At 33.5% G+C, this 57,671-nt stretch carries 40 protein-coding genes and 1 other RNA gene (1 of these 41 running past the window's edge); 31 read left to right on the forward strand and 10 right to left on the reverse strand.

What is annotated here, in order from left to right; translation table 11 throughout:
* Positions 1–113: 113 nt before the first annotated feature.
* From FEM21_RS12240 to FEM21_RS16305, 24 genes are all read left to right on the forward strand, one after another.
* A complete protein-coding gene (locus FEM21_RS12240) occupies positions 114–947 on the forward strand; it encodes a sialate O-acetylesterase (protein ID WP_035660706.1) in 834 nt (277 codons plus the stop codon).
* A 67-nt stretch (positions 948–1,014) separates the two neighbouring features.
* Positions 1,015–2,952, forward strand: a complete 1,938-nt coding sequence (locus FEM21_RS12245) for a glycoside hydrolase family 97 protein (RefSeq protein ID WP_201448295.1) — start codon at positions 1,015–1,017, stop codon at positions 2,950–2,952.
* Positions 2,953–2,975: 23 nt separating this feature from the next.
* Positions 2,976–5,570 (forward strand): glycoside hydrolase family 31 protein, encoded by a 2,595-nt coding sequence (locus FEM21_RS12250; RefSeq protein WP_035660708.1) that lies wholly within the window; start codon positions 2,976–2,978, stop codon positions 5,568–5,570.
* Positions 5,571–5,649: 79 nt separating this feature from the next.
* The gene (locus tag FEM21_RS12255; protein ID WP_081824699.1) at positions 5,650–6,609 is read left to right on the forward strand and encodes a glycoside hydrolase family 43 protein; all 960 of its coding nucleotides are present in this window, start codon (positions 5,650–5,652) and stop codon (positions 6,607–6,609) included.
* Positions 6,610–6,634: 25 nt separating this feature from the next.
* Positions 6,635–8,188: a glycoside hydrolase family 43 protein gene (locus FEM21_RS12260; protein ID WP_035660709.1), complete on the forward strand. Its 1,554-nt coding sequence runs from the start codon at positions 6,635–6,637 to the stop codon at positions 8,186–8,188.
* A gap of 76 nt (positions 8,189–8,264) precedes the next feature.
* Positions 8,265–9,506, forward strand: coding sequence for a glycosyl hydrolase family 8 (locus FEM21_RS12265; RefSeq protein ID WP_051627589.1), 1,242 nt, complete (start codon positions 8,265–8,267; stop codon positions 9,504–9,506).
* 29 nt (positions 9,507–9,535) lie between these two features.
* Complete coding sequence (locus FEM21_RS12270) at positions 9,536–10,651, forward strand: alpha/beta hydrolase-fold protein (RefSeq protein ID WP_035660711.1); 1,116 nt, start codon at positions 9,536–9,538, stop codon at positions 10,649–10,651.
* 11 nt (positions 10,652–10,662) lie between these two features.
* Positions 10,663–11,817 carry an alpha/beta hydrolase-fold protein gene (locus FEM21_RS12275; protein WP_035660712.1) on the forward strand — a complete coding sequence of 385 codons (1,155 nt, stop codon included), beginning with the start codon at positions 10,663–10,665 and terminating at the stop codon, positions 11,815–11,817.
* A gap of 33 nt (positions 11,818–11,850) precedes the next feature.
* Positions 11,851–12,744, forward strand: a complete 894-nt coding sequence (locus tag FEM21_RS12280; protein WP_035660713.1) for an alpha/beta hydrolase — start codon at positions 11,851–11,853, stop codon at positions 12,742–12,744.
* A gap of 61 nt (positions 12,745–12,805) precedes the next feature.
* Positions 12,806–14,152: a glycoside hydrolase family 43 protein gene (locus FEM21_RS12285; protein ID WP_081824700.1), complete on the forward strand. Its 1,347-nt coding sequence runs from the start codon at positions 12,806–12,808 to the stop codon at positions 14,150–14,152.
* Positions 14,153–14,158: 6 nt separating this feature from the next.
* Positions 14,159–16,093: a glycoside hydrolase family 97 protein gene (locus FEM21_RS12290; protein WP_035660714.1), complete on the forward strand. Its 1,935-nt coding sequence runs from the start codon at positions 14,159–14,161 to the stop codon at positions 16,091–16,093.
* A 3-nt stretch (positions 16,094–16,096) separates the two neighbouring features.
* Complete coding sequence (locus FEM21_RS12295; RefSeq protein WP_035660715.1) at positions 16,097–17,458, forward strand: glycoside hydrolase family 43 protein; 1,362 nt, start codon at positions 16,097–16,099, stop codon at positions 17,456–17,458.
* Positions 17,459–17,594: 136 nt separating this feature from the next.
* A complete protein-coding gene (locus FEM21_RS12300; RefSeq protein WP_035660716.1) occupies positions 17,595–19,334 on the forward strand; it encodes a glycoside hydrolase family 43 protein in 1,740 nt (579 codons plus the stop codon).
* 178 nt (positions 19,335–19,512) lie between these two features.
* Complete coding sequence (locus FEM21_RS12305) at positions 19,513–21,105, forward strand: glycoside hydrolase family 43 protein (RefSeq protein ID WP_035660717.1); 1,593 nt, start codon at positions 19,513–19,515, stop codon at positions 21,103–21,105.
* Positions 21,106–21,176: 71 nt separating this feature from the next.
* Complete coding sequence (locus FEM21_RS12310) at positions 21,177–22,529, forward strand: family 43 glycosylhydrolase (RefSeq protein WP_035660719.1); 1,353 nt, start codon at positions 21,177–21,179, stop codon at positions 22,527–22,529.
* Positions 22,530–22,567: 38 nt separating this feature from the next.
* On the forward strand, positions 22,568–25,162 hold the full coding sequence (locus FEM21_RS12315) for a glycosyl hydrolase 115 family protein (RefSeq protein WP_035660720.1): 2,595 nt from the start codon (positions 22,568–22,570) through the stop codon (positions 25,160–25,162).
* Positions 25,163–25,165: 3 nt separating this feature from the next.
* Entirely contained in the window at positions 25,166–26,296 is a 1,131-nt protein-coding gene (locus FEM21_RS12320) for a glycoside hydrolase family 43 protein (protein WP_035660721.1), read from the forward strand.
* 164 nt (positions 26,297–26,460) lie between these two features.
* The gene (locus tag FEM21_RS12325; RefSeq protein ID WP_035660723.1) at positions 26,461–27,879 is read left to right on the forward strand and encodes a Gfo/Idh/MocA family oxidoreductase; all 1,419 of its coding nucleotides are present in this window, start codon (positions 26,461–26,463) and stop codon (positions 27,877–27,879) included.
* A 22-nt stretch (positions 27,880–27,901) separates the two neighbouring features.
* Positions 27,902–28,642 (forward strand): 3-keto-disaccharide hydrolase, encoded by a 741-nt coding sequence (locus tag FEM21_RS12330; protein WP_035660725.1) that lies wholly within the window; start codon positions 27,902–27,904, stop codon positions 28,640–28,642.
* 30 nt (positions 28,643–28,672) lie between these two features.
* Positions 28,673–30,760: a glycoside hydrolase family protein gene (locus FEM21_RS12335; protein ID WP_035660726.1), complete on the forward strand. Its 2,088-nt coding sequence runs from the start codon at positions 28,673–28,675 to the stop codon at positions 30,758–30,760.
* Between the two features lie 420 nt (positions 30,761–31,180).
* A complete protein-coding gene (locus tag FEM21_RS12340) occupies positions 31,181–33,724 on the forward strand; it encodes a glycosyl hydrolase 115 family protein (protein ID WP_035660768.1) in 2,544 nt (847 codons plus the stop codon).
* Between the two features lie 13 nt (positions 33,725–33,737).
* A complete protein-coding gene (locus FEM21_RS12345) occupies positions 33,738–35,663 on the forward strand; it encodes a sialate O-acetylesterase (RefSeq protein WP_035660727.1) in 1,926 nt (641 codons plus the stop codon).
* Between the two features lie 106 nt (positions 35,664–35,769).
* Positions 35,770–38,343: a xylan 1,4-beta-xylosidase gene (gene xyl3A, locus FEM21_RS12350; protein ID WP_035660728.1), complete on the forward strand. Its 2,574-nt coding sequence runs from the start codon at positions 35,770–35,772 to the stop codon at positions 38,341–38,343.
* Positions 38,344–38,664: 321 nt separating this feature from the next.
* Entirely contained in the window at positions 38,665–38,844 is a 180-nt protein-coding gene (locus tag FEM21_RS16305) for a DUF6922 domain-containing protein (protein ID WP_051627588.1), read from the forward strand.
* Positions 38,845–39,089: 245 nt separating this feature from the next.
* Here FEM21_RS16305 and ssrA read toward each other — a convergent pair.
* Positions 39,090–39,487: a transfer-messenger RNA gene (ssrA, locus tag FEM21_RS16450) on the reverse strand.
* 89 nt (positions 39,488–39,576) lie between these two features.
* Positions 39,577–40,743, reverse strand: coding sequence for a serine hydrolase domain-containing protein (locus FEM21_RS12360; RefSeq protein ID WP_394332872.1), 1,167 nt, complete (start codon positions 40,741–40,743; stop codon positions 39,577–39,579).
* 276 nt (positions 40,744–41,019) lie between these two features.
* Here FEM21_RS12360 and FEM21_RS12365 point away from each other — a divergent pair, with 276 nt between their 5' ends.
* Entirely contained in the window at positions 41,020–42,222 is a 1,203-nt protein-coding gene (locus tag FEM21_RS12365; protein WP_035660729.1) for an NAD(P)-dependent oxidoreductase, read from the forward strand.
* Between the two features lie 104 nt (positions 42,223–42,326).
* Here the strand turns inward: FEM21_RS12365 and fumC are convergent, their stop codons facing one another.
* The 3 genes from fumC to arsC form a co-directional block, all read right to left on the reverse strand.
* The gene (fumC, locus tag FEM21_RS12370) at positions 42,327–43,712 is read right to left on the reverse strand and encodes a class II fumarate hydratase (protein WP_035660730.1); all 1,386 of its coding nucleotides are present in this window, start codon (positions 43,710–43,712) and stop codon (positions 42,327–42,329) included.
* A gap of 510 nt (positions 43,713–44,222) precedes the next feature.
* Complete coding sequence (locus tag FEM21_RS12380) at positions 44,223–46,763, reverse strand: outer membrane beta-barrel family protein (RefSeq protein WP_035660773.1); 2,541 nt, start codon at positions 46,761–46,763, stop codon at positions 44,223–44,225.
* Positions 46,764–46,848: 85 nt separating this feature from the next.
* On the reverse strand, positions 46,849–47,199 hold the full coding sequence (gene arsC / locus FEM21_RS12385) for an arsenate reductase (glutaredoxin) (RefSeq protein ID WP_035660733.1): 351 nt from the start codon (positions 47,197–47,199) through the stop codon (positions 46,849–46,851).
* A 97-nt stretch (positions 47,200–47,296) separates the two neighbouring features.
* Here arsC and FEM21_RS12390 point away from each other — a divergent pair, with 97 nt between their 5' ends.
* Positions 47,297–48,220 carry a CPBP family intramembrane glutamic endopeptidase gene (locus FEM21_RS12390; protein ID WP_035660734.1) on the forward strand — a complete coding sequence of 308 codons (924 nt, stop codon included), beginning with the start codon at positions 47,297–47,299 and terminating at the stop codon, positions 48,218–48,220.
* 3 nt (positions 48,221–48,223) lie between these two features.
* Positions 48,224–49,273, forward strand: coding sequence for an AMP-binding protein (locus tag FEM21_RS12395; protein WP_035660735.1), 1,050 nt, complete (start codon positions 48,224–48,226; stop codon positions 49,271–49,273).
* A 142-nt stretch (positions 49,274–49,415) separates the two neighbouring features.
* Here FEM21_RS12395 and FEM21_RS12400 read toward each other — a convergent pair whose 3' ends face one another.
* The 5 genes from FEM21_RS12400 to FEM21_RS12420 all read right to left on the reverse strand — a co-directional run bounded on the left by FEM21_RS12400 (position 49,416) and on the right by FEM21_RS12420 (position 53,301).
* Positions 49,416–50,114 (reverse strand): Crp/Fnr family transcriptional regulator, encoded by a 699-nt coding sequence (locus FEM21_RS12400; RefSeq protein WP_035660737.1) that lies wholly within the window; start codon positions 50,112–50,114, stop codon positions 49,416–49,418.
* Positions 50,115–50,304: 190 nt separating this feature from the next.
* A complete protein-coding gene (locus tag FEM21_RS12405) occupies positions 50,305–50,859 on the reverse strand; it encodes a DUF1697 domain-containing protein (RefSeq protein ID WP_035660738.1) in 555 nt (184 codons plus the stop codon).
* A 16-nt stretch (positions 50,860–50,875) separates the two neighbouring features.
* Positions 50,876–51,511 (reverse strand): HAD family hydrolase, encoded by a 636-nt coding sequence (locus FEM21_RS12410; RefSeq protein WP_035660739.1) that lies wholly within the window; start codon positions 51,509–51,511, stop codon positions 50,876–50,878.
* Between the two features lie 8 nt (positions 51,512–51,519).
* A complete protein-coding gene (locus tag FEM21_RS12415) occupies positions 51,520–52,167 on the reverse strand; it encodes an HAD family hydrolase (RefSeq protein WP_035660741.1) in 648 nt (215 codons plus the stop codon).
* Between the two features lie 114 nt (positions 52,168–52,281).
* On the reverse strand, positions 52,282–53,301 hold the full coding sequence (locus tag FEM21_RS12420; RefSeq protein ID WP_035660742.1) for a M28 family metallopeptidase: 1,020 nt from the start codon (positions 53,299–53,301) through the stop codon (positions 52,282–52,284).
* Between the two features lie 209 nt (positions 53,302–53,510).
* On the opposite strand from FEM21_RS12420, the gene rocD reads away from it, so the two are divergent.
* The 4 genes from rocD to FEM21_RS12440 form a co-directional block, all read left to right on the forward strand.
* Positions 53,511–54,761 (forward strand): ornithine--oxo-acid transaminase, encoded by a 1,251-nt coding sequence (gene rocD / locus FEM21_RS12425; protein WP_035660744.1) that lies wholly within the window; start codon positions 53,511–53,513, stop codon positions 54,759–54,761.
* A gap of 6 nt (positions 54,762–54,767) precedes the next feature.
* On the forward strand, positions 54,768–55,730 hold the full coding sequence (locus FEM21_RS12430; protein ID WP_035660745.1) for an arginase: 963 nt from the start codon (positions 54,768–54,770) through the stop codon (positions 55,728–55,730).
* Between the two features lie 215 nt (positions 55,731–55,945).
* Entirely contained in the window at positions 55,946–57,118 is a 1,173-nt protein-coding gene (locus tag FEM21_RS12435) for a molybdopterin molybdotransferase MoeA (protein ID WP_035660746.1), read from the forward strand.
* Positions 57,119–57,124: 6 nt separating this feature from the next.
* A protein-coding gene (locus tag FEM21_RS12440; protein ID WP_035660747.1) for a molybdenum cofactor guanylyltransferase crosses the window boundary here: on the forward strand, positions 57,125–57,671 show its 5' portion. It continues 26 nt past the right edge of the window; the window shows 547 of its 573 coding nt (coding positions 1–547); it begins with the start codon at positions 57,125–57,127; the stop codon falls past the right edge of the window.

Genomic DNA, 57,671 nt, shown 5'->3' on the forward strand with positions numbered 1-57,671 from the left:
TTTTTTTAATTATTATTTTAAGTGTGTTTTGGACACATTTAAAAATTGATTTATTTTTTGATATAATTATTTGAATGTATAAAATAATTTATAAAATCTAAAATAGAACTGAAATGAAAAAAAAATTAAATCTACTTTTTGCAGTCTCACTATTATTTTTTGGTACAAATACATTTGCACAAAATCCTAAATTCCATATCTATCTTTGTTTAGGACAATCTAATATGGAAGGAAGTGCTAAAATTGAACCTCAGGATACAGTAGTAAACAAACGCTTTCAGGTTTTAGAGGCTGTAGATTGCGATAATTTGAATAGAAAAAAAGGACAATGGTATACTGCAGTTCCGCCTTTGAGTCGTTGTAATACAGGACTTACCCCAGCAGATTATTTTGGAAGAGAAATGATTGCTAATCTTCCGCAAGATGTAAAAGTTGGAGTTATTAATGTAGCTGTGGGAGGATGTAAAATTGAACTTTTTGACAAAGATAATTATGAAGCTTACGTGAGCACAGCACCACAATGGTTGAAATCAACTGTGTCACAATATGATGGAAATCCGTATTCCAGATTGGTAGAAATGGCTAAAATTGCTCAGAAAGACGGAGTAATAAAAGGAATATTATTACATCAGGGAGAATCGAATACAAATGATACGCTTTGGACAAAAAAGGTAAAAGTAGTATATGATAATTTATTGAAGGATTTAAATCTTAAAGCAGAATCTACACCTTTATTGGCTGGAGAAGTGGTTCATGCAGACCAAAATGGAGTATGTGCAAGTATGAACAAAATTATTGCAACTTTGCCACAAACAATCAAAAATTCCTATGTAATTTCTTCTAGCGGATGTCCAGATGCTGCAGATAATCTTCATTTTACTGCCGAAGGATATAGAATGTTAGGGAGACGATATGCTTCAAAGATGCTTGAGGTATTAAAGAAATAAATAATAAATTTCGCTTTCTTGCCAACAAATATTCGATTTCCTATTAAAAAATGAATCATTTAAAATCATGAAGTTAAAAAATATTTTAGTGTGTTTTATTGTACTTAGCTTTTGTCAGGCTTGGTCTCAACAAATAGTATTACAGTCTCCCAATAAAAAAAATGTGGTAGCCTTGTATACTATGGATTCAAATAATAAAGGAGAATGGTATTTGAAAGTATCTTATCAAACCGATAAAAATACAGCTGAAATACTTCCAAAGGTGAATTTAGGAATATCAAGGAATGATCAGGATTTTTCAAAAGAACTCCTTTTTTTAAAAGCAACGAAACCAAAATTAATAAAAGAACATTATGAACTTCCATTTGGTAAAAAGTTAGTGCGTGATAATGAAGCGAATGAAGTAGTTATTTCGTTTGAGAATCCTGGTAAAGCCAAATTAAATCTAATTATAAGAGCTTATAATGATGGAATTACATTTCGATATGAATTTCCTGAAAAAAAAGGTTCTTATGTTGTTAATGATGAATTAACGGCTTACCAAATACCAAAAGAAAGTAAACGATGGTTAGAGAAATGGAATCCGGCCAATGAGGGTTTATATACTGAGTCAAGTGAAGATAAAATAATTCAACAAGAGTGGTGTTATCCGGCATTATTTAACTCTTCGGATAAATCATGCTGGTTTCTTTTACATGAGGCCGATTTAGACCGTAATTATTGTGGAACAAAATTGAGTAATACAAAAGAGATCAATACTTACAAACTTACTTTTCCTGATCCTAAAGATGGTAGAAGTACTGGTGAATCAAAACCAAGTATCTCACTACCATGGCAATCGCCTTGGAGGGTAATAAGTATGGGGAGTGTGTCTGATATTGTTGAGAGTACATTGGTGGAAGACGTGTCAACTCCAACTCGTTTTAAAACTACTGACTGGGTTAAGCCAGGTAAAGTATCCTGGAATTACTGGTCTAGTAATCATGGGACTAAAGATTACAAAACAGTATGTGATTTTGCTGATTTAGCAGTAAAAATGAATTGGCCTTATACACTTTTAGACTGGGAATGGGATGCTATGAGTAATGGTGGAAATCTGGAAGATGCCTTAAAGTATATCCATTCAAAAGGAATAAAACCATTAATGTGGTATAATTCAGGAGGAAATCATACCTGGGTTTCTTCTACTCCAAAAGATAGAATGCTTACTCATGAAAATAGAATAGAAGAATTTACTAGACTTAAAAAATTAGGTGTAGTTGGAGTTAAAATTGACTTTTTCGAAAGTGAAAAACAAAATATGATACAATATTATCTTGATATTTTAGAAGATGCTGCTCAATTTAATATGATGGTATATTTTCATGGCTGTATTGTACCGCGTGGCTGGTCACGCACTTATCCTAATCTAATGACTTATGAGGGAGTTCGTGGTGCAGAATGGTATAATAATGTTCCAGAATTTACTAATACAGCACCAGAGCATAATACAATTTTACCTTTTACCCGAAACGTAGTAGGTGCAATGGATTATACTCCTGTTACTTTTACTAATTCTCAATATCCACATATTACTTCTTACGGACATGAGTTGGCTCTTTCAGTACTATTTGAATCTCCTTTGCAACATTTAGCAGACAGACCAGAAGGTTATTATGAATTACCGGATGAAGCTAAAACTTTTTTGAAAGAAGTACCCACAGTATGGGATGATACAAAGCTTCTTGATGGTTATCCAGGTCAGGAAGTAACTATGGCACGTCAAAAAGGAGATACTTGGTACATTGGAGGGATTAGTGCATCTGAGCGTAAAGAAATAAACAAAAAGATCAAGTTAGAATTTTTAAAAGAAGGAATAAATTATCGTGCAGTTATCATCGCTGATGGTAAACATGATAAGGTTTTTTCTTCACAGGTTATGGCAGTGAATAAAAATTCAACTATTGAAATAAAATTACTTCGTAGAGGAGGTTTTGCAGTTTCTTTAATTCCAATGGAAAAATAGTTCCTAATTTTAAAAGCATTAATATGCAAAGATTCGTTTACATTTTATTTTTAGGTTTGCTGAGTACTTCAATTATTGCACAGAAGTATAAAAAATATGTTTTTACAAAAGACAAATTAGCTATCGATTTATCAGAAGGAGTGCTAAGCATAATTCCTCTTACGGACAAATCAATACGGGTACTATATCAAATTGGAAATGTAAAAGAAGCCCAAGAATTCGTTTTGATTAATAAACCGACTGTACTTAGTTTTTCATTGAAAGAAACTGTAAACAGCTTAAAACTTAGTACAAAAGCAATAACAGTTACGTTTGATAAAAATACAGGAGTGCTTCAGTATAGAGATAAATCAGGAAAATTATTTCTTAGTGAAAAAGCAAATACCCGATTAATGAAACCCAGTACTATTATGGGAGAACCTTGTTTTGTAGCTGAACAGGGTTTTGAATCTCCTCAGGATGAATACTTGTTTGGGTTAGGACAGTTTCAGGATGGTTTTTATAATTTAAAAAATACAACTCGAAAATTAATTCAGGTTAATACACAAATTGCAATTCCGTTTTTAGTGTCTAACAAAGGATACGGATTGTTGTGGCACCAGTATGGTTTGACTTATTTTAATCCAAGCAATCAAAATATTTCTTTGGTTAAGAATTCCGTAAACGAAGGAGAAAAGCGAGAAGTGGAAGTGACAACCACTTCGGGTACGCAAAAAGTATCACAACAACAATCAGTTTATTCGGGTAGTTTTTCAGTAGCTAAAGATGGGGAATATTCATTGATGCTGGACCTTGGAGATATGGACAGTCGCCATTTAGTATTGATTGATGGTATCGATGTGATTAATCAATCTAATTTATGGCTGCCTCCGGCGGTAAGTAAATTAGTTCAGTTAAAAGCAGGAGAACATACGGTAAAAGTAGTTTGTAAATCAAGTAATACACCTTCTCTTAGTTTAAAACTTTCTAATGATGAAACCGTTTTTAATTCTCCAAATGCTAAATCACTGGATTATGTAGTTTTTGCAGGCAATGATACCGATGAAATTATAGCTAATTACCGAAACTTAACGGGTAACATACCTATGTTGCCTAAATGGGCATTTGGGTTTTGGCAATGCCGTGAGCGATATACTTCTGGGGAACATTTAGTTAATACAATTAAAGAATTTAGAAAACGAAATTTGCCTGTGGATGTAATTGTACAAGACTGGCAGTATTGGGGCAAGTACGGTTGGGGAGTACCAAAATTTGATGAAACGCATTATCCAGAACCAGAAAAATTCATCAAAGAAATTCATGACTTGAATGCTCATTTTTCGGTTTCTGTTTGGGAAAATCTAAATAAAGAATCTGAAATTGGTAAGGAATATGTATCGAAAAATCTATTTATTCCTAATAGTCCATGGATTGATATTTACAATCCAGAAACTCAAAAAACGCATTGGAATGCACTGAATAAAAATTTATTTACTCTTGGAGTAGATTCCTGGTGGATGGATGCAACTGAACCTGAAAATGATGCTTTAAAAGGAAAACAAACTTATTTTGGATTAGGTGATTTTTATCGTTTGACTTATCCATTATTTGTTAGTAAAGCCGTTTATGAAGGACAAAGAAATACGAATCCTGAAAAAAGAGTAGCCATTCTTACCCGTTCTGCTTTTTTAGGACAGCAACGTTATGCTACGATTAATTGGTCGGGTGATATAGGTTGGGACTGGGATACATACAAACGCCAGATAGTAGCAGGATTAAATTATAATCTTACAGGAATGCCTTATTGGACTACTGACATTGGTGGGTTTTTCCGTCCGGGATCAGGACAATATAGAGATGAAAAGTATCACGAAATACTAACTCGTTGGTTTCAATGGGCAGTTTTCAATCCCATATTCCGTATGCATGGATATCAAACAGAAACTGAACCTTGGAAATATGGAGAAAAAGTAGAGAATAATATGCGTGCTATGATGAATCTTAGATACCAATTGTTGCCTTATATCTATTCAGAAGCCTGGCAAATTTCTAAGAATAATTCCACTTTAATGCGACCATTAATTATGGATTTCAATAAGGACGCAACTGCTGTAAGTCAAGCCTATCAATATATGTTTGGAAAAGCATTTTTGATTGCTCCGGTAACAGCTGCTAATGTTACGGAATGGAATGTTTATTTGCCAAAACAAAACGCATGGTTTGATTTCTGGACAGGTAAACGATTTGAAGGAGGACAAACTATAGCTACGGCAGCTCCATTAGATAAAATTCCGGTTTTTGTAAAAGAAGGTTCAATTATACCTATGGGAAATGTAATTCAGAGTACTCAAGCTAAGCAAGATGAACTAGAAATTCGTGTCTATACAGGTAAAAATGCCACGTTTACACTTTACAATGATGAAGGAGACAATTACAATTATGAAAAAGGAAAATATAGTGAAATTGCTATTATTTGGAACGAAAAAAATCAAACCCTAACTCTGGCAAATCAAATAGGAAATTATAAAGATCAAACAACTACTTACACAATGAATATTAAATTGATATCAGGGAAAGAAAATGATAGTGTAGTAAAAACAATAAAATATACAGGTAAGAAAGTAGTGGTAAAAAAATAAATAAACTGAATTTGAAATGAAATAAAAGAGATAATACTATTATCCAAGAATTAAAATAACCAACCAAAAAACTATAAATATGAAATTGAATACCAAGATTCTATTAGCATTTTGTTGTTTGTCGATGATTGAAATTACAGCACAAAATCCCATTATAAAACACATTTTTACTGCTGATCCTTCGCCTATTGTACATAAAGACACTCTGTTTTTATATACAGGTCATGATGTTGCTACAGAAGCAGATACTAATTATAAAATGGCCGATTGGCATGTGTTTTCTACAACCGATATGGCAACCTGGAAAGACCACGGTGCACCACTTTCGCCGAGTACTTTTTCATGGGCTACGGGTGATGCCTATGCAGCACAATGTATCGAGAGAAACGGCAAATTTTACTGGTTTGTTTCTACATTTCATAAAAAAGATGATGTTAGTGGAGGCGGAGCAGCTATAGGAGTTGCTGTTTCAGATAATCCTACAGGTCCTTTTAAAGACGCTATTGGTAAAGCTCTTGTGATTAACGAAATGACTAAAGATTTACCTCATGCCTGGGATGATATTGATCCTACCGTATTTGTGGATGATGATGGACAAGCCTACATGTTTTGGGGTAATGGAAGTTGTAAATGGGTGAAGTTGAAAGAAAACATGATAGAAATCGACGGACCTATTACTACTTTTAAACCTAAAAATTATATCGAAGGTCCTTGGGTATATAAAAGGAAAGGTCTCTATTATTTAGTTTATGCCAGTGTAGGAACTAAACCAGAAATGATAGAATATTGTACAGCTACAAATCCAACTGGACCATGGACATACCAAGGCATTATTCAGGAAAATGTACCTGGCAGTTTTACTACACATCCGGGGATTATTGATTATAAAGGGAAATCATACTTCTTTTACCATAACGGAACTTTGCCTACAGGTGGTAGTTACAGACGTTCTGTTTGTGTAGATTATATGTATTATAATGAGGATGGAACTATTCAAAAAATAGTACAAACCACTCAAGGTGTAAGCAAAATCGAATAAATGATCTTTTAAAATCTAAAATAGAATGAAAAATAAAATTAGTATCGTTTGTGTCTGTTTAATTTTAGTTATGCAAACGGCATTTTCTCAGGAGAAGAAAGCTCATAACCCTTTAATTTTCTCAGATGTTCCAGACATTGCTGTTATAAGGGTTGGCAAAAACTATTATATGAGCAGTACTACAATGCATATGAGTCCGGGATTGCCTATTATGAAATCTTCAGATCTTGTAAACTGGAAAACTATTAATTATGCCTATGATACATTGGCAGATATGCCAGAATTGAATCTGACTGAAGGTAAAAGTACTTACGGAAGAGGATCTTGGGCAAGCAGCTTACGTTATCATAAAGGCACTTATTATGTAACGACTTTTGCTCAAACTACCGGAGAAACCTATATTTTTAAAACTAAAGATATTGAAAAAGGAAACTGGGAAAGAGTTTCATTTAAACCTTCTTTTCATGATCACACTTTGTTTTTTGACGAAGATGGAAAAACGTATTTAATATATGGCAACGGAAAATTGAAAATCGTAGAACTTAATGATGATTTAACTGGAGTGAAACCAGGAACTGAGAGAGTTCTTATTGAGAATGCAACTGCTCCTGCAGGAGAAAAAATAGGATTGCCTTCAGAAGGGTCTCAATTATTGAAAGTAAATGGTAAATATTATTTGTTTAATATTTGCTGGCCTAGCGGAGGAATGCGTACAGTAGTTATTCATAGAGCAGATAATATCAATGGTCCGTGGGAAGGAAAAGTAGGTTTTCAGGATTTAGGAGTGGCTCAGGGAGGACTTATTGATACACCTGATGGACGCTGGTTCTCTTATCTTTTCCGTGACTATGGGGCTGTAGGTAGAATTCCTTATTTAGTTCCTGTAAAATGGGAAAATGGCTGGCCAGTATTAGGTGAAAACGGTAAAGTTCCTGAGACTTTAGATTTACCAGCTAATAAAAGTTTAATTCCAAATTTAGTTGATTCTGACGAGTTTAATAGAAAAAAAGGTGAACCAGCACTACCGTTAACATGGCAATGGAATCATAATCCAGATAATTCTCTTTGGTCAATAAATGACAGAAAAGGATACTTACGTCTTAAAACAGGTAGAATTGATACTGATTTTCTTTTAGCAAGAAATACATTAACACAACGTACTATTGGCCCAACAAGTACGGCTTCGACTTTATTAGATGTTTCTAAAATGAAAGAAGGTGATTTTGCAGGATTAAGCGCTTTACAAAAAGATTACGGATTAGTAGGTGTAAAAATTGAAAATGGTCAAAAATCAATACTGATGATTGGCGCAAATAAGGGAAAATCAACTGAAGAGCAACGCATTGATTTAAAGCAAAATCAGGTTTATTTAAAGATTGCTTGTGATTTTACTAACAAAAAAGATGAAGCTAATTTCTACTATAGTTTAGATGGTAAAAAATGGGAAGTTATTGGTAAAACTTTAAAAATGACCTACACAATTCCTCATTTTATGGGTTACCGTTTTGGATTGTTTAATTATGCGACAAAAGAAGTGGGAGGATATGCTGATTTTGATTGGTTCAGAATTAATTATTAAGCTAAAAAACAGACCTGTTGTGAATATAAATAAAATATACAAAAAGTCTTGTTTTAGTTTGATCCAAATTTTTGTAATGGCTGCTATTCTATTAGTTCCGATTTTGACTATGGGTCAAAATAAAAAGAGAATGGATAAATCAGAATTCAAAGCTCCCAAATATCGCAACCTTTTTAAAGAAGTGGGATATAGTCAGGTTGAAATCGATACGAAATTAGCTAAAGCATATTATGATATTTTTGAGGGACCCAATCGTGTGTATTTTGAAGAAGGAGATTCCTTAGGATATGTTTCTGATATCAAAAATAAAGATGCCCGTACCGAAGGAATGTCTTATGGTATGATGGTAGCGGTACAATTAAATAAAAAAGAGGTGTTTGATCGTCTTTGGCGTTGGTCTGTAAAATATATGCAACACCAAACAGGACCAAGAGAAGCATATTTTGCGTGGAGCGTAAATCCTCATACAAAAAAGCAAAATTCAGCAGGATCCGCTTCTGATGGAGAACTTTATTATATAACGAGTTTACTTTTCGCTTCAAATAAATGGGGAAACGATACAGGTATAAATTATTACAAGGAAGCCCGCAGGATATTAGATGCGATGTGGAAAAAAGATGGAACTGGGAATATCTATAATTTAATTAATACTGAGCACAAACAAATCACTTTTGTTCCTGAAGGAGGAAGTTACAATTGGACAGACCCTTCTTATCATGTACCTGCTTTTTATGAAGTATGGGCTTTGTATGCCAAAGATGGTCACGAACAGTTTTATAAAGAATGCGCTGATGTTTCCAGGGAATTTTTACACAGAGCCTGTCATCCTATAACAGGATTAAATGCTGATTATACTGAGTTTAGTGGCGCACCGCATTCTACAAGTTGGATGCCTGCAGCTTTTCGTTATGATTCTTGGCGTGTTCCTATGAATATAGCAATGGATTATACCTGGTATGGAAAAGATAAAAAATGGCAGGAAGATTATACCAAGAGATTTCAAAGTTTTTTAAGATCCAAAGGGATGGAAACTTATGTGGATCAGTACAATTTAGACGGATCTACACCTGATTTCATTCTTCAGGCAGGTCCGGTTAAAAAATTAAGACATTCTATAGGATTAGTATCTACAGCAGCAACAGCTTCATTAGTTAACAACGATAAAGCAAGTGTAGATTTTGTTCATGCTATTTGGAAAGCAAAATTAGAACCTTATGATGATGGTTATTTTGATCCTTATTATGATGGTTTGATGTATTTGTTTAGTTTAATGCACCTTAGTGGTAAATATCAAATTATTATTCCTCAAACTAATTAATTGTTTTTTAATTATAAAATTTTAGTCAAATGAGACACCAATATTTAGTAATTATTTTATCAGCAATAGTATTCTCATCTGGAGTTTGTTCAGGACAAACCATTGTAGAAGATTTTAAGCCTTCCACAGTCAATCAGCCTGGACAGGAATATCCACAAGTTAATTCTCAGGGATACGCACGATTCAAAATTTTAGCTCCAGAAGCACAATCGGTTGTGGTAAGTCTTGGTTTAGGAGGAGCAAAAGGAGGAACTACTCTTACCAAAGGAGAGAAGGGGTTTTGGACAGGAACTACAGCAGGACCTATGGATGAAGGATTTCACTATTATCATGTAACGGTAGATGGAGGCATTTTTAATGATCCAGGAGCTTTGAATTTTTATGGTTCTACCCGTTGGGAAAGCGGAATTGAAATTCCAGCTCATGATCAGGATTTTTATGCTTTAAAAAACGTTCCTCATGGAAATGTTCAGCAAATTCTTTTTCCTTCAAAAAGTACTAATATTTTACGTCGTGCGTATGTCTACACACCACCAAGTTATTCTAAAGAACAGTCAAAACATTTTCCTGTTTTGTATTTGCAGCATGGTTGGGGTGAAGATGAAACAGCCTGGAGTAATCAGGGACGTGTTAATTTAATCATGGATAATTTAATTGCTGAAGGTAAAATAAAACCATTTATAATAGTAATGACTTACGGAATGACTAATGAAGCTAAATTTGGTACTATAGCAAGTTTTAAAATAGAACCATTTCAAACCGTTCTTATAGATGAATTAATTCCTTATGTCGATTCTAATTTTAGAACTATTGCTAATCAGTCTCAACGTGCAATGGCAGGTCTATCTATGGGAGGAATGGAAACCCATACTATAACGCTTAATAAGCCTCATATTTTCTCTCACTTCGCATTGCTTAGCGGAGGCATTTATAAACCAGAAGAGATTAAAGATAAATCTAAAACGAAACTTATTTTTATAAGTTGTGGTAGTAAAGAAAATCCGGATCGTGTAAAAAATGCAGTTACAAGCCTAAAAGAAGCAGGTTTTAATGCAGTTTCTTATGTTTCAGAAGGAACAGGGCATGAATTTCAAACCTGGCGTCGTAGTTTTAAAGAATTAGCACCATTACTTTTTAAGGATTAAAAAAGATTTTTATGAATTTCAAATCTATTCTTTTTTCGGTTAATGTTTTAGCTTCAATCATTTGTACCGCTCAAACAAACCAAATTAAAGTTATAGAAGATTTTAAACCGTCTTCTGTAAATCAACAAGGGAAGCTATATCCACAAGTCAATTCTGAGAGACGGGTGAGAGCAAGTATTCTTGCTCCTCAGGCTAATAAGGTGCAGCTTGATTTGGGTGGTATAAAATATGACATGGTTAAAGATGAAAAAGGGATCTGGACAGGCGTATCTGAACCTCAGGATGAGGGATTCCATTATTATCAACTCAATATTGACGGAGCATCAGTTCCTGATCCTGGAACAGTATATTTCTATGGTGCTGGAAGATTAGGAAGTGCAATAGAAATTCCAGCTGCTGATCAGGAGTTTTTTGCTATTAGAGATGTTCCACATGGACTTGTTAGCGAAAATATTTATTTTTCTAAGTTAACAAATTCGTTTAGACGCTGTTTTGTTTATACGCCTGCCAATTATAATGAAGATTCAAAAACTCGTTTTCCTGTACTTTATTTACAACACGGAAGTTTTGAGGACGAAACAGGATGGGCAGTCCAAGGAAAAGCCAATTTAATATTAGATAATTTAATTGCTTCAAAAAAATCTGTTCCTATGATTATAGTGATGGATAATGGCTACGCGTATAAACCTCAAAGTAATGATTCTCGTCAGGAGTCAGTATTTGAGGAAGTAGTAATACAGGAAATAATACCCATGATTGATACCAAGTTTCGTACCATTGCAAACCGTGAAAACAGAGCAATTGCAGGACTTTCGATGGGAGCTAATCAAACGATGAGAATCATGATGAATAATCTGGATATTTTTTCTCATTATGGAGGATTCAGCGGAACTTCAAACTATCCGAGTGCAGATGCCATTGACGTGAACAGTTTTTTAGATGGAAAATTTAAAGATGGTGAAACAATTAATAAAAAAATAAAACTTTTTTGGCTGGGATTAGGAACCAAAGAGCCTAGTCCATTTCCGGGATCTGTGCGAGCATTTCGAAAAATGTTAGAAAAACAAAGTATAAAATATGTGTATTATGAATCTCCTGAAACAGCTCATGAATGGTTAACCTGGAGAAGATGCTTAAATCAATTTGCATCTAAAATATTTAAATAAAAAACAATAATCAATCAACCTAAAAATAAAATAATGAAAAAAAAAGTTACTACAGCAGTAATGGTTTTTATGTGTAATTTAGTAATTGTTGCACAAAAAATTGAAAAAGAAGGTCCAAAAGGATTTGATCAGGAAAGAGCAGCGATTGCTCATGGAAAAATTGATACTATTTCATATACATCAAAAACAGTAGGAACTACCAGAAAAGCTTTAGTTTACACTACACCGGGATTTTCAAAAGACAAAAAATATCCTGTACTTTATTTACTGCATGGTATTGGTGGTGATGAAAAAGAATGGTTAAAGGGAGGAACTCCACAAATAATTTTGGATAATTTATTTGCTGAAGGAAAAATTAAACCAATGATAGTGGTGTTGCCAAACGGACGCGCTATTAAAGATGACCGTGCTACAGGAAATATTATGGCTCCAGATAAGGTTCAGGGTTTTGCCACTTTTGAAAGAGATCTTTTAGACGATTTAATTCCTTTTATCGAAAAAACATATCCAACTCTGACTGACAGAGAGCATCGTGCTATTGCCGGACTTTCAATGGGAGGTGGTCAATCACTTAATTTTGGTTTAGGGAATTTAGACAAATTTGCCTGGGTTGCTGGTTTTTCATCTGCGCCAAATACCAAATTACCAGAAGTTTTAGTGCCAAATCCAGAAGAAGCAAAGAAAAAAATAAAATTGCTTTGGATTTCCTGTGGAGACAAAGATGGCTTAATAACTTACAGTAAACGTACACACGATTATTTACTTCAAAACAATGTACCGCATGTGTATTATTTGGAACCAGGCGGACATGATTTTAAAGTTTGGAAAAATGGTTTGTATATGTTCTCTCAGTTTTTGTTTAAACCAGTTGATGTTTCGTCATTGGGGCAATACACTATTTTAAATAATACTTCGACTGGGAAATAATTACAAATTAACTATCAGCTTAAAATTCAAAAAATATATTATTAACATATTTAAAAAAGTTATGACTAATTATTCAAAATTTTATAATACAAAAACATTGTTAGCTTTGGGAGTATTTTTTCTTTTAAACCTTTCAACAATAAAAGCTCAAAATCCAATAATTCAAACAAAATATACTGCGGACCCTGCACCAATGGTACACAATGATACTATATTTCTTTATACATCGCATGATGAAGATGATGCTAAGGGCTTTAAAATGTTAGATTGGTTGCTTTATACATCAACCGATATGGTGAATTGGACGGAACATGGAGCAGTTGCATCTTTAAAAGATTTTAAATGGGCTAAGCAGGATAATGGAGCTTGGGCAGTACAGTGTATTGAGCGTAATGGTAAATTTTATTTATATTGTCCTATGCACGGTGGGGGTATAGGAGTTTTAGTTTCAGATAGTCCTTACGGTCCATTTAAAGATCCTCTAGGTAAGAGACTAGTTTATTCCGATCATAACATTTGGGACGATATAGATCCAAGTCCTTTTATTGATGATGATGGTCAGGCCTATTTGTATTGGGGAAATCCACATTTGTATTATGTGAAACTAAATGAGGATATGATTTCTACTTCAGGCGAAGTTGTAAAAGTGGATTCAAAGCCCAAAAACTATCAGGAAGGACCTTGGGTTTGGAAAAGAAAAAATCATTATTATTTGTCTTATGCTTCTACCTGTTGCCCAGAAGGAATTGGTTATGCTATGAGTAATTCAGCTACAGGACCTTGGGAATACAAAGGAATGATTATAGATGCGAGTGAAAAGACAAGAGGAAATCATCCCGGAATTATTGACTACAAGGGTAAATCCTATGTTTTTGGACATACTTATGATTTGCTTAAAAGTGAAACTTCTACATTTTATGAAAGGCGTTCTGTAGATGCTGAAACGATGGTGTATAACGAAGACGGAACAATACAAAACTACAGTTATTTTACAAAAGAAGGACCAGAACAGATAGAAACTTTAAATCCCTTTAGACGTATAGAAGCAGAAACGATGGCTTGGAGTAAAGGTGTTAAAGCTGATAAAAATAAAGAATCGGGAGTGTATATAACTCAAATTCATAATGGTGATTTTATTCAGCTTAGAGGAGTTGATTTTGCAAAAGGCGCTAAAAAAATAGATCTTATAGCAGCCTCTTTAAATGGAGGAACAATTGAAATACGTTTGGATACTGTTGACGGTGCTATTATTGGTACTAGTAAAATAGAAAATACGGGTGGATGGCAAAATTGGAAAACATTTAAAACTAAAGTAAAAAAAGTAAATGGTGTACATGATTTGTTTTTTGTTTTTAAAGGAGAACAAGGAGAGTTATTCAATTTTGATGCGTGGAAATTCAGTAAATAAATAGAAATGAGAAAAATAATTTTTTTATGCTGCTTTATAATTTTCTCAGCAGCTTATTCACAAGATAACATGTCGGTTTCTAGCCCTGATGGAAACTTAAAACTAAATGTATTAGTTAAAAATGGCACAGCTTCTTATTCGGTAATTTATAAAGGTGGAATTGTATTAGAAGATTCTCCGCTTGGGTTAATTGCTAATGCAGCTGATTTTGCTACTAATATAAAATTTGTAAATTCTACATCCGCTAAAATAGAGGAAACTTACCATCAGACTAAAATTAAACAGTCTCAGGTAAACTATAATGCTAATATTTTAAACTGCGTATTTTCTAATGCTAAAGAACAAAAAATAACTGTTTTGTTTCAGGTAAGTAATAATAATATAGCATTTCGATACGAACTTCCGGCATTAGGAGATACAAAAGTTTGTGTCATTTCAGAAGAAAAAACAGGGTTTAAATTTCCAGCATCTACAACAACATTTCTTTCTCCTATGATGCGATCAATGACGGGATTTGCCCGTACGGCACCAAGTTATGAAAGCGGTTATGAAGCTGATGCACCAATGAGTAAAACTACTTCTTCTGAAGGGTATGTTTTTCCTGGGCTTTTTAATTTAGGCAATAAAGCCTGGGTTTTGTTATCCGAAACTGGTGTTGGAGGTTCTTACACAGCATCACATTTAAGTTCTTATAAAAATGGATTATATACTGTTGAATATCCAAATGTTAAACAGAATAATGGTTTCGGAAGTTCGTCAGCACAAATAAGTCTTCCTGGAGTAACACCGTGGCGAACAATTACTGTAGGCGAAACGCTTAAGCCTATTGTTGAAACTACTATTCCTTTTGATGTTGTTAAACCTCTTTACAAAGCTTCACAAGATTATAAAACGGGTCGCAGCAGCTGGAGCTGGATAGTTTGGCAAGACAATAGTATGAATTATGAGGATCAGGTTAAATATATTGATCTGGCTGCTGCTATGAAGTTTGAGTACATTTTGATTGATGCCTGGTGGGATGAAAGAATAGGGTATGATAAAATGAAAGAATTGATTCAATATGCCAAATCTAGAAATGTTGAGGTTTTCTTATGGTACAATTCAAATGGTTCTGCAAATGATGCTTTTCAGACTCCGCTTAATAAAATGAATACGGCTATTGCCAGAAAAAACGAAATGAAATGGCTTAAAGAAGCTGGTGTAAAAGGATTGAAAGTAGATTTCTTTGGAGGAGACAAACAAGAAACCATGAAATTGTATGAAGATATTCTTTCAGATGCTAATGACTATGGTTTAATGATTGTTTTTCATGGTGCTACCTTACCTCGCGGATGGGAAAAAATGTATCCTAATTTTATGGGAAGTGAAGCGGTATTGGCCTCAGAAATGTTGATTTTCTCGCAGGATGCACGTGATAAAGAAGCTTATTATGCATCATTACATCCATTTATTCGAAATGCAGTAGGAAGTATGGAATTTGGAGGAGTATTATTGAATAAATTTCTAAATAAAGGTAATCAAAAGGGACAAGAAAGATTAACAACAGATGGTTTTCAATTAGCAACATCTGTTTTATTTCAAAATCCGGTTCAAATGTTTGGGTTAACACCTAATAATTTGACTGATGTTCCTGCTTTTGAATTGGAATTTTTGAAAAATGTTCCAACTACATGGGATGAAACTGTTTTTATTGACGGATATCCAGGAAAATATAGTGTTGTAGCTCGTAGACATGGGCAAAAATGGTATGTTGCTGGTGTAAATGCAGAAAAGACAGCTAAAACATTGAAAATTAAACTTCCAATGTTGGCTGGTCAAAATGTTATTATTTTGAATGACAATGCTAATAGAGAAACAAACACGGCAAGTTCAAAGGTTTCTAAAAATGGAGAATTATCAATAGTAATCCAGCCTAACGGAGGATTTGTTTTAAATAATTAATAAATGAAGCAAAATCATAAAATTCTAGTAGTACTACTAATTTGTCTAAATTGTATAATAGGAATAGCTCAAAATCCTATTATACAAACCAATTATACAGCCGATCCGGCTCCTATGGTTTATAATGGTAAAGTATATTTATATACTAGTCATGATGAAGATAATTCTACCTGGTTTACTATGAACGATTGGCGATTGTATACTACTGAGGATATGGTTAACTGGACAGATCACGGAGCCGTATTGTCTTATAAAGAATTTGACTGGGCAAAAATGAATGCTTGGGCACCTCAATGTATAGAAAGAAAAGGGAAATTTTATATGTATGTACCAATTACCGATCGTCAAGGGAAAAATGGAATAGGAGTAGCCGTTGCAGATAGTCCTTATGGTCCTTTTATTGATCCTTTAGGAAAACCACTTATTTCTAATAGTAGTGCGGATATTGATCCTACAGTTTTTATTGATGATGATGATCAGGCTTATTTAACATGGGGAAATCCAGGATGTTATTATGTGAAACTAAATGAAGATATGATTTCTACAGAAGGTGAAATAAAACAAGTTCCGAATACAGTTGAAGCTTTTGGTAAACGTAGCGTTGATGATCCTAAAAGACCAACTACCTATGAAGAAGGTCCTTGGTTATACAAAAGAAAAGATTTATATTATTTACTTTTTGCAGCAGGTCCTATTTCGGAACATATAGGTTATTCTACTAGCAAAAGTCCAACAGGACCATGGAAATATCAAGGTGTTGTAATGCCTACACAAGGAGCTTCTTTTACTAATCATCCTGCATTAATTGATTTTAAAGGGAAAAGTTATTTTTTCTATCATAATGGTGCATTACCAGGAGGTGGAGGTTTTAATAGATCTGTTTGTGTAGAAGAAGTAAAGTTTAATAAAGACGGTACAATCGTACAAATGAATATGACAGAGGGAATCAAACAAAGTTTAGTTCCTTTAAATCCTTATATCAAAACAGAAGCAGAAACTATAGCATGGTCAGAAGGTGTAAAATCGTTTAAGAATAATGTAGTTGAAAATTTTATTACAGCCCAATACAATGATGCTTATACAAAAGTAAAAGAGGTGGATTTTCGTAAAGAAGGCGCTTCAAAATTTACAGCCCGATTAGGTACTACTCATAATAGTAATGTAACTATGGAAATTCGCTTAGATAGTAAAGATGGAGAATTGTTAGGAACGGTCAAAGTACCCATGACAGGAGGTGACGATAGGTGGTCAATACAAACCATTGATATTAAGAAAGTTTTTGGCATTCATGATGTCTATTTTATTTTTAAAGGAAAAGCTAAAAATGATATTATGTATTTTGACTATTGGAAAGTTTCAAAATAAATTTTTTGCAAAAAAAACAATCGGTTGTTTTAAAAAAGCTTAATTTAGGCTATGCTATTTAACAAGAGAAAATTAAATAATCTCAAAACAGAATTAAATAAATCACCAATCAATAAATAATTAAAAAATTAACCTAATGAAAAAAACGCAAGTACTACTATTATTTTTAAATATAGTTTTGTTCTCTTTTACTGAAGCTAACAGTCAAAATAAGCAAAAAAGTAATTCTCCATTGTTTTCTAATTTTACTTATCAGGGAAATGATCAGGTTTACAAAGATAATCCCCTAAAATCAGATGAGTTTTATACTCCTATTTTACAAGGATGTTATCCTGATCCGGCTATTACCAGAAAAGGAGATGACTATTATATGGTATGTTCTTCATTTGCAATGTTTCCAGGTGTGCCTATTTTTCATTCTAAAGATTTGGTCAACTGGACAGACTTAGGAGGAGTTTTAAATAATGTTGAGGAATTTAATCCTCATGATACAGGTATTAGTGCAGGTGTGTACGCTCCAGGGATAACCTATAATCCTCATAATGACACATTCTATATGATAGTAACTGCCTTTACGGGAAACATGGGGAATATCATTGTAAAAACAAAAGATCCTAAAAAAGGATGGGGAAGCCCAATTAAATTAGGTTTTGGTGGTATTGATCCTTCTATATTTTTTGACGATAATGGTAAAGGTTATATCGTTCATAATGACGCTCCCGATAAAGGAAAAGAGCTTTATAATGGACATAGAGTTATAAAAATATGGGAATACGATGTTCAAAATGATAAAGTAATTTCTGGGTCTGATAAAATTATTGTTGATGGAGGAGTGGACTTATCGAAAAAACCAATTTGGATTGAAGCTCCACATCTTTACAAAAAAGATGGTAAATATTTTTTAATGTGTGCTGAAGGTGGAACAGGAGGAAATCATAGTGAGGTGATTTTTAAAAGTGATAGTCCTAAAGGGCCATTTATTCCAGCACCAAGCAATCCAATTTTGACGCAAAGATATTTTGGAAGAGACAGAAAAAATAAAGTGGACTGGGCTGGTCATGCTGATTTAGTTAAAGGACCTGGAGACAAGTATTATGGTGTTTTCTTGGCTGTCAGACCTAACGAAAAAAACAGAGTAAATACAGGTCGTGAAACTTTTATTTTACCTGTAGACTGGTCTGGTGAATTTCCAGTATTCGAAAATGGGTTAATTCCGCTAGAACCAAAATTAAAAATGCCAAAAGGCGTTACTGAAAATAAAACAGGAAAAGACGGATTCTTCCCAAATGGTAATTTTACTTTTCAGGATAATTTTACTTCAGAAAAATTAGATAACCGTTGGATTGGTCTTAGAGGACCACGTGAAAAATTTATTACAGTTACCAAAAAAGGATTGCAAATTAATCCGTTTGATACTAATATAAAAGATTTAAAACCTACATCAACTTTATTTTATCGTCAACAACATAATAGTTTCTCATTTACTACTACTGTTGATTTCAAACCAAAATCAGATAAAGAACTGGCAGGTGTTGTAGCCTTGCAAAATGAAGGTGCTAATTATGTTTTTGGAATTACAAAAAAAGCAAATGACTATTATGTAGTATTACAAAAAAATCACAAAGCTAGAAGAGATGAGAAAACAGCTTCTACAATCATAGCAAGTACAAAAATTGATTTAAAGAAACCCCTACAATTACAAATGAAAGCCAATGGTGATGATTATACATTTAGTTATTCTACCAATGGAACTGATTTTAATAATGTAGGTGGAACAGTTTCCGGAGATATTTTATCAACAGATGTTGCTGGAGGATTTACAGGCTGTTTATTAGGATTGTATGCTACTGGCAGTAATGATGCCCAACCAGAATAAGTATAAATAATTAGCTAGTAAATTAGCTTTATCAAGTACTTACTGTAATTGACCTCTAAATCATTTGATTTAGGGGTCTTATATGCTTTTCTAATTAATTTATCCTGTCTAGTCCGAATAGGCATTAAAGTTATTTGGTGCTATTACAATTCTTTTGAAAATTAATATAATCAAAACCATGAATAAAAATTCAATTTTATTATTTTTTGCTTTTATGTATTGTAGTTGTTGTATTGCACAGAAAGCTACTAAAAACCGTACATCTTATACTAATCCAGTTATGTGGGCAGATGTACCCGATATGTCAATTACAAGATCGGGAAGTGATTATTATCTTATTAGTACTACTATGCATTTGATGCCAGGTGCACCAGTTATGACCTCTAAAGATTTGGTTCATTGGGGTATATCAAGTTATGTATTTGATAAACTTACCGATAATTCTAAATATGATTTATTAGATGGTACCGTTTACGGAAGAGGACAATGGGCGGCATCTATTCGTTATCATAAAGGAAAATATTACGTTCTTTTTTCACCTAATGACGAGCCTTTTAAGTCTTACATCTATGTGACTGACGATCCTAAAACTGGAAATTGGAAATTGGTTACCAGAACAAAACATTTCCATGATGCCTCATTATTTTTTGATGATGATAATCGTGTTTTTGTATTTTCAGGTACAAAGATAACGGAGTTAAATGAAGATTTATCTGATGTGAAAAAAGGAGGTATTGATCAAAATATTTTTCAAAAAGACGAAGAAGAAACAGGTCTTTTAGAAGGAAATCAGGTAATAAAACATAAAGGAAAATATTATTTGTTAATGATTTCCTGGCCAAGAGGAAAACCACGCAGACAGGTTTGTTACAGAGCTGATAATATTACCGGTCCTTATGAGAAAAAAGTAATTCTTGAAGATAATTTTGCAGGCTTTCCTTATGCAGGACAAGGATGTATTATTGATGATATAAATGGCAATTGGCATGCTTTAATTTTTCAGGACAGAGGAGCAGTAGGACGTGTTCCATTATTGATGCCAGTTCGTTGGGAAGATGGCTGGCCTATGTTAGGTGATAAAAATGGTAAAGTGCCATTGACTGCTGAAGTTCCACTTAAGCCATTTGATTCAGAAAAGCGTATTGTAGAAAGTGATGATTTTTCTGGAAAACAATTAAAAATTAATTGGCAATGGAATCATAATCCTATTGATAAAGCTTGGTCACTAACAGATAGAAAAGGTTTTCTTCGATTGAAAACAGACAGAATTGTTAAGAATTTATATGAAGCACCCAATACTATTACGCAACGTATGGAAGGACCAAAATGTCAGGGTGTAATTGCTATGGATATTTCTAAAATGAAAGAGGGAGATGTTGCTGGTTTTAGTGTATTTAATGGTCATTCAGCACTTTTATCTGTAGTTGCAGAAGGCAACAAAAAATACCTGACAATGTCAACTAATATTGTTGATCTGGATAATAAATCAAAAGCTATACTTGGAGTTCAGGCTGAAGAAAAAGCGCGGGTTGAATTATCTAAAAATCTGGTTTATCTCCGTATCGATGGTGATTTTAATTTGAACAAAGATTTGGCAACGTTTTATTATAGTTTAGACAATAAAAATTGGGTTGCAATAGGAACTGAATTCAAAATGATTTTTGATTACAGAAAACTTTTTATGGGGACTAAATATGCCATTTTCAATTATGCCACAAAACAAAAGGGAGGCTATGTTGATGTTGATTGGTTTAAGGTAGATTATAAATAAAATCATTAAAAACTAGATGATTTGGGTTATTGGTGAAAAAGTAAATAAACTTGAATTGAAAATAATAATAAATGAAAAAACTAAACATCTGTAAGCTTTCATTATCAATTTTGATTTTATGTCATTATATCACTATAGCGCAAAATCCTATTGTAAGGAATCAATTCTCTGCAGATCCATCTGCGAGAGTATTTGGTGATAGAGTTTATGTTTACCCTTCACATGATATATTAGCAACCGAAGAAAAAGGTAAAAAAGACTGGTTTTGTATGGAAGATTATCACGTTTTTTCTTCTGATAATCTTATTGATTGGACAGATCACGGTATGATAATACATCAAAATAAAGTGCCGTGGGTTCGCCCAGAAAGTTATAGTATGTGGGCACCAGACTGTATAGAACGAAATGGAAAATATTATTTTTATTTTCCATCTACACCAAAGGATACTGTTGTTGATGGAAAAGGATTTTCAATTGGTGTTGCAGTATCTGATAAGCCGTCAGGAAATTTTATACCTGAAGTAAAACCAATTAAAGGAGTTAAAGGAATTGATCCTAATGTATTTATAGATAAAGATGGACAAGCTTATTTGTATTGGTCTGCTCGTGATATTTTTGGAGCAAAGTTAAAAGAGAATATGCTTGAATTAGATTCCGAAGTAAAAACTTTAGCCGATTTACCCTCCAAAGGGCTGAAAGAAGGTCCGTATGTTTTTGAGCGCAAAGGTATTTATTATTTAACCTATCCACATGTCGAAAACAAAATCGAACGCCTAGAATATGCGATTAGTGATAATCCATTAGGGCCATTTAAAGTAATGGGAGTAATTATGGACGAATCTCCTACAGGCTGTTGGACAAATCACCATTCTATTATAGAATTTAAAAATCAATGGTATTTGTTTTATCATCACAATGATTATTCACCAACCTTTGATAAAGCAAGATCAATTAGGGCTGATAGTCTTTCTTTTAATGCTGATGGGACTATTCAAAAAGTAATTCCAACTTTAAGAGGTATTGGTGTTACTAATGCTACAAAAGAAATTCAGATAGATCGATACAGTAAGATAAGTGATAAAGGAGCATCTATCGCTTTTTTAGATCCACTTAATAGTTTTAAAGGTTGGAAAACAATTTTAAATGATTCAAGTGCCTGGATACGATATAACACTGTTGATTTCGGTAAGAAACCTTTAAAATCAATTGTGGTAAAAGTATCATCTAGAAGTGGAGGAACGATACAAATACGTACCCAAAGTAAGGATGGAGTTGTAATTGCAGAGGTCAAAATCCCTGTCAATACTGAATGGCAGAATATAGAAGTACCTCTTAAAAAATTTCAGACAGGAATTCAAGACTTATCCGTGACAATGACTGAAAGCAATAAAGAAGTAGAATTTGATTGGATAAGTTTTAAATAAAAATTATACATTTTTTAATCTATTAAGATATTTTGGATATGAAGAAAGATTTAGTGAAGTTAAATTTAGTTGTTGTTTTATTATTAATTAGCTGTTTTAATGTTGCTTCAGCACAACAAACAACGGGTTTAATGACAAACATTATTTCAGAAAAAACAGAAGGGATTAATTCTGGATTTCCCGTGGTAAGTAAAGAAAAAGTAGCAGCACCTATTCGATACGATGCTTCTGATTTTATAGGAGTTATTCGTGCTGTAAAAGATTTGCAAAACGATATTAGCAGTGTTACTGGAATAAAGCCAGAATTACTTACTACTAATCCTAGCCAAGGAGGATATGAAATTTTAGTAGGGACATTGGGTAAAAATAAACAGATCGATCAGTTAGCATCATCAGGAAAACTGAATACTAAAGACTTAAAAGGTAAATGGGAAAGTTTTGTTATTACAACAATTGATAATCCTAAAAAATCAGGACCTAAACTTTTAGTAATTGCTGGTAGTGATAAGCGAGGTACTATTTATGGTATTTATGAATTATCCAGACAATTAGGAGTTTCTCCATGGTATTGGTGGGCTGATGTACCTGCAAAAAAACGTGCAGTTGCTTATGTATTACCAGGAAGATATGCTTCAGGTGAACCAAAGGTTAAATACAGAGGTATATTTATTAATGACGAAGCGCCTTGTTTTTCTGGCTGGGCAAAAGAAAAATTTGGAGGGGCAAATAGCAAAGTTTATTCACATATGTTTGAGTTATTGTTGCGTTTGCGTGCTAATTATTTATGGCCGGCTATGTGGGGAAATGCTTTTAATGAGGATGATCCGGAAAGCCCACGTATTGCAGATGAATATGGAATTGTAATGGGAACATCTCATCATGAGCCTATGATGCGTGCCCAAAAAGAATGGGGTAAGCACCGTAAAAACTACGGAAATGGAGAATGGAATTATAAAACGAATGAAGCCGGTTTAAAGAAATTTTGGGAAGATGGTTTAGAAAGAAATAAAAACTACGAAAATATCGTAACAATGGGTATGCGTGGTGATGGAGATTTGCCTATGCAGGATTTAGGTAGTGCTGAAGCTAACTTTAAGGAGTTGGAAAGAATTATGAATGACCAACGTGAAATTATAAAAAAAGTAACTAAAAAACCGATTAACCAAACACCTCAAATTTGGGCATTGTATAGTGAGGTTTTAGAATATTTTGATCAAGGAATGAAAGTTCCGGATGATATGACTATTTTACTTTGTGATGATAACTGGGGTAATGTAAGAAGGTTGCCTGAGCTTGGTGCTAAAAAACATCCGGGAGGTTATGGTATTTATTATCATGTTGATTTACACGGTGCTCCTCGAGCTTACCAATGGTTGAATATGACCCAAATTCCGCACATGTGGGAACAATTGCAGCTAACTTATAGCTATGGAGTAGATAAAATTTGGATATTAAATGTGGGAGATTTAAAACCAAATGAGTATCCTTTGGATTTCTTCTTAACAATGGCGTGGAATCCAACTTCTTTTAATGAAAATAATTTACAGGAATATGCCAGAAAATTTTGTGAAGAGCAATTTACTGCTGCCGAAGCTACCGAAGCTGCCGAGATTTTAAGTATGTATTGTAAATTTAATAGCCTTATCACTGCAGAAATGCTGGATGATAAAACTTATAATCTTGAAAGCGGCGAGTTTCTTCAGGTTAAAGATGCTTATTTAGCTTTAGAAACCAGAGCTTTAAGACAATATATGGGGCTTTCTCAAGAATATAAAGATACTTATAAACAGTTGATCTTACATCCAGTAAGGGCCATGGCTAATTTATATGATATGTACTATGCTTTAGCTATGAATAAAAAACTAGCTGCCGAAAAGGATATAAAAGCCAATTATTGGGCTGATCAAGTGGATGTTTGTTTCCAAAGAGATGCTGATTTTTCTAAAGATTACAATCAAAATATTAGTGGAGGAAAATGGAACCACTTGATGGATCAAACACATATTGGTTATAAATCTTGGGATGAACCAAGAGGAGGAAATGTAAAACCTAAAGTTACAAGAATTACCCCAGATGAAGCTAAAAAAGGAGGTTATGTTTTTGACGAAAAAAATCGTATAGTTGTGATGGAAGGAGAGCATTATTTTGCTGTTAAGAATAACCAAAAGACTAATTGGACAGTTATTCCTGATTTAGGAAGAACACTATCTGGTATTGCCTTGATGCCATACAATGAATCAGTAAATGGTACTGAAATTGAATACAAAATGAATTTTGAATCAAAAACAGCTGAAAATGTAAAACTTAGAGTATTCTTTGATTGTACTTTACCATTTAAAAAAGGAGGACAGAGTGTATCAGCATCTTTCAACGGTGCTAAAGAAGAATCATGGAACATTAATGATCAATTGACCTGGCAAAATAATTATTCGAAAATGTATCCAGCGGGAGCAGCGCGTATGATTGAAACTACTGTAACCTTGGAATTACCAAAAAATACAAATGATGGATCATACACATTAAAAATAAAACCGTTGGATCCAGGGATTGTTATCTACAAAGTAATAGTAGATTTTGGAGGTTTTGAAGAAACTCATTTAAAAATGCCTGAAAGTCAATATAAAAAGCAATAAAAAATGATTAATAAAATAAGTTTTAGTTGGATTTTATTGCTAGTTGTAACCGTATCTACTGCTCAAAAGACAAAAGAAACACAAATAGCTTTAAATCCTCAAAAGGTTAAAAAAGTTTTTATTTATACCAATCCTGTCACAAGGGATACAGCAATTTCAATGCGTGATCATTTTATTATAAAAGCTGAAAATAAATGGTATGCAGTAGGTACATCTAATCCTGTTTGGACAGGACATAATCCAGGAGTACGAATGTTAGTGTCTGATGATCTTATTAATTGGAAGCAACATTCGTTTATAATAGATTCCAGCAAATTACCAGCCGATTGTCCTTATAATGGACGTTTTTGGGCTCCTGAGATTCATTTTATACAAAATAAATATTGGTTAACTGTTAACAGTGGAAAAGTAACCGCCGAAGATCCTAAAGGAATGAATACGCATAGTGCTTGGTTGTTCTCATCAGATAAAGTTACAGGTCCATATAAATTAGTCAACGGACCATTAACGCCTCAATACAACAATGATGCAACTTTATTTGAAGATGAAGATGGGCAAACTTATTTTTATTGTAGTGGAAATGGATTATTTCAGGCTAAAATTGATTTAAAATCAGGTAAGTTAACTACTCCTATTGAAAAATTTTTAGATAAAAAACAGCCTGGATATCCGGAATGGATGATAGGAGGTATTGAAGGACCATTTGTAATAAAAAGAGAAGGAACTTATTTCATGTTCTTTTCTAGCTGGACACGCGGTTATGAAGTAGGCTTGTTAAAATCAAAATCACCCTTAGGACCATGGGAATTAGTTTCACAAGAACCTATTTTTGGCACTCGAAAAAAACACTATCGTCCTGAACTTGCTCAAGGTGGAGGTTATTCTCATTTAAAATTTTCAGATACTGCTGATCCTTACCAAGAGACTGGGCATAATGCTTTATTTATAGGACCGGACAATCAGTTATGGAGTTCTTGTCATTATTTTATGGATGAAAAAAGACCTTATCCGTATAGTCAAACTTTTGAAGAATGGGAAAAAACGCCGCAAATGGGAATTGAGCCAGTATATTATAAAGATGGAAGATTTTTTATAAAAGAAGCAAGCTGGACTAAACAAACAGTTGAATACTAATAATTCACATTTAGTTTAATACAAGATATTATATCTCCGATAAAAGAAATAATTACTTATACCTTCAAATATGTAGAGTTTATTTGAATTATTGTAAGCAGTATTTGATTTTGCTATTAGTAACACACAATGAGATTATTCAACACAATTAAAATAATTTTAATATGAGTAAAAGAGAAAATTCAAGACGTACATTTTTAAAACAAACTATGTTAGCATCAGCTGCTGTTTCAATATCTCCGTTATTATTTGCACAATCTAATACGCCTTTAGAGAAAGAACGGGTAAAATTAGCTTTAATAGGTATTGGTAATCGTGGAGGTCAGATTGCAAAGGATTTATTTGCAACTGGTTTATGTGAAATTGTAGCTCTTTGTGATGTAGATATGGGAGCAAAGCATACACAAGAAATTATGGCAATGTTCCCAAAAGCAAAACAATTCAAAGACTTTCGGGAAATGTTTAATAAATCAGGAAATGATATTGAAGCTGTTTCAGTAGGAACACCAGATCATTCTCATTTCCCTATTTGCATGATGGCATTATCTTTAGGAAAGCATATTTATGTTGAAAAGCCAATGGCTTGTACGTTTTATGAAATAGAATTGATGATGAAGGCAGCCAGAAAGCATCCTAATTTGGTAACTCAAGTTGGTAATCAAGGGCATTCTGAAGCTAACTATTTTCAGTTTAAAGCATGGAAAGAGGCTGGAATTATTAAAAATATAAGAGAAGTAGTAGCTCACATGAATTCTCCTCGACGGTGGCATGGTTGGGATCCAAACATATATAAGCTTCCAGAAGGACAACCCATTCCGCAAGGAATGGATTGGAATACATGGTTGATGGCTAAACCCTACCATGATTATAGTGATAAATACCATCAGGGTAATTGGCGCTGTTGGTATGATTTTGGAATGGGAGCATTAGGAGATTGGGGAGCTCATATTTTAGATACAGCTCATGAATTTCTTGATCTTGGGTTACCTTATGAAGTAAATCCAATTAAATTAGAAGGACACAATGATTATTTCTTTCCTATGTCCTCTACAATCCAATTTAAATTTCCTAAAAGAGGTGCTATGCCTCCTATGAATATTACTTGGTATGATGGTGTAAATAACATGCCACCTTTACCATCTGGATACGGTACTTCAGAACTGAATGCAAATATTCCAACAGTTGCGGGAGCAAAGTTACAGGAAGCAAAATTAAATCCCGGAAAAATTATTTACAGTGATGATCTCATTTTTAAAGGCGGTTCGCATGGAAGTACTTTAAGTATTATACCAAGTGAAAAAGCCAAAGCAGTGGAATTAAAATTACCAAAAGTTCCTGTAAGTACTTCGAATCACTTTGCTAATTTTCTTTTATCCTGTTTAGGAAAAGAAAAAACAAGATCACCGTTCGAAATTTTTGGTCCATTAAGTCAGGTCTTCTCTTTGGGAGTGATTGCTCAGAGATTAAATACTCCTATTAAGTTTGATCGGGATTCAAAAACGATTACAAACAATCAGTTTGCTAATGCTTTATTGACAGATGTTCCACCACGTAAAGGCTGGGAGGAATTCTATAAAATTTAATAATCAAAAAGGGATTTAAACCATGAAAAAAATAATATTATCAGCTGTAGTTTTATTGAGCACATTTGTTTTACAAGCTCAAAGTAATAATTCAAATACCTTAACAAAAAATGAAATTAATGAAGGTTGGGAACTATTATGGGATGGAAAAACAACCAATGGATGGAGAGGGGCGAGAATGGAAACATTTCCTGCTAAAGGTTGGAGTATTGTAAATGGTACTTTAAAAGTACACAGTACTGATGGAGGGGAATCTTCTAATGGAGGAGATATTGTTACAGTTAAGAAATACAAAAACTTTATTTTAAAAGTAGATTTTAAAATCACTAAAGGTGCTAATAGCGGAATAAAATATTTTGTAGACTCTGATTTAAATAAAGGAGCAGGATCAGCAATAGGCTGTGAGTTTCAGATACTAGACGATGAAAATCATCCTGATGCAAAAAATGGAGTAAAAGGAAACCGTACTCTAGGTTCATTATATGATTTAATAACTTCTAAAAGAGATAAGAATTTTAAGTTTGATAAAGATAGTTTTAACACCGCTACCATTGTTGTTCAAAATGAAAAAGTAGAGCATTGGCTGAATGGAATAAAACTGGTAGAATATACTCGAAATAACCAAATGTGGAATGCTTTAGTAGCTTACAGTAAATACAAAGACTGGCCAAATTTTGGAAATGCTGTAGAGGGAAATATTTTATTGCAGGATCATGGAAATGAAGTGTTTTTCAAAAATATAAAAATTAAAGTTTTAAAATAAAATAGTATTTCAAAAGTATAAAAAGTAGAAATGAAAAAACAAAATAGAATTTTAGTAACCTTAGGACTACTGGTATTGAGTATTACTGCAGTGAGTGGTCAAAATAGTGCAACTTCAAATAAAAATTCAGATAAAGCATTTGTGCATCAATCAATAGGAAATCCTTATTTACCATTGTGGGAGCATTTGCCTGATGGTGAACCCAGAGTTTTTGAAGATCCTGATCATGCTGGAAAATATCGAGCCTATATTATTGGCTCACATGATGCGCGTTTCTCAAGTTATTGTGGTACAGATATAAGAATATGGTCAGCTCCAGTGGAAGATTTGTCCAGCTGGCGTGATGAAGGACCTGCTTTTACTTATGAAGTAGATGGAAAATGGGATGTTATGTATGCTCCTGATATTGTCGAAATTAAAAGAAAAGACGGTAAAAAGGAATATTATTTGTATCCTCACAGTCGTGGGCAAAATAGAGAAGCAATGGTTGCTAAGGGAACCAGACCCACTGGGCCTTTTACACCAGTAAATTTAACTGTTGATGGAAAGCGTACTGTACCTGGAAGTATTCTGGGATTTGATCCAGCTGTTTATATTGAATATATTACTGATCCAAAAGATCCAGATTTTGAAATTGGTTTTAGAGCTTATGGTTACTGGGGATTTCAAAAATCATCAGCTGCACAATTAGATCAAAATACCATGTATTCGCTTAGACCAGGTACCAAATTAATTGAAAACTTTTTACCTGCCAGTTCGAGATATGGAGTTCCCAGAGCTCCTGAAGGTACAGAATTTACCCAAGTCTATCCGGGAGAAGATTTAGGTTCATTCAATTTTTTCGAAGCATCTTCTATTCGAAAAGTAGGGAATAAGTATGTGTCTATTTATAGTGGCTATTCAGGACCAGAATATGGAATTGGCAGTTCTAATTCAACTTTACGTTATGTTGTCGGTGATTCTCCTTTAGGTCCATGGAAAACGGGAGGTGTTTTAGTTGATTCCCGTGCTCCTGTACTTAATCAAGATGGTACAGCAATAATAACTTCTAATGCTGGACATAATACTCATGGTAGTATTGAACAAATAAACGGGCAGTGGTATGCTTTTTATCACAGGCCTCCTAGAGGTTTTGGTTTTGCACGTCAGGCGATGGTGGCTCCTGTTACAGTAAAATGGGATGAAAAACCTGTCTCAGAAGGAGGAACTGTTCATATTAGTGCTTTTGATCCTTACACTCCGGATAAACTATTGTCAGTAAAAGATAAACAAGGTCGTGAATACAAAGGAGCTGAAGTTACATCTGAAGGTTTTCACTTTTATGGGCTTGATCCATATAAATATTATTCATCAGGATACGCCAGTTATCTTTCTAATAACAGCAGTCAACAAGATTCGTGGGATATATGGGATAATCACATGCCCATTACAAACGTTAAAAATGCTAATATAATTGGATATAAATATTTCGGTTTTGGAGGACTTAAAAAAGGGCAAAATGGATTAAAAGCTTTTGAAGGTACTAAAAAAGGAAATAACACTAAGCTTGAAGTATTTCTTACTCCTAAGAGCACTAAATCATTTAAAGTCAATATCTGGTTAGATGGACCTTGGGATAATGATACCTGGAAAGGAAAGAAAATAGGAGAAATTACAGTTCCTGAAAATTCAAAACAAGAAACGATACAGTTTAGTGTAGATGTTTCAAAGTTTGTAGATGAATTAGATAAAAAACATGCTATATTTCTGGTTGCAGAAGGAAATGATCAGGAATCGCTCTTTGATTTTATGGGACTTGGTTTTAGTTCAAAAAACAAGAAAATATCTCGTCCAGTTCCACCTGTTGTAAATATTATTGTAGATGGAAAATCAATATCAGTTCCTCCAACTCCAGTAAGATCTACAGAAGCTAATGGTATTGTTGGTTATGATATTTATGAAACTACTTATAGTGTTCAATCTGACGCAACAAAAGTTCCAGTAGTATCAGCTTCTACTAATAATCCTAAAGTAAAAGTTACCGTTGAACAAGCAGCTACCTTGGCAGGTAAAGCTATTGTGAAATTTGATTATAATGGTGTTGTAAAAACTTATTACGTGCAGTTTGTTTCAAAATAGATTTTAAAAATATTCTAAACATAGAAATGAATTATAGAATAGTTATAACAAAAGGACAGTCTTAAAAATATTTTTAGACTGTCTTTTTGTTTATATAAATTTTGCTAAAAAGTAAAACAACCGATTGCGTATATCATGTTTTTTAATATATTTGCTTTTATAAATTATTGAATAATATATCTTTTTGTAAAAAAGAATAAATTGTTACATATAATTTAATGCTATTAAACCAACCACTTGTATTACTTTTCGATTTATCTTTTAATTTAAATCCGATTTAGGATTAAAATCTAAAAGTGAGTATTCTTTCTTTTAAATTATTTTAATAAATAAATTAGAATAATTTAAATGATGAAAATCATTCGATTAATAATAGTCTGGTTTAAAATTTCTAAAATAATTAAACCAAATATTGTTAATATGAAAAATAGAAAGTTGTTTAAAATTTTTAATGTGTTTATGTTGTTGATGTCTCTTAATGGATTTGCCATTGGAGAACCTACTTACATAAGTACAAAAATTGCAGAAAACCAATTTACATTGTCTTCAGCTGCTAAAGGTTCAACTACTTTGTTTGTTAGTTCAGAAGATCATACAGGAGTAATTTCGGCACTTAAAAATCTAAAATCTGATATAGGAAAAGTTACTGGTCGTGAACCTGATATTAAATACACTAATAAACCAGATGCTAAAGAAGTAATTATTGTAGGAACAATTGGAAAAAGTCCTATTATTGACCAATTAGTTAAAAGTAAAAAATTAGATGTGAAAAATGTTTCTGGTAAATGGGAATCTTTTGTAATACAAACTATTGAATCTCCATTTCCAGGAGTGGAAAAAGCACTTGTTATTGCTGGAAGTGATAAGCGAGGAACCATTTATGGTATTTATGATATATCAAAAAATATCGGAATATCTCCATGGTATTACTGGGCAGATGTACCTGTTGCAAAACAAGAATCATTATTCGTTAAAAATGGCCGTTATGTAATCGAAAGTCCAAAAGTAAAATACAGAGGTATTTTTCTTAATGATGAAGCCCCAGCTCTTAGTGGATGGTCTAAAGAGAAATTTGGAGGGTTTAACAGTAAATTCTATGAAAAAGTTTTTGAATTATTACTTCGTTTAAAAGGAAATTATCTTTGGCCGGCTATGTGGGGAAGTGCATTTTATGATGACGATCCTGCCAATGGTATCTTGGCAAATGAAATGGGGATTGTAATGGGAACTTCTCATCATGAACCTATGGCAATGGCACAACAAGATTGGCATAGATACACTTCACGTAATAAATTATCAAAGGTTTGGGATTACACTAAAAATAAAGATATTTTACAGCAATCATGGAAATTTGGTATTGAGAGAAGTAAAAACTGGGACAAAATAGTTACTGTAGGAATGCGTGGAGATGGGGATGAAGCTATGGGCGAAGGTACGAATATCGGTTTGCTGGAGCAGATTGTAAAGGATCAGCGTAAAATAATAGAAAATGTCACAGGTGAAAAAGCAGAGAAAACGCCTCAGGTGTGGGCATTGTATAAAGAAGTACAGGAATATTATGACCATGGTATGAAAGTTCCAGATGATGTAACCTTATTGTTTTGTGATGATAATTGGGGCAATGTTCGTAAGCTTCCAGAAGTTAATGCAAAATCTCGTAAAGGAGGATACGGGATGTATTATCATTTTGATTATGTAGGCGGTCCTCGTAATTCAAAATGGATTAATATTAGTCCAATTCAACGTGTTTGGGAACAAATGAATTTGAGTTATACTCATGGTGTACAGGAACTTTGGGTAGTAAATGTAGGAGATTTAAAACCAATGGAATATCCAATTAGTTTCTTTTTAGATATGGCATGGGATCCCTCTAAATTTAACACTCAAAATTTATTATCTCATACAGAAAATTGGTGTACTCAGCAATTTGGAGAACAATATGCAAAAGAGGCTGCACGAATTATTAATTTGTATGCAAAATATAACAGAAGGGTAACACCTGAAATGCTAGACGATAAAACCTATAGTTTAGATAACTACAATGAATTTGAAAAAGTAACAGCAGATTATCGTAATCTGGCCTTAGACGCACTTCGATTGTATTATAAAATCCCTGCAGATTACAAAGATGCTTTTGATCAGTTAGTTTTATATCCCGTAAATGCTTGTAGTAACCTTTATGAAATGTATTATGCAGTAGCAAAAAATAAAGTTTGTGCTAAAGCAAATGATATTCAGGCTAATTATTGGGCAGATAAAGTAGAAGAATGCTTTAAAAGAGATGTTGATTTAGCTTATTCGTATAATAATATTATTGCAGATGGAAAGTGGAAACACATGATGGATCAAGTACACATTGGATATACTTCCTGGCAAGAACCCCGCAGAGCGAAAATGCCAGAAGTACTTCGTGTAGCTGCTGAAAATCAAAATACTTTGATACAAAAAACATTTGTTGAAAAAGATGGTTATGTGTCTATTGAAGCAGAAAATTTTAGCAGAACCAGTAATTCTTCCAGAATTAATTGGGAGATTATTCCTTTTTTAGGAAAAACTAAATCAGCTATAACGACTTTTCCTCAAAATGCATATCCTAAAGAGAATGAGGATATTTATGTAGAATATGATGTAGATTTTGCAACCACTGGTGAGTTTGAAGTTCAGTTGTTGTTTTCACCAACATTAAATTTTAATTCTAACAAAGGACTTCGATATACCATTGGTTTTGATAAAACGACACCACAACTTATCAATTTAAATGGTCATTACAAAGGAGAATTAGGACGTTGGCAATCCGAACATATTATAAAATCAGTAACTAAGCATAAAATAGAGACTATTGGAAAACATACATTACGTTTTTCAGTAAAAGAAGCAGGACTTGTATTGCAAAAAATATTAATTAATACAGGTGGTTTAAAACCAAGTTATCTCGGAGCTCCTGAAAGTCCAATTGTAAAGTAAAATACACAGACAAATGAAATTATTTAAAAAAGTAATAATAATTCTAATTACTATAATTGGGGCAAACGATGTTGTTGCAAAAGTTAGATTACCTCGTTTAATAAGTAACGGAATGGTACTTCAACGTGATGCTCCACTGAAAATTTGGGGATGGGCAGAAGCTGGTGAAAAAGTACAAGTTGAGTTTTTGGGCAAAAAATACCAAACAAAAACAGATAAACAAGGAAACTGGAAAGTAAGTTTACCTTCAATAGCTGCTGGTGGTCCTTACACAATGAAAGTTAATGAGATTGAGATCAAAGATATTTTGATAGGAGATGTTTGGTTATGTTCTGGACAGTCTAATATGGAATTGATGGTAAATAGAGTACTTGATTTATACGAAAACGAAATAAAGCAAGTCAATAATACTAATATTCGTTATTTTAAACCATCAATACGTACTGAATCACAAACGCCTCAAACTGATTTTAAAGAAGGAACATGGCTTCCTGCTACACAGGAAAATATTATGAATTTTTCTTCATTATCATTTTTTTATGGTGATCAGCTGTATCAAAAGCATAAGGTGCCTATTGGACTTATTAATAATGCTATTGGAGGAACTGCTATAGAATCTTGGGTGAGTGAAGATTTTATGAATTCCTATATGGATAAATGGAATAAATCAAAGGCGAAGTCTGATTCTATTCGTGCACTTAGACCTTCAACAGCTAATCCGGTTAGATTTAATTTTAATGCCGAATTGGCGAAAAATGATCCAGGTTTAGGGCGTTGGTCAAAAAATGATGTGAATACTTCTGATTGGTCTGAGATTGCTCTTCCCGGGTATTGGTCAGACAAAGGAGTCAATATGCGCATGGGGTCGATGTGGTTTTATAAAGAATTTTATGTTCCGGACTCGCTGGTAAATCAAAAAGATGCTGTACTTAGAATGGGACGTATTATTGAGAGCGATTCTACTTTTGTAAATGGAAAATTTGTTGGAACAATTTCGTACCAATATCCTCCCCGGAATTATAAATTGCCAGAAGGAATTTTAAAACCAGGTATAAATAAACTAATGGTAAGAGTAATTTTACCCAATGGAAAAGGCGGATTTGTTGAAGATAAAACCTATGAACTTCGTTTAGGTTCTCAAAAAATAGATTTAACAGGACAATGGAAATACCACATTGGTGCTAATCTTAAACCGCAAGCTGCACAAACTTCTGGAGGAGGTGTAGGAACGCGTCCGTCTGGATTGTACAATAGCCTTACAAGTCCGATAATTGGCTATCAAATAAAAGGAATAATATGGTATCAGGGAGAATCAAATACAGGAATGCCAACAAAAGAATATCAGGATCTATTTAAAAATTTGATAAGTAGTTGGCGAACTAAATTTAATTTACCTAATATGCCGTTTGTTTTTGCTCAGTTGGCTAATTTAGGTGTACCAAATAAACAGCCAGGCGAAAGCGGGATAGCAAATATACGTGAAGCACAAAGACGTACTTTAGAAGTAGCAAACACTGGTATGGCGGTTACCACTGATCTTGGAGAATGGAATGATATTCATCCTTTAAATAAAAAGGAGGTAGCACGAAGATTAGCCCTGGAAGCTGCACGAGTAGCTTATAATGATAAATCTATAATTAGTTCAGGTCCTTTGTTTGATACAATGGAAATTATAGACAATAGTGTTGTAATTAATTTTAAGTCTGTAGGTAGTGGACTATTTACTAACAATTTGTTAGATGGATTTCAAATTGCAGGCTCAGATGGTAAATTTGAATGGGCAAATGCCGTAGTAATTTCAGACAATAAAGTTAAGGTCTGGAACAAAAAAGTAACTAATCCAACTGTCATTCGATATGCCTGGGATGACAATCCAGCTTTTGCCAATTTAAAAAATAAAGAAGGTTTACCAGCTTCACCATTTACTACAAACAAATAAAGCCATCAATAATCATTTTTAAATTTAAGAATGTTAAAAATACTTAATACCATGAACTAAGGTATTATTCTATTAACAGACCACTTAATTAATAAAATATAGATTTATGAAAAAAATATTCTTTTATCTTCTCAGTTTTCTATTCTCAATGACTTTGTTGGCTCAACAATATCCTTATCAAAATACTAAATTGAATGCTAATGATAGAGCAAAGGATTTATTATCCCGTCTTACACTTGAGGAAAAAGCAGCATTAATGCAAAATAATTCACCAGCTATTCCACGATTAGGCATTAAGGCATACGAATGGTGGAATGAAGCCCTTCACGGTGTAGGTCGTTCAGGATTAGCAACTGTCTTTCCACAAGCTATTGGTATGGCGGCCTCATTCAATGAAACCTTGTTATTTAATTCATTTACAGCTATCGCAGATGAAGCAAGAGCAAAATCAAATAAATTTAGTGAACAAGGAGGATTAAAACGTTATCAGGGATTGACTTATTGGACTCCAAATGTAAATATATTTCGTGATCCTCGTTGGGGTCGAGGGCAGGAAACCTATGGAGAAGATCCTTTTTTAACCAGTCGAATGGGAGTGGCAGTGGTTAAAGCTTTGCAGGGACCTGAAGGTAGTGAATATGACAAATTACATGCCTGCGCTAAACATTATGCTGTTCATTCAGGTCCTGAATGGAACAGACATTCGTTTAATGCCGAAAATATTAAACCTCGTGACTTATGGGAAACTTATTTACCCGCTTTTAAAGATTTAGTACAAAAAGCTAATGTAAAGGAAGTAATGTGTGCCTACAATAGTTTTGAGGGGGAGCCTTGCTGTGGAAGTAATCGTTTATTAACCCAAATTCTTCGTGATGACTGGGGCTTTGACGGATTGGTAGTGTCAGACTGTTGGGCTATTTCTGATTTTTATCATACAAATGCACATGCAACTCAACCTGATGCTACCCATGCAGCTGCCAATGCAGTTTTAAATGGAACTGATTTGGAGTGTGGTAGTGATTTTCGTAATCTGCCAGATGCTGTTAAGAATGGATTAGTAGATGAAAAACGTATTGATGTTTCGTTATTACGATTGTTAAAAGCCCGTTTTGAATTGGGAGAAATGAATGAAAAACCTGTTTGGGAAATTCCTTATTCAGTAGTTAATAGTAAAGAGCATCAGGCATTAGCACTACGTATGGCAGAAGAAAGTATTGTATTATTACAAAATAAGAATAATATCCTACCATTGAATAGAAAGCTCAAAGTGGCAGTTATGGGACCTAATGCAAAAGACTCTGTAATGCAATGGGGAAATTACAATGGGTTTCCTGCTCATACAGTTACTTTGCTAGAGGCAGTTCGTAAAGTATTACCAGAATCCCAATTAATTTATGAATGGGGATGTGATCGTACCAACGACGTTGCCATTAGCAGTCTTTTTTCAGAATGTAGTATTGATGGTAAAAAAGGTTTTGTTGCTCAATACTGGAATAACACAACCGCTGAAGGAAATCCTGTTTTAACAGATGTCCTTTCAAGTCCGTTTCATTTAACTACTATGGGAGCTACAGCTTTTGCTGCAGGAGTTAATATTCAGAATTTTTCAGCTCGTTATAAAACAATTTTCAAACCAACTAAATCAGGAGATGTAGCATTCCAATTTCAAACGAATGGAAGAACATCTTTAACTATTGATGGAGAAAATGTAGTAAAAAATGTTTTTGCAAACAATACCACTAATGTTTATACATTAAAAGCCGAGGCAGGTAAATCATATATTATTGAAATTTTGTTTTCTCAAAAAAATGCAGATGCAGCACTAAATTTTGATTTTGGATCATTAATACCTGTAGATTTGGCTGCCAGTATTGCCAGAGTAAAAGATTCCGATATTGTAATATTTGCTGGTGGTATCGCTCCATCATTGGAAGGAGAGGAAATGCGCGTGACAATTCCAGGGTTTAAAGGCGGTGACCGTACTGATATTGAACTACCATCTATTCAGCGCCGTATGCTTCAAGCATTAAAAGCTGCTGGAAAGAAAGTAGTGTTTGTAAATTTCTCTGGTTCAGCAATGGGATTTGTTCCTGAAACTGAATCTTGTGAAGCAATTGTACAGGCTTGGTATCCAGGACAGGCTGGTGGGACAGCTATTGCCAATGTACTTTTTGGAGATTATAATCCATCAGGTCGTTTGCCGGTAACTTTTTATAAAAATAGCAATCAATTGCCTGATTTCGAAGATTATTCTATGAAAGGCAGAACTTATCGTTTTATGTCTAATCCACTTTTCCCATTTGGATTTGGATTGAGTTATACCAATTTTACAATTGGTAAAGCTAAACTCAATAAAACAACTATAAAAAATAATGAGACAGTAGATATTACTATTCCGATATCTAATACAGGTAAACTCAATGGTTCAGAAACAGTTCAGATTTATGTTAGAAAAATTAATGATACTGATGGTCCTCTTAAAACCATGAGAGAATTTCAACGTGTAGAAATTGAATCTGGAAAATCAAAAGACGTAAAACTTTCGTTAAAACCTTCTACTTTTGAATTCTTTGATTCGGTTCAAGCAAAAGTAATTGTTGCATCTGGGGACTATGAAGTTTTATATGGAAAAAGTTCAGATTTAAAAGATTTAAAAGTAATAAAAGTTACTATTCAATAGCTTATTATTGCTAGTCTTTATCTTTGGTAAGCATCATCTTTTTGAATCTTTAGTTATGATAAACTAAAGTTCTCTTTCTTGATGCTTACTTTTTATATATTTTAACTAACAATTTGAATTATAATTAGTTTATCTATCTAATTCAAATTTCTAAACTCTTGTGGAGTATTTCCTGTTTAGTACAAATGTTAACTTCTATTACAAAAGGTAAGAGAGTAATGAATACTTCGCCGGCTTTGAAAATAGAAGAAGCACTTGGTTTAGAAGAAGGTTATTTCATGATTCTACAGGTTTATTATAACATAGAGCAAGAAAAAAAAGATGAATAAACTCCGTACTGATTTACCTCAGTTGAGACCTGTATTATTTTGGGATACTAAAATAAATACAATTGACTGGGAGAAACAGAAAAAAGCTATTATCAAAAGAGTTTTTGAACGTGGTAATGAGAAGGAGAAAAGGAAGTTATCTATTTTTATGAAGTTGAAACGTTTGATATGACGTTAAACAATTCTATTATAGAATAGTAAATAATAAAATTATACGATACCTGTTTGGATATACTTTTGCATCTTATAAAAGAGTTCGACAATCCCAAATACTTATTAAAAGTGTATTGTGTGTAAAGTGTTGATTATTAATTTTTTTCGATAATAAAATGAATTTATCAATCGAACCCTTATTATGCATTGATTATATTAGGTTTTAACATAAAAAAAGGCAGAAAATTATATGATTTTCTGCCTTTGTGGAGTCGCCGGGAATCGAACCCGGGTCCAAACAAGCAACTAAAGAGCTTTCTACACGCTTATTTCCTGATTAGATTTTCGATGTTAAGCTAGGTCAGGAACAACCACTCAACACTTATCTTCTTAATTTTTGAAATCCACCCGAAGCTCATGGAGATCTAGGTTTATTTTTACGGTTCCCCTAAACAGAACGCCACAAACCAAGGCTTTCAAGGAGAATCCAGCTTCCCTACCTTGTAGGGACGTGGCTAATCGTACTATAATTCAGATTATGCAGCTAAAGCGTAGTTATTTTCGCCGTGTAAAAGTTTGTACCCTTGGATTTACGAGCAAAAAGTACCATGCTCGACGTGCTTACTGTTCAATTCGACTTGCTGTCAAAACCAGTCGACCCCAGTTTTATAATACTCAAAAAAATTGAGTGCGCAAATGTACAATTTTCTAGTTGAATATTGCAATTAGAATACTAATCTTACTGCAAAAATTATTCCTCTTTGTCGTCTTTACCTAATTTAAATGGATAATCTCCAAATAATGGTGCTAATTTTCTAACCTGATACGTCTTAGTCGTAAATTTATTCGATAAGGCAATGATAGTTACATGTTCTTTTGTTAATGTAATAAAAGAAGAGGTGTTTCCGTGCCACCAGCCATTATGGAAGTAGAAATTTTGTCCTGTTTCCCAATTAATCATTCGTATTCCTAAACCGTAATTTTTCTCACCTTTACGTTCCTGACTAAAAGGAGTATAGACCAGTTTTAGTAATTTTGGACTTAAAAAATCTGGTGAATTTCTAGCCATATCAAATTTTAATAAATCTCTTGGAGTAGAATAGATGTTTTTATCTCCGTAAATTTTATCAAGATAGTCTTTCCCAATTTCGACTTTATTGCCTTTATAAGAAGTAACAGCTGAGTCTTTGTCTTTTTCATAATCAAAAACATAGGTGTGATTCATTCCTAATGGTTTAAAAATCATGCGTTCCATAGCTTTTTTATAACTAAGTCCTGTTGCTTTTTCGATAATAAGGGCTAAAACAGCATAGTTGGTATTACAATAAGCAAAACGAGTATTAGTTCTGGCTTCCAGACCAATGTCTTTTGTTGCCATTAAATTCACAATATCTTTATTAGTCAGAATATCATGTCGATCCCAAACACCATCTTTTTTATCGGTGAAATAAGCATAATTACGCATTCCGCTACGGTGATTTAAAAGCATTTTAACCGTAACTTCAGGAAAAGGGAAATTCTTTATTATGGTATTTACTTTTTGGTCTAAACCAATTTTTTTTGCATCTATTAATTTCAAAATTGCCGATGCAGTAATCACTTTAGTAACCGAAGCTAAATGTAATGGAGTAGTAGCAGTAATAGGTCTCTCGTCTCTAAAATTGGCCATTCCTTCGTATTTCTCATAGATAATCTGACCATTTTTAGCGACCAGAAAACTGCCATTCATACTGTTGTTTGGCCAGTTTTTATTATAAAAATGCTCAATCGAATTTTTCTTCGAATTAATATATTGAGCAGTCAATTTTGGAAGCTGATTCTTTGAAGGTTCCATGTGGGGTAGCGTATCTTTAGGTAATTCATCTTCTCCCAGGATTCCTTCTTTATTCTTTTGGTTACAAGAACTCAAAACTAACATCAGCATGAGGAATTGTAGTATATTTGTCTTTTTTATAAAAATCATTATTATAGGGCTATATTGGCAAATATATAGAATCAAATGTTTTTGGTCGGTATTTTTTTTAACCTTAACAGATTTTTTTGAAAGTTTATAAAGAACTTTTTTTCTATGTTTTTGGCTTTCAGCTTTTAATGATTTTGACATGAAAATCTACTCAAAAAATAAATTAAATTATTGTTTTTCTCTGTAGTAAAATACTGTTTGAAGCACTAGAAATTAAAGGAATATCAAAATATGAAATTTGGAATACTAAAAGAGCTCAAAACTCCAGTTGATAAAAGAGTGGTGTTTTCGCCTCATGCATTAGTCAAATTAAAATCACTTTATCCAGAACTGGAATTAAAAGTAGAAAGTTCAGAAGTGCGTACATTTAGTGATGCTGAATATCAAAATTCAGGTATTGAAGTTACAAATGACATTAGTGATTGCGATGTGTTATTTGGTGTAAAAGAAATTCCTGAGGCAAATTTAATCCCGAATAAGACTTATTTCTTTTTTTCGCATACAATAAAAAAACAACCGCATAACAGAGCTGTATTACAAGGTTTATTAGCTAAAAATATTGATTTTTATGATCACGAAACCATAGTGAATGAAAATAATCAGCGTTTAATAGGTTTTGGATATTATGCCGGAATGGTTGGGGCCTATAATAGTATTAGGGCTTTCGGAATAAAATTTGAATTATTTAAATTACCCAAAGCCGAAACGCTTTCAGGAAAAGAAGATTTGATTCGTCATTTAAAAAGAATCATTTTGCCGCCAATTAAATTTGTGTTTACCGGAAAAGGAAAAGTGGGTAGTGGTGTCAAAGAAATTTTAGATGCTGTCAAAGTAAAATCAGTTACAGTAGATAATTATTTGACTAAAAAATACACACAGCCTGTTTATACCCAAATCGATGTTTTAGATTATAATAGTCGAAAAGATAATACTGTTTTAGAAAGAATTGACTTTTTTCAAAATCCGAAAGAGTACGAAAGCAATTTTGAACGTTTTACAAAAGTATCTGACATCGTGATTACTGCGCATTTTCATGCCAATGAAGCACCTCAGATTCTGACAAAAGAAATGCTTCAGTATAAAGATTGTGCCATAAAAATAGTTGCTGATATTTCGTGTGATATTAATGGTCCAATGGCTTGTACATTACGTTCTTCGACTATTGATGAGCCTTTTTATGGTTATTTACCAATAGAAAATAAAGAAGTAGATCTTTTTCATCCTGCAGCAATTGTAGTAATGGCAGTTGATAATTTACCTTGCGAATTACCTAAGGATGCCAGTGAAGGTTTTGGAGAAATGTTTATAGAACATGTAATTCCTGCTTTTTTTAATGGTGATAAAGATGGAATTTTAGCAAGAGCAAAAATCACCGAAAATGGTAAATTGACACCCAGGTTTTCTTATTTACAGGATTTTGTTGAAGGTAAATAGGTTATGAGTTATGAGTGTAGAAGGTAAACATCTAAAAATCTCACTCTATCGTTTTTTATCATTTCAGAGCCTCTTAACACATAACTCATGACCCATAACTTTTTCTAAACCATATCCTCAGGTTTTACCCAGGCATCAAAATCTTCGGGAGTTACATAACCTAAACGTACGGCTTCATCTTTAAGAGTTGTTCCGTTTTTATGGGCAGTTTGAGCAATTTCGGCGGCTTTGTAATAGCCAATTTTGGTATTCAATGAAGTAACTAACATCAACGAATTATCAACCAGTTCTTTAATACGTTTATGATTTGGCTCGATTCCCTGTGCACAATGTTCGTCAAATGAAACACAGGCATCACCTAATAATCTAGCTGATTGCAGGAAATTTGCAGCCATTAAAGGTTTGAAAACATTCAGTTCATAATGCCCCTGCATTCCGCCTACACTTATCGCAACATCATTTCCCATAACCTGAGCACAAACCATTGTTAAGGCTTCACATTGCGTAGGATTTACTTTTCCTGGCATAATAGACGAACCTGGTTCGTTTTCAGGAATCAGGATTTCTCCAATTCCAGAACGCGGTCCCGAAGCGAGCATTCGAACATCATTGGCAATTTTGTTTAAAGAAACAGCCAATTGTTTTAAGGCACCATGTGTTTCAACAATTGCGTCGTGTGCTGCCAGAGCTTCAAATTTATTTTCGGCAGTTACAAACGGATGATTTGTAAACTGAGCAATATATTTGGCAACTTTTACATCATAACCTTTTGGAGTATTTAGTCCGGTTCCAACTGCTGTTCCGCCTAATGCAATTTCAGATAAATGAGCTAAAGTGTTTTTTAGTGCTTTTAATCCAAAGGCTAATTGTGCGGCATATCCTGAAATTTCCTGCCCAAGGGTTAAAGGAGTAGCATCCATTAAATGAGTACGGCCAATTTTGACAACGTCTTTAAATTCGGCAGCTTTTTTTACTAAGGTTGCGTGTAATTTTTCTACACTTGGAATAGTTGTTTCTACAACTATTTTGTAAGCTGCAATGTGCATTCCAGTTGGAAAAGTATCGTTGGACGATTGCGATTTATTGACATCATCATTAGCTTTGATAAATTGTTCGCCTTCGCCAATTTCAAAGCCTTTTAATACCTGCGCACGATTAGCAATAACTTCGTTAAGGTTCATATTACTTTGTGTTCCGGAACCGGTTTGCCAAATAACCAATGGAAACTGATCGTCTAATTTTCCTTCCAGAATTTCGTCACAAACGGCGGCAATAGCATCTCTTTTTTCGATGGGTAAAACACCTAAATCATAATTTGCGTAAGCAGCTGCTTTTTTTAGATAGGCAAAACCTTCGATAATTTCCTGAGGCATCGAACCTGAGTTTCCTATTTTGAAATTGTTTCTGGAACGTTCTGTTTGTGCTCCCCAATATTTATCGGCTGGGACTTGCACTTCTCCCATAGTGTCTTTTTCTATTCGGTATTTCATTTTGTTTGTAAAATAGTTGTTTATAAAATTATTGCGGATTGAATGAAGTCTTTGTTTAAAAGGAATTCGCTTTTAAAAAGAGGCTTATTTAAAATGAGTATAAATATACGTATAAATGTTATTTCTTGAAAATTGATTTGGATTTTATTGCTGAAAAAAAATATAAAACCTACATTTGTCATTACATTCAAAAATTCCGGAAAACATGTTTGAATTTTCACAGTATTTAGGCTTTTTACTTTTCTTAACCATCCTTACAATGGGATTTTGGTTAATGTTTTTCCTTGTTAGCTTCGTATCTTACTGGGTAGGAGGTGCTGCTTGGGAGCGTTTCAAAGAAAAGAGAGCAAAAAAACAAGAATCTCTATAAATTGAGGTTTTAATAAAAAAGGATTCATGAAAATGAATCCTTTTTTTATGCTAAAAAAATCAAATCCCAATAAAAAAACTCCCAATTCCAACTTTTACGTTTGGAATTAGGAGTTTAATTTTTTTGAATTTTACTTATAATTATCCTGGAAATTCTCCGCCATCTCCACCTTCTTCCATGCCACCGCCGTTCTTTGGCATTTTTTTCTCAGTCTTTTTCATATTCAATCGGTAAGTGAAAGACAAATTAAATTGTCTTCTTCTCCATTGGAATTCACTGTATGAAGAAACACTTTCCAGATTAGTTCTTGAAATCATTTTTCTAGAATTGAAAAGATCACTTACATTGAAAGCAAGAGTAGCTTTGTCTTTTAAGATATCCTTGCTGAAAGCCATATTTACCACATAATTTCCTAAGTTTCTACCCTGAGCAGTATTTCTTGGTCCAAAATACATTCCAGTTAATTGCCAGTCCACTTTTGCAGGAAGTGTTAAACGCGAACTTAATCTGGTAAACCAGGAGAAAGCTTCGTTATCTAATTTTTGAGTTTGTTCTACACCGTCAATATCGATATATTTATTTTCTCCTGTTGTTTTAGAATTAAAAAGGTTGAAACTACTATTTAGTTTCCAAATTTTTAATGGCGTATAGTTTAAAGTAAATTCGAAACCAATTTTTTGTTCTTTTCCTAAGTTGATAGGAGTACTTAAAATTACTGGTGTTTCTGTTGTAACGGGATTATCGATACCGTCATCTGTGTTATCCACTTCTTGCTCGACAACGTCTCCATTTGGATAACGTATAAATGAGAATACGTTTTTAGTATTTTCGAAATATAGTGACGTATTGAATGTTACTTTCTCCCATTTTTTTAGATAACCAAAATCAAATTTATCTGTAAAAGAAGGATTTAATTCAGGATTACCTCTAAACAAGTTAATGTTACTGGAGTAGTTTGTTGCCGGATTTAAGAAACGTCCTCTAGGTCTTGATAAACGTTTACTATAGCTTAAAGAAATACTGCTTTCATCTGATATTTCATAGTTGATAAAGGCACTTGGAAAGAAATTGTTATACTTTTTAGTATTGAAACTTCTATCAGGTTCATCTAATAAATTTATAATGACTTTTGAGTCTTCCCAACGTAAACCAAATAAATAAGAGAACTTATTAACTTTAAAACCATATTGTGTATAAAGTGCATTGAATCTTTCTTTATATTCTAAAGTGTTTGATAAAAAATTATTAGTGCTATTATTACTTGTAATAATACTGTAGTTATTATCTAAATTGTTGAAATTTCCTTTATAACCGGCTTCAAACTGACCAGTTTCTCCAACAGGTAATACATAATCTACCTGAAACTGAAATTGATTTTGTTTTTCATCATTTGAAGTAAAATCATATTTAGGAGCGTTAGTTCCGCCAATAATTTGATCGGTAATTATAGAACTGTCAACATCTTTTTCTTTTGAAAGAATAGCATCAACTGTTAATTTATGTCCTTTGTCATCGAAGTTTTTGATGAAATTAGAAGCAAATTCCAGATTTTCTCCAGAATCAGCTACATCGTTTAAACGATTACGAGTAGATGTAAAAATTCTATTAGCATCAAAAGAATCGTAGTTTACATTATCAGTACTGCTACCTCTATTGTCTCTGTAGCTAACCGAATTTGTCCAGAAAGTATTAGGAGCGATTGTCCATTCTACACCTGTTTTAGTCGAAATTCCTTTTCTAACACGCTCGGTATTTTTAGTTTCGTCTATAAAATTAGAGATAGATTTATCGGTATTGAAGTAAGTAGAATTGGTTTTTCCAGCTCCTTCACTTGTTCTGTAATCGTATCCGGTAGAGGTAAAAAAGTTTAATTTTTCGGTTTTGTAATTCAAATTGGCACTCGCACCATAAGTTTCAGGAATTCCTGTAGAAACAATAAAACTTCCGTTAAAGCCTAAATTTTTTCCTTTTTTCAAAACAATATTTAGAATTCCCGCACCACCTTCGGCGTCATAACGTGCAGATGGATTGGTGATAACTTCTACTTTATCAATAGCATCGGCTGGAATTTGGCGTAAAGCCTCTGCCATATTCAATGCGTTTGATGGGCGTCCGTCAATAAAAATACGTACATTTTCGTTACCACGTAAGCTTACATTTCCTTCGACATCTACAGAAACTGAAGGTACATTTTCTAAAACGTCACTTACTGTTCCACCTTTTACAATCATGTCCTGACCTACATTATAGACTTTTTTGTCTAATTTAATTTCGACAGTAGATTTTTCGGCACGCACCACAACTTCGTTTAACTGTGCTGCATCTTCAACTAATCCAATTGTTCCTAAATCAATATTTTTGTCAAGTTTACGTTGGTTGAATACAACAGCTTTAAACGAAATAAATTCAATCTTGATGTTGTAAGTTCCAGGTGTGACTTCTATAGAGAAATTCCCTTTTGCATTAGTGATTCCGCCAGCAATAGATTTAGGATTTGTAGCATCAGTAATAGTAACAGTAGCGTATTCAAGAGGTTGTTTGGTTGTTTTTTCAATTACAGTCCCCGAAATTTTTACTCTTTCTTTTGCCGGATCAATGATAGGATCGCCTATTTTAGCAAAACTGCTCAGGAAAGTAAAAATGAATGTGAGGCTTAAAATGAATCTTAATGGTTGTCGCATTTCTATAATTTTAGGTTTTTTTTTATTTGGAATAGAATAACTCAATTTGGTTTAATAGCGATATACTAAATATATGTTAAATTGTTTATTTTCCTTCGAAGAAAGCTTCGATTTTATCCGCTTCGCGGGCAATAATCGCCTTGTTTCCTTTTACAATTATAGGTCTTTCTATCAAAATAGGATTAGCTGCCATTGCCTGAATTATAGCTTCATCGGTCAATTCCTGATTTTTATATTGCTCAATCCATATTTTCTCTTTTTGGCGTACTAACTCAATTGGTTTCAAATTCAATTTTTTTAGTAAATCTGTAAGTTCTTCTGCAGTAGGAACTTCCTCCAGATATTTGATGATTTTGTATTCCTGATTAGCGTTGTCTAAAAAAGCCAGACAATTTCTTGATTTTCCACATCGCGGATTATGATATACTTCAATCATGAGTTCTATTTTTTTAGTTTAAAATAAATGGGTATTTTCGAAGAAACAAAAATAGCTTTTGCAAGTTGAATTGTACTACTTTAAATCAATAAAATAGATGTTTATAGAACAAGGCATTCGTTCAGAAAATAAATTTTGGAAATATATACTGGGATCTGTATTTATTATTTCAGCTTCATTTGTGGGACAAATTCCACTAGTGCTGGCTGTTATGAGTAAGATTTTGACTTCAGGAGCTGTTTATCCTTCGACCAATGATGAGATCATGCATTTTTTTGAACCTAATTTGACTTTCTTTTTATTGCTGATATCATTTGTTTTTGCCTTTGCCGGAATATATTTTGTTGTCAAATATTTGCATAAACAAACTTTTTTATCGGTTACAACTTCCAGAAAAAAAGTAGATTGGGGACGAGTTTTCTTTTCTTTCGGACTTTGGGCTGCGTTTTCTATCGTTTCTACTTTGGTGTATTATTTTATGAATCCCACTTTGTATGTCTTGGATTTTAAGCCTGTTCCTTTCGCTATCTTATTTGTCATTGCTGTGGCTTTGGTTCCTATTCAAACCAGTACCGAAGAATATGTTTTTAGAGGTTATTTGATGCAGGGTTTTGGAAATTTAGCTCTTAATAAATGGTTTCCTTTGCTGATGACTTCGGTTATTTTTGGAGCTATGCATCTTTCTAATCCTGAGGTTACAAAAATTGGAAACATCGTTTTTGTCTATTATATTGGTACAGGATTATTTCTGGGAATTATTACTTTGATGGACGAAGGAATGGAATTAGCGCTTGGTTTTCATGCGGCAAATAATTTAATTGGAGCTTTATTAGTCACTTCCGATTGGTCGGCTTTTCAAACACATTCTATTTTTAAAGACATGTCTGAACCGCAGGCGGGATTAGATATTATTTTACCAGTTGCTCTGGTTTACCCTGTTGTTTTATTTATTTTTAGTCGAAAGTATCAATGGACCAACTGGAAAGAAAAATTGACTGGTAGCATCGAAATAAAGAATTAGTTCATGAGAAAAGTGACTTACAAAAACATACATAATTTTTTTAGATTCAACGGAGTTCATTTCAATAGCAGCCAATTGCAAGTTGCTGCTTATTATTTGATAAAAGAAGGAGAAGCATACGAAAAAGCTATTGGACAATTTTTACTCGATTGGTTTGATGATAATTGGTATATCGATTTACAGACTTCGGGAACAACGGGAATTCCAAAGATTATTCGAAAAAGTAAACAGGCTTTAGTAAATTCTGCTTTGGCAACAGGAGATTTTTTCGAATTAAAACCTGGATATACCGCTTTGTGCTGTTTGCCTGCCCAGTTTATAGCCGGAAAAATGATGCTGGTGCGAAGTTTCATTTTAGGATTACAACTTGATATTGTAGCGCCAAATTCAAATCCTTTGGAAAATTTAGATAAGAAATACGATTTTGTGGCGATGGTTCCTTTACAGGTAGAAAATTCCCTGAATGAATTGCATAAGGTCAGGAAACTAATTATTGGCGGAGCTAAAATGAATGCTTCATTAGAAAAAAATCTTGAAGACGTAACTACCGAAATTTACGAAACTTACGGAATGACAGAAACCATTACTCATATTGCAGCTAAGAAAATAGACGAGCGGGCTTTTTCTATTTTACCGAATGTCACTATTTCTCAGGATGAAAAAGAGTGTCTGGTTATTGATGCGCCTCTGGTAAGCGATGAACGTTTATTTACGAATGATTTGGTCGAATTAATTAACGATAATCAGTTTGTGCTTTTAGGACGAATTGATAACGTAGTAAATAGTGGCGGTGTTAAATTATTTCCTGAAAAAATTGAAGCAAAATTAGCCAATGCGATTTCGGCTCGTTTTTTTGTTGGTGGAATTCCGGATCAGGTTTTAGGTGAAAAATTAGTTTTGGTTATCGAAGGAACTAAATACCAATTAGACAAATCAATTTTTGACATTTTAGATAAATTCGAAAAAACAAAACAGGTATTTTTTGTTCCAAAATTTGAAACTACCGAAAGCGGCAAAATCAAGCGAAAAGCAATTTTGAAAAATTTAGAATGAGTTGCACCATCTAAGCTTTAAAAAGTACCATATTTTATTGACAATTAAGTGAGTTAAGTTTCATTAAGGCTTATGTTTAATTTCCTTAACTTTCTTAATGGTTTAATATTTTTAACACAGTAAATTCTAAAAGAGAATTGTATTATTTATGCTCAATAATTTCGGCATTGAGTTTGTCAACTTGTAGTAAACCTATTTTCTTATTGACAATTTTAATTACGCCTTCTTTTTTTAAACTAGAAAGTATACGTGTTACTTGTTCATCAGTCGTTCCTGCAAAATCAGCGATTTCTTTTCTCGAAAGATTGATATTGAGTAAATTATTTGTGTGTCCGAATTTTTTTAGCAAATACAGGAGGATATCAATAACTCTTTCGCGTACATTCATCTGAGCAATTTTTTTAACTCTGTTCTCACTTTTATTCAGTTCTTCGGCATAAAAGAGCATCATATCATAAGTGAATTCGGGAATTGATTTCAAGATAGCATGCATAATATCATTACTGAAATTACACAAAACGGTATCTTCTATTGCTGAAGCAGCTATAAGATAGCGATTACTGGTACCAAATCCTCTAAAACCAATGGTATCTCCATCGCTGCTAAGGCGAACAATTTGTTCCTTACCATAAATACCTGTTTTTAAAACTTTTACTTTTCCTTTGTTAATAAAATACAAGCCTTGCATAGGAGCACCTTCAATCATGAATTGTTGTCCCTTTTTGCAGGTATAATTGGTTTTTTCTAAAACAAAATCCTGCATTTTCTCTAAGTGCAAATGTTTTTTAATAAAACAATTGGTGTTGAGGCAGTTAGCACAGTCAGTAATAATTCCTCTCATTTGTTCTTTGTTTGATGAGTTGAACTCAGGTTTGAATAAAACAAATGTAATTTAAAAATAAGTATTAATACTTATTTTTAAATTAAAATTACTTAGAAAAAAGCGTTTTTGTTGATTTAAAAATAAGCTTGCTTCTTTTTATGAGAATCTTATTTTTTGAATAAAAAATTGATGAGATTCTTAGTAGTAATTATTCTTGTTCGAATTCTTCATACATTTTTAACAACTGATTTACTGTATTCCAGTTGCGAATTGTAGCAGTAAGATTCAATTTCTTTTCGATATATTTTTGATCTAATCTGGTTTTTCCAGCCGAAACTGCATATTTAATATAAATTCTGTTTTTATCAATATGCACTTCATCAGGTTTTACCTGACTCATTTTAAGATCATGAATGCGGTCTTTGTGTAATTCTGTAGATACAAAAGCAACATATAGTTTTTTAGTATCGGGCTCTTTTTCTTTTAGAAAAATATTATTGTTCAAGCAGGAAACTAAATCTTCTTTATTGATAACTACAACTGGAACATCGTGACCAAAAATTTTGAAAATTTCCTGCTTGATTTTGAAACCTACTGCTGCCGGATTTTCTTCATCGGTGGTTACAAATACATTTCCGGACTGAATGTAAGTTTTGACATTAGTATAACCAATGTTTTCGAGCATTTTTTGCAAGGCTTCCATTTTCATCATGTTATGTCCCGAAACATTGATTCCGCGAAGTAAAGCTAGGTGTGTAGTCATTTTTATTTCGAATAATTTATTGTAAAAGTAAATCTAAATTAGCCATATCATCAAATAACGGAATGTTCATTTGCTGTAAAATCTGAAAATTAGCCTCATTGGTAAAACCAAAAACATCAAAACCACCTGATAATGCCGCCTGAACTCCTGCGGGACTATCTTCAATTACGACACAATCCTCAACCTGAAATCCCATAGTTTTGGCTGCATGAAGATACAATTCAGGATTGGGTTTCCAGCTTTTGATGTCGTAAGCACTAAAAATATTTCCGTCAAAACGATCAATCAATTTAGCGGTGGTTAAATTAAGTCTGATTTTATCGGCAGGACCATTCGATGCTACGCCAACAGGAACTTTGATTTTTGCTAATAATTCATGAATTCCTTTTGTAGGCTGTAATTCTTTTTGAAAAGCTTCAAAAGTGCGGTCTCTGAAATCTATTTCAAAATTATCAGGCAATTTTTTCTTAGCTAATTCAGCAATGTAGTCAAAACAAAATTCGAGTGATTTTCCTAAAAATAATTGATGCGCATAATTTTCATCAATGTTTGCACCGTGTGATTCAGCCATTCGGACTAAAGTACCTATCGAAATGGCTTCGCTATCCACCAGCACACCGTCACAATCAAAAATAATACATTTGTATTTCATGTTTTTAATTATAAAAGTTCCAATAGTTCTAATGGATGATTGATAATAGTTTGAGCACCTTCGGCAAGTAATTCTTCTTTTGGACGATAACCCCAAAGCACGCCTACAGCATACATATTTGCGTTTTTGGCTGTTTGCATATCAATTCCTGAATCGCCTACATAAAGTACTTCTTCAGGCAAACAACCTAAATCGGCACTGATTTGAATGGCAGCTGCAGGATTAGGTTTTTTAGTAGCTTCACTTTTTAAACCCATTACAATTTCGAAATAATCAGGAAATAGTGAAAGTCCTATTTTCTTTGTCAGTTCATCAGCCTTGTTCGATAAAATAGCAAGTTTAATATTTCTTGATTTTAATTCCTCCAGAAGTTCTATAATTCCATCATAAGCAGCGGTTTTATGAATACAATTGTCCCGATAAACAGTTACCATTGATTCAAAAGTTGTGTTAATACTTATTTCATCTTTACAGCTTTCAGGAAGCGCTTTTGTAACCAGATTTCTAAGTCCGCTGCCTATAAAGTCATTAATAACTTCATAACTGTGCGTAGGGAAATTTTGCTCGCTGAGTACTTTATTTATCGAATCGGCAATGTCTATTAGTGAGTTAACAAGTGTTCCGTCTAAGTCGAACAGGACTGCTTTGAATTTCATGATTTTGAAAGTTAAATGTTAAGGGTTAGATGTTAGAAGTTGGGAGTGTATCAATTTTTATTTTGCAAAAATTCAGAAAGAAAATCACTTAGTAAATCTTTGCGTAAAAATAAATTACTTTTTATCGACTGTAATTCTATTTTCTCTATTAGCTAATTCCCAGGCAATATTAAAAGCAAGTTGCGTTCTTTTTTCTAAAGCATCGTATTCGATTTTATCAGGAGTATCGGTTTTTCGATGGTAATCGGCATGAACGCCATTAAAAATAAAAACAGAAGGAATTCCGTTTTTTGCAAAATTGTAATGATCAGAACGCTCGTAAAAATGATTTGGATCATTGCGGGCATTGAACCTGAAATCCAAATCTAACTGAACATATTTTTCGTTTACCGAAGTACATATTTGGTGTAATTCACTTGAAAGTCGGTCTGCTCCAATCAAATAAACATAGTTATTCGTGTTAGGATGAATATCATCACGACGTCCTATCATATCGATATTGATATTAGCAACGGTATTTTTTAAAGGAAATAATGGATTTTCGCTGTAGTAACGTGAACCGTGTAAACCATGTTCTTCGGCAGTAACGTGCAGAAATAAAATAGAACGTTTAGGGCCGTTGCCGTCTTTTTTAGCTAATTGAAAAGCCTGAGCCATTTCGAGCAAAGCCACTGTTCCTGAGCCATCATCGTCAGCTCCGTTGAAAATGGCATCTTTTTTAGTTCCCACATGATCGTAATGTGCCGAGATTACTATAACTTCATCAGGTTTTTCAGTCCCTTCAATGTAGGCCCAAATATTTTCTGAATCGGCTAAATTTTGATTGCGTTTAGCATTTAAAAAAGTGGCAGGAACGGGTTGATAGAAATTTTGCGCTCCTTTAGGAAAAGAAATTTTATCTTTTTGATATTCACTAATCAGGTATTTACCTGCTTTTTTTTGTCCAATAGAACCTGTTTCTCTTCCTTCCATTGAATCACTTGCTACAATGTAAAGGTGTTTTTTTAATTCTTCGGCGGTTATTGTTTTACTGTATTTTACAGGTTCAAATGCTGCTTTGGTCGTTTTGATGTCTTTTGTTCCCTGACAAGAAGTTAAACCAATAAGAGCAAGGAGATAAAGTAGGTTTTTCATTTTTTGAAACTAAACAATTAAATAAGGTAGAATTACAAATATCTGAAAAATTAATTTAATAGAAATTGAGATTAACTTTTCATATTCAAAAAAAGCCTGATAAAATACTTTGTTTATCGCGTTTCAATAATACGATAAGGCTTTGTTAATGGTTTTGATAGGCCGTAAAATATGCGTAATTTTGTAACATTAGAAGCGATATAAATTTTATGGAACAGACACAGCAAATACTTTCTTCAAAATCAGAAGCCTTAATTAATAAAGAGGATAATTACGGAGCTCATAATTACCATCCATTACCAGTAGTTCTTGAAAGAGGAGAAGGTGTGTTTGTATGGGATGTTGATGGGAAAAAATATTATGATTTTTTATCGGCTTATTCGGCAGTGAACCAAGGACATTGTCATCCAAAAATTGTTGGGGCGATGGTGCAGCAGGCACAGAAATTAACACTGACTTCACGTGCTTTTTACAATGATCAATTGGGAGTTTATGAGGAATATGTAACTAAGTATTTTGGTTTTGATAAAATATTGCCAATGAATACTGGAGCTGAAGCTGTAGAAACGGCTTTGAAATTATGTAGAAAATGGGCGTATGAAGTAAAAGGAATTGCCGAAAATCAAGCGCAAATTATTGTTTGCGAAAATAATTTCCACGGAAGAACCACTACTATTATTTCGTTTTCGAATGACGAAACGGCCCGCAAGAGTTTTGGTCCCTTTACAGATGGATTTATCAAAATTGAATATGATAATCTTGATGCCTTGGAAAAAGCATTGGAATCATCGAATAATATCGCCGGATTCCTTGTAGAACCTATTCAGGGCGAAGCAGGAGTTTATGTTCCAAGCGAAGGTTATTTGGCGAAAGCCAAAGCATTGTGTGAAAAACACAATGTTTTATTTATTGCTGACGAAGTACAAACAGGAATTGCACGTACCGGAAAATTATTAGCAGTACAACATGAAAATGTACAACCCGATATTTTAATTTTAGGAAAAGCTTTGTCAGGAGGAGTTTATCCTGTTTCCGGAGTTTTAGCTAATAATGCCATTATGAATGTCATAAAACCGGGACAACACGGTTCTACTTTTGGAGGAAATCCTGTAGCGGCAGCTGTAGCCATTGCAGCGCTGGTAGTGGTAAAAGAAGAAAAATTAGCCGAAAACGCCGAACGTCTAGGAGTAGTTTTAAGAGACGGATTGAATGCTATTGCATCCAGAAATCCTCTAATTTCTCTGGTAAGAGGAAAAGGATTGCTGAATGCTATTGTGATTGACTGTGATGAAGAATCGGATTTGGCATGGGAAATTTGTTTAAAATTCAGAGATTATGGTTTGCTTGCCAAACCTACTCACGGAAACAAAATTCGCTTAGCACCTCCATTAGTAATAACCGAAGATCAAATTCAGGACTGTCTTTCTATTATCGAAAAAGCATTAAACGATTTTAAATAAATCATTATGGATCGGGTTGTTAAGTTAATCAAGAATCGCTCAGATATTGGTGGAGGAACTCGTGGTGCCGATTTAGGTATCGATGCATTAGAAATTGCTGCGATTAATAAGGGAAGCGAATATTTTAATCAGTTTACTTTTGAAGATGTTAAAACGCACAACGAAAGTATTTATGATAAAAACCGAAATACATTTGCTAAACGAATCGAATTTGTTTTAGAGCAATGTACCCGTGTTTCTTTTGCTGTGAAACGAAATTTAGAAGCTAATTTTTTACCTATCGTTTTGTCGGGTGATCATTCTTCGGCACTAGGGACTATTAGCGGAATTAAGGCTGTTTATCCGCATAAAACGCTTGGTGTAATCTGGATTGATGCCCATGCCGATTTGCATTCGCCTTATACTTCACCGTCGGGAAATATTCACGGCATGCCATTGGCGGCGGCCTTGTCTCTGGATAATTTGAAATGCCAAATCAATGAAGTTATTCCTGAAACCCAACAACATTGGGAAGAAATGAAACACATAGCGATTGAAGCCACTAAAATTGATCCAGAGCATTTAATTTATTTTGGCGTTCGTGATACTGAAGAAGCCGAAGACAAACAAATAGCGGAACTCGAAATAAAAAATTTCAAGGTTGACGAAGTTCGTTATAAAGGAGTTAAAGCTTCTGTAGAGAAAGCCCTGACGCAATTGGCAAATTGTGATATGATTTATATTTCGTTTGATGTCGATTCATTAGATTGTGATTTAATTTCGAATGGTACAGGAACTCCTGTTTCGAAAGGATTTGATGAGCATGAAGTAATCTCTATTATCAATCAGATTATCGCTTCCCGAAAAGTAATTTGTATCGAATTTTGCGAAATCAATCCGCTTTTGGATACTAAAGGCAACAAAATGGCTGAAACTGCTTTTGAGATTTTAGAGCAAATCACGTCCAGTTTGGTTTTACCTAATGAGTAGTTTATCAATATAATTCTAAATGTTTTAAACTAACTTCTATTTTCGTTTTAAGAATTTATATCAAAAAACAGTGAATTATTTGTTTTTTCGCAAATAATGAAGAGTTAATTTAAAATATTACATTTCGCTGTATAAAACCGTTATTTTATAACAATACTAATCAGAATTACGTATATTTGCATAAGTATTAATACTTAGTTTTAAAATTCGATTTTATGATTCAAGTAGCCGAGGCTTTAAATATAATCGCTGAGAATATTTCTAAAATGCCAATTGTAAAAATCAAAGTGAGCAAATCACTAGGATATGTTTTGGCAGAAGCAGTTTATTCTCCAATACATATGCCACCTTTTCGTCAGTCGGCGATGGATGGTTATGCGTTTACACACAGTGATTTAAAACAATTTGAAGTGGTAAATACATCTCAGGCTGGGGATTTCTTAGATGAAAAAATTGAAAAGAATCAGGCTGTTCGCATTTTTACCGGTGCTTTTGTTCCCGATGATACTGATACGGTGGTGATGCAGGAACATACCAGAAGAACGGATCATTTGCTTCAAATTGAAAAAATGCCGGTTGCAGGGGCAAATGTTCGTGAAAAAGGAGAGCAAATCAAGAAAGGCGAATTGGTTTTTGATGCGGGTACAGTAATTAGCCCTGCGGCTGTTGGTTTTTTAGCCTGTTTGGGAATTACAAAAATCAAAGTATATGATAAACCAAAAGTAGCCATTTTGGTTACGGGAAATGAATTAGTGCCGGCTGGAAAGAAATTACCAAAAGGAAAGATTTACGAAAGTAATTCGCTAATGATTGAAGCTGCTTTGAAAACAGTTGGAATTAAGAAAACGAGTATTTTCAAGGTTAAAGATAGTTTAAAAAAGACAATTCTCTCAGTAGAAAGCTGTTTGGCTAATTTTGATGTAGTATTAATTTCAGGCGGAATTTCAGTTGGTGATTATGATTATGTCAAAGAAGCTTTGTTGAAAAACGGAGTGACCGAGTTGTTTTATAAGATTAATCAAAAACCGGGGAAGCCTTTGTTTTTTGGAACAAAAGAAAATAAGATTGTCTTTGCTTTACCGGGAAATCCGGCTTCGTCACTGACTTGTTTTTATGTTTATACTTTGCCGGCTTTGAAAAAGTTAATGGGATTTGATATTATCTACTTGCAGGAAATAAAGCGAAAAATAAATACGCCTTTTAAAAATACATCTGGAAAAACCTTGTTTTTAAAAGCCTTGTATGATGATGATAATGTGACTGTTTTAGAAAGTCAGAGTTCGGCCATGTTAAATACTTTTGCCGTTGCGAATGGCTTAATTGTTGTGCCACATTATGTTACAGCTATTGAAGCTCAGGAAGAAGTTGTAATTTTGCCTTTTAATTAAAAGAAAATGAAAAAAGTAACGGTATCAATTCTTTGTGGAGGTAAAAGCAGCCGAATGCAATCGGAGAAAGGATTGGTGCTTTTTCAGGGGAGGCCGTTTATTGAACATATTATTGCAGCGGCGTTGCCCATTAGTAAGGAAATACAATTAGTGACAAATACATCTTATTATGATTATTTGCACTATAAAAAAATAAAAGATATTGAATTAGATAAAGGACCTATTGGCGGAATTTACTCGGCTTTGGTTCATTCGGAATCAGAAATCAATTTGATATTAAGTTGTGATATTCCTTTAATTTCGACTGAATTATTATCGGAATTGATAACAAAACATACAACGGATTTTGAAATTTCTGTTTTTTCAGATGTTAATAAAATCCATCCCTTGATAGGAATTTATTCGAAGAAAATAATTCCGATTTTGAAAAAGGCGATAGAAGAAAATGATTTAAAAATGATGCGCTTTTTAGAAAAAGTGAATCACCAAATAATTGAAGTTGTGGGAGAGAAAAGCAAGCAATTTAGAAATGTGAATTCGCCTGCCGAATTAA

The organism is Flavobacterium seoulense, assembly GCF_000695795.1.
GTDB lineage: Bacteria > Bacteroidota > Bacteroidia > Flavobacteriales > Flavobacteriaceae > Flavobacterium > Flavobacterium seoulense.

What these genes read in the sequence shown, in the direction of transcription:
- FEM21_RS12390 (WP_035660734.1), top strand. Translation starts at nt 47,297, where the DNA reads ATGTTTATAGAACAAGGCATTCGTTCAGAAAATAAATTTTGGAAATAT.
- FEM21_RS12315 (WP_035660720.1), top strand. Translation starts at nt 22,568, where the DNA reads ATGAAGAAAGATTTAGTGAAGTTAAATTTAGTTGTTGTTTTATTATTA.
- FEM21_RS12255 (WP_081824699.1), top strand. Translation starts at nt 5,650, where the DNA reads ATGAAATTGAATACCAAGATTCTATTAGCATTTTGTTGTTTGTCGATG.
- FEM21_RS12295 (WP_035660715.1), top strand. Translation starts at nt 16,097, where the DNA reads ATGAAGCAAAATCATAAAATTCTAGTAGTACTACTAATTTGTCTAAAT.
- FEM21_RS12360 (WP_394332872.1), bottom strand. Translation starts at nt 40,743, where the DNA reads ATGTTAGTTTTGAGTTCTTGTAACCAAAAGAATAAAGAAGGAATCCTG.
- FEM21_RS12265 (WP_051627589.1), top strand. Translation starts at nt 8,265, where the DNA reads ATGGCTGCTATTCTATTAGTTCCGATTTTGACTATGGGTCAAAATAAA.
- FEM21_RS12415 (WP_035660741.1), bottom strand. Translation starts at nt 52,167, where the DNA reads ATGAAATTCAAAGCAGTCCTGTTCGACTTAGACGGAACACTTGTTAAC.
- FEM21_RS16305 (WP_051627588.1), top strand. Translation starts at nt 38,665, where the DNA reads ATGAATAAACTCCGTACTGATTTACCTCAGTTGAGACCTGTATTATTT.
- FEM21_RS12260 (WP_035660709.1), top strand. Translation starts at nt 6,635, where the DNA reads ATGAAAAATAAAATTAGTATCGTTTGTGTCTGTTTAATTTTAGTTATG.
- rocD (WP_035660744.1), top strand. Translation starts at nt 53,511, where the DNA reads ATGGAACAGACACAGCAAATACTTTCTTCAAAATCAGAAGCCTTAATT.
- FEM21_RS12430 (WP_035660745.1), top strand. Translation starts at nt 54,768, where the DNA reads ATGGATCGGGTTGTTAAGTTAATCAAGAATCGCTCAGATATTGGTGGA.
- FEM21_RS12300 (WP_035660716.1), top strand. Translation starts at nt 17,595, where the DNA reads ATGAAAAAAACGCAAGTACTACTATTATTTTTAAATATAGTTTTGTTC.
- FEM21_RS12325 (WP_035660723.1), top strand. Translation starts at nt 26,461, where the DNA reads ATGAGTAAAAGAGAAAATTCAAGACGTACATTTTTAAAACAAACTATG.
- FEM21_RS12340 (WP_035660768.1), top strand. Translation starts at nt 31,181, where the DNA reads ATGAAAAATAGAAAGTTGTTTAAAATTTTTAATGTGTTTATGTTGTTG.
- FEM21_RS12245 (WP_201448295.1), top strand. Translation starts at nt 1,015, where the DNA reads ATGAAGTTAAAAAATATTTTAGTGTGTTTTATTGTACTTAGCTTTTGT.
- FEM21_RS12400 (WP_035660737.1), bottom strand. Translation starts at nt 50,114, where the DNA reads ATGAGAGGAATTATTACTGACTGTGCTAACTGCCTCAACACCAATTGT.
- FEM21_RS12335 (WP_035660726.1), top strand. Translation starts at nt 28,673, where the DNA reads ATGAAAAAACAAAATAGAATTTTAGTAACCTTAGGACTACTGGTATTG.
- FEM21_RS12280 (WP_035660713.1), top strand. Translation starts at nt 11,851, where the DNA reads ATGAAAAAAAAAGTTACTACAGCAGTAATGGTTTTTATGTGTAATTTA.
- FEM21_RS12285 (WP_081824700.1), top strand. Translation starts at nt 12,806, where the DNA reads ATGACTAATTATTCAAAATTTTATAATACAAAAACATTGTTAGCTTTG.
- FEM21_RS12380 (WP_035660773.1), bottom strand. Translation starts at nt 46,763, where the DNA reads ATGCGACAACCATTAAGATTCATTTTAAGCCTCACATTCATTTTTACT.
- arsC (WP_035660733.1), bottom strand. Translation starts at nt 47,199, where the DNA reads ATGATTGAAGTATATCATAATCCGCGATGTGGAAAATCAAGAAATTGT.
- FEM21_RS12275 (WP_035660712.1), top strand. Translation starts at nt 10,663, where the DNA reads ATGAATTTCAAATCTATTCTTTTTTCGGTTAATGTTTTAGCTTCAATC.
- fumC (WP_035660730.1), bottom strand. Translation starts at nt 43,712, where the DNA reads ATGAAATACCGAATAGAAAAAGACACTATGGGAGAAGTGCAAGTCCCA.
- FEM21_RS12310 (WP_035660719.1), top strand. Translation starts at nt 21,177, where the DNA reads ATGAAAAAACTAAACATCTGTAAGCTTTCATTATCAATTTTGATTTTA.
- FEM21_RS12410 (WP_035660739.1), bottom strand. Translation starts at nt 51,511, where the DNA reads ATGAAATACAAATGTATTATTTTTGATTGTGACGGTGTGCTGGTGGAT.
- FEM21_RS12420 (WP_035660742.1), bottom strand. Translation starts at nt 53,301, where the DNA reads ATGAAAAACCTACTTTATCTCCTTGCTCTTATTGGTTTAACTTCTTGT.
- FEM21_RS12240 (WP_035660706.1), top strand. Translation starts at nt 114, where the DNA reads ATGAAAAAAAAATTAAATCTACTTTTTGCAGTCTCACTATTATTTTTT.
- FEM21_RS12330 (WP_035660725.1), top strand. Translation starts at nt 27,902, where the DNA reads ATGAAAAAAATAATATTATCAGCTGTAGTTTTATTGAGCACATTTGTT.
- FEM21_RS12395 (WP_035660735.1), top strand. Translation starts at nt 48,224, where the DNA reads ATGAGAAAAGTGACTTACAAAAACATACATAATTTTTTTAGATTCAAC.
- FEM21_RS12305 (WP_035660717.1), top strand. Translation starts at nt 19,513, where the DNA reads ATGAATAAAAATTCAATTTTATTATTTTTTGCTTTTATGTATTGTAGT.
- FEM21_RS12345 (WP_035660727.1), top strand. Translation starts at nt 33,738, where the DNA reads ATGAAATTATTTAAAAAAGTAATAATAATTCTAATTACTATAATTGGG.
- FEM21_RS12365 (WP_035660729.1), top strand. Translation starts at nt 41,020, where the DNA reads ATGAAATTTGGAATACTAAAAGAGCTCAAAACTCCAGTTGATAAAAGA.
- xyl3A (WP_035660728.1), top strand. Translation starts at nt 35,770, where the DNA reads ATGAAAAAAATATTCTTTTATCTTCTCAGTTTTCTATTCTCAATGACT.
- FEM21_RS12270 (WP_035660711.1), top strand. Translation starts at nt 9,536, where the DNA reads ATGAGACACCAATATTTAGTAATTATTTTATCAGCAATAGTATTCTCA.
- FEM21_RS12250 (WP_035660708.1), top strand. Translation starts at nt 2,976, where the DNA reads ATGCAAAGATTCGTTTACATTTTATTTTTAGGTTTGCTGAGTACTTCA.
- FEM21_RS12290 (WP_035660714.1), top strand. Translation starts at nt 14,159, where the DNA reads ATGAGAAAAATAATTTTTTTATGCTGCTTTATAATTTTCTCAGCAGCT.
- FEM21_RS12320 (WP_035660721.1), top strand. Translation starts at nt 25,166, where the DNA reads ATGATTAATAAAATAAGTTTTAGTTGGATTTTATTGCTAGTTGTAACC.
- FEM21_RS12435 (WP_035660746.1), top strand. Translation starts at nt 55,946, where the DNA reads ATGATTCAAGTAGCCGAGGCTTTAAATATAATCGCTGAGAATATTTCT.
- FEM21_RS12405 (WP_035660738.1), bottom strand. Translation starts at nt 50,859, where the DNA reads ATGACTACACACCTAGCTTTACTTCGCGGAATCAATGTTTCGGGACAT.